This is a genomic window from Streptomyces sp. NPDC101178, from assembly GCF_044767965.1.
In the GTDB taxonomy this organism is placed as follows: domain Bacteria; phylum Actinomycetota; class Actinomycetes; order Streptomycetales; family Streptomycetaceae; genus Streptomyces.
This window is the reverse complement of record NZ_JBIWOZ010000003.1, coordinates 402,027-458,540: the sequence shown is the minus strand read 5'-3', so window position 1 is coordinate 458,540 and position 56,514 is coordinate 402,027. Positions and strand designations below refer to the sequence as shown.

At 70.6% G+C, this 56,514-nt stretch carries 50 protein-coding genes and 1 pseudogene (2 of these 51 running past the window's edge); 37 read left to right on the top strand and 14 right to left on the bottom strand.

Annotated elements, in window-relative coordinates; genetic code table 11:
* Window positions 1–560: the 5' portion of a carbon-nitrogen hydrolase gene (locus ACIRR8_RS10560; RefSeq protein ID WP_404061698.1), read on the bottom strand. 379 nt of this gene lie to the left of the window's left edge; the window shows 560 of its 939 coding nt (coding positions 1–560); its start codon is at window positions 558–560; the stop codon falls past the left edge of the window.
* A 164-nt stretch (window positions 561–724) separates the two neighbouring features.
* Between ACIRR8_RS10560 and ACIRR8_RS10555 the strand changes: the two genes are divergently transcribed.
* From ACIRR8_RS10555 to ACIRR8_RS10520, 8 genes and pseudogenes are all read left to right on the top strand, one after another.
* Complete coding sequence (locus ACIRR8_RS10555) at window positions 725–1,909, top strand: LacI family DNA-binding transcriptional regulator (protein ID WP_404061695.1); 1,185 nt, start codon at window positions 725–727, stop codon at window positions 1,907–1,909.
* A gap of 194 nt (window positions 1,910–2,103) precedes the next feature.
* Window positions 2,104–2,573 (top strand): annotated as a pseudogene (locus tag ACIRR8_RS10550) (enoyl-CoA hydratase/isomerase family protein); the annotation flags it as partial.
* A gap of 24 nt (window positions 2,574–2,597) precedes the next feature.
* Window positions 2,598–3,584, top strand: a complete 987-nt coding sequence (locus ACIRR8_RS10545) for a TerC family protein (RefSeq protein ID WP_404061693.1) — start codon at window positions 2,598–2,600, stop codon at window positions 3,582–3,584.
* A gap of 190 nt (window positions 3,585–3,774) precedes the next feature.
* On the top strand, window positions 3,775–4,578 hold the full coding sequence (locus ACIRR8_RS10540) for a VOC family protein (RefSeq protein WP_404061690.1): 804 nt from the start codon (window positions 3,775–3,777) through the stop codon (window positions 4,576–4,578).
* A 170-nt stretch (window positions 4,579–4,748) separates the two neighbouring features.
* Window positions 4,749–5,144 (top strand): molybdopterin-binding protein, encoded by a 396-nt coding sequence (locus tag ACIRR8_RS10535; protein WP_404061687.1) that lies wholly within the window; start codon window positions 4,749–4,751, stop codon window positions 5,142–5,144.
* A gap of 125 nt (window positions 5,145–5,269) precedes the next feature.
* Complete coding sequence (gene modA / locus ACIRR8_RS10530; protein ID WP_404061684.1) at window positions 5,270–6,085, top strand: molybdate ABC transporter substrate-binding protein; 816 nt, start codon at window positions 5,270–5,272, stop codon at window positions 6,083–6,085.
* Window positions 6,086–6,157: 72 nt separating this feature from the next.
* Window positions 6,158–8,128, top strand: a complete 1,971-nt coding sequence (locus ACIRR8_RS10525; RefSeq protein ID WP_404061681.1) for an ABC transporter permease — start codon at window positions 6,158–6,160, stop codon at window positions 8,126–8,128.
* 129 nt (window positions 8,129–8,257) lie between these two features.
* Window positions 8,258–8,623: a PH domain-containing protein gene (locus tag ACIRR8_RS10520; protein ID WP_404061679.1), complete on the top strand. Its 366-nt coding sequence runs from the start codon at window positions 8,258–8,260 to the stop codon at window positions 8,621–8,623.
* A 76-nt stretch (window positions 8,624–8,699) separates the two neighbouring features.
* Here the strand turns inward: ACIRR8_RS10520 and ACIRR8_RS10515 are convergent, their stop codons facing one another.
* Complete coding sequence (locus ACIRR8_RS10515) at window positions 8,700–9,470, bottom strand: peptidoglycan recognition protein (protein WP_404061676.1); 771 nt, start codon at window positions 9,468–9,470, stop codon at window positions 8,700–8,702.
* A 171-nt stretch (window positions 9,471–9,641) separates the two neighbouring features.
* Between ACIRR8_RS10515 and ACIRR8_RS10510 the strand changes: the two genes are divergently transcribed.
* Both ACIRR8_RS10510 and ACIRR8_RS10505 read left to right on the top strand, forming a co-directional pair.
* Window positions 9,642–11,201, top strand: coding sequence for an APC family permease (locus ACIRR8_RS10510; RefSeq protein ID WP_404061673.1), 1,560 nt, complete (start codon window positions 9,642–9,644; stop codon window positions 11,199–11,201).
* A 1-nt stretch (window position 11,202) separates the two neighbouring features.
* Entirely contained in the window at window positions 11,203–11,631 is a 429-nt protein-coding gene (locus ACIRR8_RS10505) for a universal stress protein (protein ID WP_404061671.1), read from the top strand.
* Window positions 11,632–11,644: 13 nt separating this feature from the next.
* On the opposite strand, the gene ACIRR8_RS10500 is transcribed toward ACIRR8_RS10505, so the two are convergent.
* The gene (locus ACIRR8_RS10500; protein WP_404061668.1) at window positions 11,645–12,871 is read right to left on the bottom strand and encodes a cation:proton antiporter; all 1,227 of its coding nucleotides are present in this window, start codon (window positions 12,869–12,871) and stop codon (window positions 11,645–11,647) included.
* Between the two features lie 266 nt (window positions 12,872–13,137).
* Between ACIRR8_RS10500 and ACIRR8_RS10495 the strand changes: the two genes are divergently transcribed.
* Both ACIRR8_RS10495 and ACIRR8_RS10490 read left to right on the top strand, forming a co-directional pair.
* Window positions 13,138–15,495 (top strand): MMPL family transporter, encoded by a 2,358-nt coding sequence (locus tag ACIRR8_RS10495; protein WP_404061665.1) that lies wholly within the window; start codon window positions 13,138–13,140, stop codon window positions 15,493–15,495.
* A gap of 9 nt (window positions 15,496–15,504) precedes the next feature.
* Entirely contained in the window at window positions 15,505–16,584 is a 1,080-nt protein-coding gene (locus tag ACIRR8_RS10490; RefSeq protein ID WP_404061663.1) for an acyltransferase family protein, read from the top strand.
* 123 nt (window positions 16,585–16,707) lie between these two features.
* Here the strand turns inward: ACIRR8_RS10490 and ACIRR8_RS10485 are convergent, their stop codons facing one another.
* The 3 genes from ACIRR8_RS10485 to ACIRR8_RS10475 all read right to left on the bottom strand — a co-directional run bounded on the left by ACIRR8_RS10485 (window position 16,708) and on the right by ACIRR8_RS10475 (window position 19,409).
* Window positions 16,708–18,279, bottom strand: a complete 1,572-nt coding sequence (locus tag ACIRR8_RS10485) for a DEAD/DEAH box helicase (protein ID WP_404061661.1) — start codon at window positions 18,277–18,279, stop codon at window positions 16,708–16,710.
* A gap of 246 nt (window positions 18,280–18,525) precedes the next feature.
* Entirely contained in the window at window positions 18,526–18,729 is a 204-nt protein-coding gene (locus ACIRR8_RS10480; RefSeq protein ID WP_003967653.1) for a cold-shock protein, read from the bottom strand.
* A gap of 353 nt (window positions 18,730–19,082) precedes the next feature.
* On the bottom strand, window positions 19,083–19,409 hold the full coding sequence (locus ACIRR8_RS10475) for a MerR family transcriptional regulator (RefSeq protein ID WP_404061657.1): 327 nt from the start codon (window positions 19,407–19,409) through the stop codon (window positions 19,083–19,085).
* A gap of 424 nt (window positions 19,410–19,833) precedes the next feature.
* Here ACIRR8_RS10475 and ACIRR8_RS10470 point away from each other — a divergent pair, with 424 nt between their 5' ends.
* From ACIRR8_RS10470 to ACIRR8_RS10450, 5 genes are all read left to right on the top strand, one after another.
* Entirely contained in the window at window positions 19,834–20,400 is a 567-nt protein-coding gene (locus ACIRR8_RS10470; protein WP_404061655.1) for a hypothetical protein, read from the top strand.
* 10 nt (window positions 20,401–20,410) lie between these two features.
* Window positions 20,411–21,001, top strand: coding sequence for a toxin (locus tag ACIRR8_RS10465; RefSeq protein ID WP_404061652.1), 591 nt, complete (start codon window positions 20,411–20,413; stop codon window positions 20,999–21,001).
* A 103-nt stretch (window positions 21,002–21,104) separates the two neighbouring features.
* Window positions 21,105–22,376 (top strand): MAB_1171c family putative transporter, encoded by a 1,272-nt coding sequence (locus tag ACIRR8_RS10460; RefSeq protein WP_404061649.1) that lies wholly within the window; start codon window positions 21,105–21,107, stop codon window positions 22,374–22,376.
* Window positions 22,373–22,966 (top strand): hypothetical protein, encoded by a 594-nt coding sequence (locus ACIRR8_RS10455; RefSeq protein ID WP_404061647.1) that lies wholly within the window; start codon window positions 22,373–22,375, stop codon window positions 22,964–22,966. Before ACIRR8_RS10460 ends, ACIRR8_RS10455 begins: the two co-directional genes overlap by 4 nt.
* A gap of 105 nt (window positions 22,967–23,071) precedes the next feature.
* The gene (locus ACIRR8_RS10450) at window positions 23,072–24,193 is read left to right on the top strand and encodes an NAD-dependent epimerase/dehydratase family protein (RefSeq protein ID WP_404061644.1); all 1,122 of its coding nucleotides are present in this window, start codon (window positions 23,072–23,074) and stop codon (window positions 24,191–24,193) included.
* 53 nt (window positions 24,194–24,246) lie between these two features.
* Here the strand turns inward: ACIRR8_RS10450 and ACIRR8_RS10445 are convergent, their stop codons facing one another.
* Entirely contained in the window at window positions 24,247–25,773 is a 1,527-nt protein-coding gene (locus ACIRR8_RS10445) for a ParB/Srx family N-terminal domain-containing protein (RefSeq protein ID WP_404061642.1), read from the bottom strand.
* Window positions 25,774–26,107: 334 nt separating this feature from the next.
* Here ACIRR8_RS10445 and ACIRR8_RS10440 point away from each other — a divergent pair, with 334 nt between their 5' ends.
* The 3 genes from ACIRR8_RS10440 to ACIRR8_RS10430 are packed head-to-tail and all read left to right on the top strand — an operon-like array spanning window position 26,108 to window position 28,466.
* Entirely contained in the window at window positions 26,108–26,878 is a 771-nt protein-coding gene (locus tag ACIRR8_RS10440) for a glycosyltransferase family 2 protein (RefSeq protein ID WP_404061639.1), read from the top strand.
* The gene (locus tag ACIRR8_RS10435; protein ID WP_404061636.1) at window positions 26,875–27,600 is read left to right on the top strand and encodes a DUF2064 domain-containing protein; all 726 of its coding nucleotides are present in this window, start codon (window positions 26,875–26,877) and stop codon (window positions 27,598–27,600) included. The genes ACIRR8_RS10440 and ACIRR8_RS10435 overlap by 4 nt, the downstream gene beginning before the upstream one ends.
* Window positions 27,597–28,466, top strand: coding sequence for a class I SAM-dependent methyltransferase (locus tag ACIRR8_RS10430; protein WP_404061633.1), 870 nt, complete (start codon window positions 27,597–27,599; stop codon window positions 28,464–28,466). Before ACIRR8_RS10435 ends, ACIRR8_RS10430 begins: the two co-directional genes overlap by 4 nt.
* A gap of 379 nt (window positions 28,467–28,845) precedes the next feature.
* On the opposite strand, the gene ACIRR8_RS10425 is transcribed toward ACIRR8_RS10430, so the two are convergent.
* On the bottom strand, window positions 28,846–30,102 hold the full coding sequence (locus tag ACIRR8_RS10425; RefSeq protein ID WP_404062557.1) for a molybdopterin-dependent oxidoreductase: 1,257 nt from the start codon (window positions 30,100–30,102) through the stop codon (window positions 28,846–28,848).
* A 142-nt stretch (window positions 30,103–30,244) separates the two neighbouring features.
* Between ACIRR8_RS10425 and ACIRR8_RS10420 the strand changes: the two genes are divergently transcribed.
* Window positions 30,245–31,699: a hypothetical protein gene (locus tag ACIRR8_RS10420; protein ID WP_404061630.1), complete on the top strand. Its 1,455-nt coding sequence runs from the start codon at window positions 30,245–30,247 to the stop codon at window positions 31,697–31,699.
* Between the two features lie 157 nt (window positions 31,700–31,856).
* Window positions 31,857–32,108, top strand: a complete 252-nt coding sequence (locus ACIRR8_RS10415) for a hypothetical protein (protein WP_404061627.1) — start codon at window positions 31,857–31,859, stop codon at window positions 32,106–32,108.
* A 136-nt stretch (window positions 32,109–32,244) separates the two neighbouring features.
* Here ACIRR8_RS10415 and ACIRR8_RS10410 read toward each other — a convergent pair whose 3' ends face one another.
* Together ACIRR8_RS10410 and ACIRR8_RS10405 are read right to left on the bottom strand one after the other, a co-directional pair.
* Window positions 32,245–33,942, bottom strand: coding sequence for a SpoIIE family protein phosphatase (locus ACIRR8_RS10410; RefSeq protein ID WP_404062555.1), 1,698 nt, complete (start codon window positions 33,940–33,942; stop codon window positions 32,245–32,247).
* A 178-nt stretch (window positions 33,943–34,120) separates the two neighbouring features.
* Window positions 34,121–34,873, bottom strand: coding sequence for an alpha/beta fold hydrolase (locus ACIRR8_RS10405; RefSeq protein WP_404061625.1), 753 nt, complete (start codon window positions 34,871–34,873; stop codon window positions 34,121–34,123).
* 199 nt (window positions 34,874–35,072) lie between these two features.
* Between ACIRR8_RS10405 and ACIRR8_RS10400 the strand changes: the two genes are divergently transcribed.
* From ACIRR8_RS10400 to ACIRR8_RS10390, 3 genes are all read left to right on the top strand, one after another.
* Window positions 35,073–35,573 (top strand): peroxiredoxin, encoded by a 501-nt coding sequence (locus ACIRR8_RS10400; protein ID WP_018514004.1) that lies wholly within the window; start codon window positions 35,073–35,075, stop codon window positions 35,571–35,573.
* Between the two features lie 105 nt (window positions 35,574–35,678).
* Entirely contained in the window at window positions 35,679–36,188 is a 510-nt protein-coding gene (locus ACIRR8_RS10395) for a hypothetical protein (RefSeq protein WP_404061622.1), read from the top strand.
* Between the two features lie 148 nt (window positions 36,189–36,336).
* Window positions 36,337–37,803: a flotillin family protein gene (locus ACIRR8_RS10390; RefSeq protein ID WP_404061619.1), complete on the top strand. Its 1,467-nt coding sequence runs from the start codon at window positions 36,337–36,339 to the stop codon at window positions 37,801–37,803.
* Window positions 37,804–37,932: 129 nt separating this feature from the next.
* On the opposite strand, the gene ACIRR8_RS10385 is transcribed toward ACIRR8_RS10390, so the two are convergent.
* Complete coding sequence (locus ACIRR8_RS10385; protein WP_404061617.1) at window positions 37,933–39,030, bottom strand: hypothetical protein; 1,098 nt, start codon at window positions 39,028–39,030, stop codon at window positions 37,933–37,935.
* 265 nt (window positions 39,031–39,295) lie between these two features.
* On the opposite strand from ACIRR8_RS10385, the gene ACIRR8_RS10380 reads away from it, so the two are divergent.
* The 4 genes from ACIRR8_RS10380 to ACIRR8_RS10365 all read left to right on the top strand — a co-directional run bounded on the left by ACIRR8_RS10380 (window position 39,296) and on the right by ACIRR8_RS10365 (window position 44,736).
* Window positions 39,296–39,715, top strand: coding sequence for a pentapeptide repeat-containing protein (locus ACIRR8_RS10380; protein ID WP_404061615.1), 420 nt, complete (start codon window positions 39,296–39,298; stop codon window positions 39,713–39,715).
* Window positions 39,716–40,480: 765 nt separating this feature from the next.
* On the top strand, window positions 40,481–41,887 hold the full coding sequence (locus ACIRR8_RS10375; RefSeq protein ID WP_404061613.1) for an AAA family ATPase: 1,407 nt from the start codon (window positions 40,481–40,483) through the stop codon (window positions 41,885–41,887).
* 1,283 nt (window positions 41,888–43,170) lie between these two features.
* Window positions 43,171–44,421: a helix-turn-helix domain-containing protein gene (locus ACIRR8_RS10370; protein ID WP_404061611.1), complete on the top strand. Its 1,251-nt coding sequence runs from the start codon at window positions 43,171–43,173 to the stop codon at window positions 44,419–44,421.
* 96 nt (window positions 44,422–44,517) lie between these two features.
* On the top strand, window positions 44,518–44,736 hold the full coding sequence (locus ACIRR8_RS10365; protein ID WP_404061609.1) for a hypothetical protein: 219 nt from the start codon (window positions 44,518–44,520) through the stop codon (window positions 44,734–44,736).
* 410 nt (window positions 44,737–45,146) lie between these two features.
* Here ACIRR8_RS10365 and ACIRR8_RS10360 read toward each other — a convergent pair whose 3' ends face one another.
* Together ACIRR8_RS10360 and ACIRR8_RS10355 are read right to left on the bottom strand one after the other, a co-directional pair.
* Window positions 45,147–45,944, bottom strand: a complete 798-nt coding sequence (locus ACIRR8_RS10360) for a nucleotidyltransferase (RefSeq protein WP_404061606.1) — start codon at window positions 45,942–45,944, stop codon at window positions 45,147–45,149.
* A gap of 40 nt (window positions 45,945–45,984) precedes the next feature.
* Window positions 45,985–46,164: a DUF6199 family natural product biosynthesis protein gene (locus ACIRR8_RS10355; RefSeq protein WP_404061604.1), complete on the bottom strand. Its 180-nt coding sequence runs from the start codon at window positions 46,162–46,164 to the stop codon at window positions 45,985–45,987.
* A 460-nt stretch (window positions 46,165–46,624) separates the two neighbouring features.
* Here ACIRR8_RS10355 and ACIRR8_RS10350 point away from each other — a divergent pair, with 460 nt between their 5' ends.
* The 5 genes from ACIRR8_RS10350 to ACIRR8_RS10330 all read left to right on the top strand — a co-directional run bounded on the left by ACIRR8_RS10350 (window position 46,625) and on the right by ACIRR8_RS10330 (window position 50,662).
* On the top strand, window positions 46,625–46,957 hold the full coding sequence (locus tag ACIRR8_RS10350; protein WP_404061601.1) for a hypothetical protein: 333 nt from the start codon (window positions 46,625–46,627) through the stop codon (window positions 46,955–46,957).
* 184 nt (window positions 46,958–47,141) lie between these two features.
* Window positions 47,142–47,723: a hypothetical protein gene (locus ACIRR8_RS10345; protein WP_404061598.1), complete on the top strand. Its 582-nt coding sequence runs from the start codon at window positions 47,142–47,144 to the stop codon at window positions 47,721–47,723.
* Between the two features lie 437 nt (window positions 47,724–48,160).
* The gene (locus ACIRR8_RS10340) at window positions 48,161–48,631 is read left to right on the top strand and encodes a cation:proton antiporter regulatory subunit (RefSeq protein WP_382067316.1); all 471 of its coding nucleotides are present in this window, start codon (window positions 48,161–48,163) and stop codon (window positions 48,629–48,631) included.
* Between the two features lie 2 nt (window positions 48,632–48,633).
* Window positions 48,634–49,902, top strand: a complete 1,269-nt coding sequence (locus tag ACIRR8_RS10335) for a cation:proton antiporter (protein WP_404061595.1) — start codon at window positions 48,634–48,636, stop codon at window positions 49,900–49,902.
* Between the two features lie 304 nt (window positions 49,903–50,206).
* Window positions 50,207–50,662, top strand: a complete 456-nt coding sequence (locus tag ACIRR8_RS10330) for a tellurite resistance TerB family protein (protein ID WP_404061592.1) — start codon at window positions 50,207–50,209, stop codon at window positions 50,660–50,662.
* 29 nt (window positions 50,663–50,691) lie between these two features.
* On the opposite strand, the gene ACIRR8_RS10325 is transcribed toward ACIRR8_RS10330, so the two are convergent.
* Complete coding sequence (locus tag ACIRR8_RS10325; protein WP_404061589.1) at window positions 50,692–51,765, bottom strand: PucR family transcriptional regulator; 1,074 nt, start codon at window positions 51,763–51,765, stop codon at window positions 50,692–50,694.
* A gap of 472 nt (window positions 51,766–52,237) precedes the next feature.
* Here ACIRR8_RS10325 and ACIRR8_RS10320 point away from each other — a divergent pair, with 472 nt between their 5' ends.
* The 3 genes from ACIRR8_RS10320 to ACIRR8_RS10310 all read left to right on the top strand — a co-directional run.
* Window positions 52,238–52,921: a hypothetical protein gene (locus ACIRR8_RS10320; RefSeq protein ID WP_404061586.1), complete on the top strand. Its 684-nt coding sequence runs from the start codon at window positions 52,238–52,240 to the stop codon at window positions 52,919–52,921.
* 224 nt (window positions 52,922–53,145) lie between these two features.
* Window positions 53,146–55,278 carry a flotillin family protein gene (locus ACIRR8_RS10315; RefSeq protein WP_404061584.1) on the top strand — a complete coding sequence of 711 codons (2,133 nt, stop codon included), beginning with the start codon at window positions 53,146–53,148 and terminating at the stop codon, window positions 55,276–55,278.
* A 247-nt stretch (window positions 55,279–55,525) separates the two neighbouring features.
* Window positions 55,526–56,514, top strand: partial view of a DNA repair ATPase gene (locus ACIRR8_RS10310; RefSeq protein WP_404061582.1) — the beginning only. It continues 4,075 nt past the right edge of the window; 989 of the gene's 5,064 nt are visible here — the first part of the coding sequence; it begins with the start codon at window positions 55,526–55,528; its stop codon lies beyond the right edge, outside the window.

Sequence of the window (56,514 nt, the reverse complement as noted above, 5' to 3'; positions counted from 1 at the left end):
TCCCAGCAGGTCGGCAGGCCGAAGCGGGCCTCGTCGACCGTGACCAGCGGAAACGCGTCGTCGCCCGCAGGTCCGGCCCGGAACCAGTCGTCCTCGTAATACCCCTCCGTGACCGGGATGTGGGTCTTGCGGGTGCGCTGGGCGAGGGTGCCGTCGGGGGCGACGAGGATCGCGGTGTTGTAGCCGAGGCCGTCGTCCTGGCCGTCGGGCGCCGGCGCCTTCTCGTACAGGGAGGCGTGGACGTGGAGGCCGTGCTCGCGGGCGGCCTCGGCGGCGAAGGTGAAGGTGGGGCCGGTCAGCAGCTCCTCCGGCTCGGCCGGTGCGGGGTGGTCGGCGCGGTGGACGACCGCGAAGTACGGCGAGAGCGTCAGCTCCTGGAGGCAGACCACCCGCGCGCCCTCGGCCGCGGCGAGGCGGATGCCCTCCAGCAGGGCGGCGCGGTGCTCGGCGGGGTCGCGGTGCCACCGCTGCTGGACGGCCGCGACGCGCAGCGGGGCGCGGTCGGCGGGGCGGGTCCGGGTCGGGGAGGCGGGCGGGTTGTACGCGGTGATCAGACGCATGACCAGTTCCAGGGGGTGGGGCGGGTGCGGCGGCTCGGGTCGGGCGCCGCACGGTGCTGAAGCAGGGCTGCCGGAACGTTCCGGCACGGATCGAATCTAACCTTGCCGGAACGTTCCGGCAACCCTCCAACCCGTACGATCACGACCGTCTAGACTTCACCTCCGTGACCTCCCGGAACGTGACCCTGCTCGACGTGGCCCGTGCCGCCGGGGTCTCCAAGAGCACCGTCTCCGACGCCCTCCAGGGCTCGGGCCGCGTCGCGGAGGCCACCAGGGACCGGGTCCGCGCGGTGGCGGAGGAGCTCGGTTACCGGCCCAACAGCGCCGCCCGACGGCTCCGCCGCTCCAGCACCGGGGCGATCGGTCTGCATCTGCCGCAGACCGCGACCCGGCTGGACTACTACATGAACCTCGCGTTCGGGGCCGTCGCGCGCGCCCAGGAGGAAGGGCTCGACGTCGTCCTGCTGGCCCCGGCGAGCGTCGCGGGCGGAGCGGGCGCGGCGAGCGGGCCGGTCGCCTCGCGGGTCGACGGGCTGCTGGTGATCGACCCGGAGGTGGACGACAGCGCGGTCCCGGGCCTGCTGGACGCGGGCGTTCCGGTGGTGACCGGAGAGCGCTACCTCGGCCCCGCCGCCGCTCCCACCGGTGCCGTGGTCTGCGACAACGCCGCCTCGCTTACCGCACTCCTGGACCATGTGACCGAGCGCGGCGCCCGCCGCCCCGCCGTCCTGGCCCCCGCGGGCACCTCCGCCTGGGCCACCGCGCTACGGGCCACCGCCGCCTCCTGGGGCCGGGAGCACGGAGTGGACGTGGCGCTGCGGACCGTACCGTTCGCCGCGACTCCGGCCGAGGCCGAGGACACCACGCTCACGCTGCTGCGGACGGATCCGGCGGTGGACGCGGTGATCTGCGCCCCGGACGGCGCGGCTCCGGGCGTCCTCCGGGCGGCGGCGGCTCTGGGCCGCACGGTCGGGCCCGGCGCGCTGTCGGCAGCGGCGGCTCACGGCCGCACCGCCACCGGCGCGGAGAGCCGCACGGATACCGGCACGACGAGCCACACCACCACCGGCACGACGGCCCACACCACCACCGGCACGGAAAGCCGCACCGCCACCAGCCCCCGCGCCCACCCCCGTACGCCCCTCCTCGTCGCCTCCTGCGTGGACGGCACCGCCACCCGCTCCGCCGAACCGCCCGTCACCTCGGTGGACCTGCGCCCCGCCGCGTACGGGCGCGCCTGCGCCGAGCTGCTCTGCGACATCCTCGCGGGCCGCGCCGCCCCGGACACGGTCCGCCGCCACGCCTGGGCGCTGGAGACGAGGGCGTCCACGACCGCCGGTCCCAGCTGAGCAGGGCACAACTCACCGACACCCTGGGCCCGTTGTGACCGGGTGGTGCGTGTCGTCGCGGCACGCCTGCGCACCTGGTCGCCGACCACGCGAGCCGTTTCCCGTCCAGGTGATCGCCATGCTGGACGGGAAACGGCTCGCGTGGTCTCCGAAGCCTGGTGTACGGCTGAGCGACCTCCGAAGCCTGGTATACCGCCCGGGTCCAGGGCAAGGCCATCGGCGCGGGGTTCGCGCTCGCGCTCGCCTGCGATCTGCGGGTGGGCGCGGAGAACGCCTACTTCCGGCTGCCGGAGCCGGCGCTCGGGCTGCCCACCGCGTGGGGCGGGCTGCTGCCCCGGCTGCTCCATGAGGTCGGCGCGGCTCGGGTCCGCGAACTGATTCTGACCGGAAGGGCGTTCGACGCCACCGAGGCGCAAGCGCTCTCCGTCCTCCAGCGGGTCGTTCCGGAAAATGAATTGGATCAGGCTGTCGAGGCCTCGGCGAAGCCCGTCGTACGCCACCCCGAAGCGGCCCTCCGGATGACAAAAGCCCTGATCAACTCCTATGCGGCCGCCACCCGGACGGCTGCCCCCCGCTCCTGGACGCGGAGCTGATGGCCTCGGTCGCGGCAGCCGGTCGGCGCACACCCCCTCGCACTCCTGGGCCCGACCAGTCACACTCGTAACAATCAACAGGGGAGGTCCCGGGCGTGGATGTACCGTTCTGGCTCTGGGCAGCGTTCGCCGTAACGGTGGTCGTCTCGCTCGCAGTCGACCTGCTGGCCCATCGCAACGCGCATGTCATCGGGTTCAAGGAAGCAGCCTGGTGGAGTGCGCTCTGGGTGAGCCTCGCGCTCATCTTCGGCGTGGTCGTCTTCTTCGTACTCGGCACGACCGCCGGTACGGAATACACAACGGCATGGCTGCTGGAGAAGAGCCTGTCCGTCGACAACTTGTTCGTCTTCGCGCTGATCTTCGCCTATTTCAAGGTTCCGCGTGAATATCAGCACCGCGTGCTGTTCTACGGTGTCATCGGCGCTCTGGTGTTCCGCGCCATCTTCCTGACAGCAGGCGTCGCGGTGGTGAACCGCTTCACCTTCGTCCTCTTCCTCTTCGCCGCGATCCTTTTCTGGAGCGCCTGGAAGATCCTCAAGGACGAGGAGGACAGCTTCGATCCGGGGCAGAGTCTCGCGGTGCGGATGCTGCGGAAGATCATGCCGGTCCGGGACGAGTACGCGGGAACGCGCTTCGTCGTCAAGGAGGAGGGGAAGCGGGTCGCCACACCGCTGCTCGCGGTGGTCGCCGCGATCGAGGCGGCCGACCTGCTCTTCGCCGTCGACAGCGTGCCCGCCGTGCTGGCGGTCAGCGACGACGCGTTCATCGTCTACACCAGCAACGCGTTCGCCATCCTCGGACTGCGAGCGCTCTACTTCCTGCTGGCGGGACTGCTGGACCGCTTCCACTACCTGAGCACGGGCCTCGCGATCATTCTGGCCTTCATCGCGGTCAAGCTCGTTCTCCAGGCATCGCACAAGATGATCAGCACCTCCATTCCGGAGATTCCTTCGCCGATCAGCCTGGCGGTGATCGTGGTCATCCTGACAGCTTCGGTCGTTCTCAGCATCCGGCGCCCACCGCCGGACAAGGAATCCGAGGGGACCGCGGTGAAGTCATCCGAGGATAAGCCGTCGGAGTAACCCGCAGGGTAATGGCCGGGCAAAGCAAAGGGAAAGAAATCCCCTCTTGCATTGCCCGGCCTTTTGCCGTCGAAGGACCGGCCGAAAGCGGAAGACCCGCCGGCGGTCCTCGCCGCGCGGACCCGCGTACGGCTGACTAGCGTGGCTGGTGGAAGCGGTGGGGGACCAGGAGCGGAAGAGGGTCACTGCCATGGCCGTACAACCCGAGGGAACCCCCTGTTGGGCGGACGCCGCGTTCGCCGACCTGGAGGGTGCGAAGAGCTTCTACGGTGAGGTGCTCGGCTGGACGTTCGGCGAGAGTTCGCCGGAGTTCGGCGACTACACGACGGCGTACGCGGACGGCAGGCGGGCGGCAGCCGTGGTCCCGCCGATGCCGGGCCACGAGGAGGGCCCGTCCGCGTGGTGCCTCTACCTGGCCTCGCCGGACGCCGCCGCCACCGGCGAGAAGGTCCGCGCGGCCGGCGGCCAGGTGCTCATGGAGCCCATGCGGGTCGGCGCGTTCGGCACGATGGCGCTGGCCGGCGACCCCGGCGGCGCGGTCTTCGGCGTGTGGCAGGCCGACACCCACGACGGGTTCGAGACGGAGATGGGCGCACCCGGCGGCTACTGCTGGAGCGAGGTCTTCACCCGTGACGCGAAGGCGGCGGACACCTTCTTCCCGGCCGTGTTCCCGTACGCGGTCCGGAAGCTCGAGGACCCGTCGATGGACTTCGGGATGTACGACGTCCAGGGCGAGACGGTGCTCGGCCGCATGGCGATGGGCGAGGACTTCCCGCCCGGCATGGGCTCCTTCGTGATGGTGTACTTCACCGTCCCCGACTGCGACGCGGCGGTGGCGAAGGCGACCGGGCGCGGCGCGCAGCTGCAGTTCGGCCCGATGGACAGCCCCTTCGGCCGGTTCGCGGCGATCACCGACCCGCAGGGCGCCACGTTCTCCGTGATCGACGTGACGAAGACCGAAGGCGAGATGCCGGCGACGCGCCTGACGTCCTGACGGCCTGACGGCCAGACGCATCAAGCCGTCAGGCATCAAGCCGTCAGGCATCAGGCATCAAGAACCCGGGCTCCCAGGGCTCCGTACGATTCTCCGAGAACCTCGCATCTGCGATGGGCAATCGTCCGGAGAATGGTAAATGCGAGGCAGATTGGCCTAGCGTGGCACGCATGCAGTCCTACACAATCGGTCAGGCAGCACGCCTCCTCGGAGTCAGCCCCGACACCGCCCGACGCTGGGCGGACGCCGGACGGGTCGCGACCCATCGCGACGAGACCGGCCGTCGGCTGATCGACGGCCGTGCGCTGGCCGCCTTCTCGATCGAGGTCGGCCAGGGCGCCGCCGGCGACGAGGAGACCCCGTACACCTCGGCGCGCAACGCCTTCCCGGGCATCGTCACCGCGGTGAAACTCGGCGATGTCGCGGCCCAGGTCGAGATCCAGGCGGGCCCGCACCGGCTCGTCTCGCTCCTGACCCGGGAGGCGGTCGAGGAGCTGGGCCTGGAGGTCGGCATGCAGGCGACCGCCCGGGTGAAGTCGACCAGCGTGCACATCGACCGCACCTGAAGCCCGGCCGGCGACGGCGTCGGCCGGGCCGTCCCGTGCTGCCCGCACCTTCTGTTCCGCGCGAACTCGTCCCTGCCCGGACGGCATCCAGCCGACCGGGCTCGCAGCCAAGGAGTCCCACCCTCATGTCCCTCCTGCTCACCCGCCGCCGCACCGCCGCCACCGTCCTGACCGCCGCGCTCCTCGTCCCGCTCGCCGCCTGCGGCAACGACTCGGACACCGACAAGGACAGCGCCGCCGGCGCGAAGCCGTCCGACTCCGCGTCGGGCGCCCCGGCCGCGCAGCTGACCGTGCTGGCCGCCGCCTCGCTCACCGACGTCTTCAAGGAGGCGGGAGCGGCCTACGAGAAGGAGAACCCGGGCACGAAGGTCACGTTCTCCTTCGCCGGCTCCCAGGAGCTGGCCGCCCAGGTCAAGCAGGGCGCGCCCGCCGACGCCCTGGTCACCGCCGACACCAAGACGATGGACGGCCTCTCCGGCGAGACCGGCACGCCGACCGTCATCGCCAAGAACCGCCTCGTCATCGCCGTCGGCGAGGGCAACCCGGAGAAGGTCGGGAACCTCAAGGACCTCTCGGACGCCAAGCTGAAGGTCGTCCTGGCCGCCCCCGAGGTGCCGGTGGGCCGCTACAGCAAGCAGATCCTGGACGCGCAGAAGATCGCGGTGAAGCCGGTCTCCCAGGAGCCCAACGTCCGCGCGGTCCTCAGCAAGGTCGAGCTGGGCGAGGCGGACGCCGGGCTCGTCTACAAGACGGACGCCGAGACCGCCCCCGACAAGGTCGACGCGATCGACATCCCGGACGCGGAGAACGCCGTCGCCTCCTACCCGGCCGCCACGCTGAAGGGGTCGAAGCAGAGCGAGGCCGCCGCCGCGTTCGTCGCCTGGCTCTCCACGCCCGCCGCGCAGAAGATCCTCCAGGGCGCGGGCTTCCAGCAGCCGTAACCGCACCGCCGCACACGCCGAGGGGCCCGCACCGTCCTGCGGGCCCCTCACCTCCAGCAGCCGAGGTCCCCCATGAAACGACCGGCACTCCGCCGTACGCCCGGCGCGCGCGCCCCGCTCCTGCTGACGGTGCCCGCGCTGCTGGCCGTGGCGTTCCTGATGCTGCCGCTGGTCGGCATCCTGGCCCGTACCTCCTGGGGCGACCTCGGCGCGCACCTCACCGCCGAGCCGACCACGCAGGCGCTCCGCCTCTCGCTCCTCGTCTCGCTCTGGTCGCTCGGCCTCTCGCTGCTGTTCGGCGTGCCGCTGGCCTGGCTGCTGGCCCGGGTGCCGTTCCCGGGCAAGGCGTTCGTGCGCTCGCTGGTGCTGCTGCCGATGGTGCTGCCGCCGACGGTCGGCGGAGTGGCGCTGCTGCTGGCGTTCGGGCGGCGCGGGCTGCTCGGGCCGTGGCTGGAGGAGACGTTCGGGATCACGCTGCCGTTCCACACCTCGGGGGCGGTGCTGGCGGCGACGTTCGTGGCGATGCCGTTCCTGGTCATCTCGCTGGAGGGCGCGCTCGGCGGCCTGCGCCCCCGGTACGAGGAGACCGCCGCGTCCCTCGGCGCCTCTCCGGTACGGGTGTTCCTCACCGTGACCCTGCCGATGGTGGCCCCCGGGCTGATCGCCGGAGCGGCCCTCACCTGGGCACGGGCGCTCGGCGAGTTCGGCGCCACCATCACCTTCGCCGGCAACCTCCCGGGCACCACCCAGACCCTGCCGCTCCAGGTCTATCTGCTGCTCCAGGAGTCGCCGGAGGCGGCCACCTCGGTGTCACTGCTGCTCCTGGCCATCGCCATGATCGTGCTGATCGCCCTGCGCGGCCGCTGGACCGGCACACCGGGCGACCACCACCGCGAGCGGTACGCACCGCGGCCAGAGGAGCCGACGGGTACGGACATCCTGCCCGAACCACCCTCGTACGTACGGGAGAAGGCCGCCGCGTACGTGACGGAGCCGGCCCCCCGGGAGCGCTGGCCCCTGCGTGCCGACGTCACCGGCTTCACCCGCCTCACCCTGGACGCGGCCCCCGGCACCACCCTCGCCGTCGTCGGCCCCAACGGCGCCGGCAAGACCACGCTCCTGCGCGCCCTCCTCGGCCTCACCCCGCGCGCCCACGCCGAACTGCGCCTGGGCGAGAGCGATGTGACGGCCCTTCCGCCGCACCGCCGGGGCGTCGCCTGGGTCCCGCAGGACGGCGCGCTCTTCCCGCACCTGAGCGCCCTGTCCAACACGGCGTACGGGCTCCGCACCCATGGCGTCCCGCGTGCGGAGGCCCGGCGTGAGGCGCAGTCCTGGCTGGACCGGCTCGGCGTCGGCCACCTGGCCCACCGCAAGCCCGGCCAGCTCTCCGGCGGCCAGGCCCAGCGCGTCGCCCTCGCCCGCGCGCTCGCCGCCCGCCCGCGCCTCCTGCTGCTGGACGAACCGCTCGCCGCGCTCGACCAGACGACCCGGGCCCACGTCCGGCACACCCTGCGCAGGCACCTCGCCGACTTCGGCGGGGTCTGCCTGATCGTCACGCACGACCCGGTCGAGGCGGTCTCGCTGGCCGACCGGGTCCTGGTCCTGGACGACGGCCGGGTCCTCCAGGACGAGCCGCCCGCCGAGGTGACCCGTCACCCGCGCTCGCCGTGGGTCGCCCGGATGCTCGGCCGCAACGCCTGGCCCGGCACCGCCACCGCCGACGGCCTGGACCTCGCGGACGGCGGCCACCTCATCGTCGCCGAACCCCTCGCCCCGGGCACGGAGGCCCTCGCGGTCATCGCGCCGGAAGCCGTCTCCGTACACCGCGAGAAGCCCACCGGCTCCCCCCGCAACGTCTGGCCCGGAACGGTCCGCGAGATCACCTCGGGCGGCAGCCGGCTCCGCCTCCTCATCACCTCCGACCGGGCGCCGGACCTGGTCGCGGAGATCACCCCGCAGGCGGCGGCCGAGCTGCGCATCGCGGACGGCACCGAGGTCTGGACGGGCGTGAAGGCGACCGAGGTGACGGTGGTCCCGCTCTGAGACCGGCCGGGTTCCCGCATCCCTCCCAGCTCACCCGAAAGCATGGCACCGGCTCCGGCGGGAACCAGAACAACTGCCGTACACGTACTCATGTACGACAGGTCCGAGAGATCCGAGAGACGGGGCACCATGGCACTGTTCGGCAACGCGCACACCATCAACCCGGCCACCGCCCAGCAGGACTACGAGCGCCTTCTCGGCCAGGGCGAGCAGGTGCACGCCGCCTTCCTGCTGATCCGCGACACGATCCTGTTCACCGACCGCAGGCTGATCCTCATCGACAAGCAGGGCATCACCGGCAAGAAGACCGAGTACCACTCCGTGCCGTACCGCAGCATCACGCACTTCGCGGTGGAGACGGCCGGGACGTTCGACCTGGACGCGGAGTTGAAGATCTGGATATCCGGCACCCCCACGCCGCTCCAGAAGACTTTCACCAAGGGCGTCGACATCTACGAGGTGCAGGCGATACTGACGCAGTTCGTGGCGCGCTGACCCGCCACCGGCGCAGTTCGCGGCGCGCCGACCCGGCAGCGGCGCAGTTCGCGGCGCACCGGCCCGCAGCGGCGGCTCAGAAGTAGGGGCGGAGCCTGGGGGCCGCCGCGCTGCCCGGGGCGGTGTCCCGCAGCCGGGCCACGCGCTCGCGCAGCTCCGGCAGCAGCCCGTACAGCACATCGCCCGGGCAGCGCGTCTCGTAGCTGTCGCGGTGGCCGGAGATGACGTTGAGCCGGGCCACCTGGCCCTCGTCGAAGCGGCTCTCCGCGTTGGTGGAGACCAGCTCGACGGTGGCGAGCGGGTCGACGCCGGGCGCCAGCTTCCAGGCGGCGATCTCCACCAGCGCGTCCATCATCGGCTTCGGCACCTCGGTGCCCTCACCGAAGGTGCCGATGGCGGCGATGCCGACGGTGTCCGCGTTGAACCCCTTGGTGTGGGCGCCGAGCACGGAGCGGCCGACGCCGCCGGCCCGGCCCTCGTAGATGGTGCCGCAGCGGTCGACGAGGAAGTTGTAGCCGATGTCGTCCCAGCCGTCCTGCTCCACGTGCTCGCTCTGGACGGCCTGGATCAGCTCCGGGGCCTCCGCGCAGTCGTAGTCGTTGGGGTTGCCGGTGTGGTGGACGAAGACCGCCTTCGCCGCGCCGGTGTACTGCGGGCGCTCCCGGACCAGGCCCTCGTCCGCGTGCCACTCCTGGCGGCTGACGACGGCGGGCTGCGGGAGGCCCCGGGGCGGCCTCGGTCCGGTGGCCGTCTCCAGCCGCTGCTCGTGGGGCGCCGGGGCGTCCTGGAACACCAGGAGGACCATCAGCGGCAGCAGGGTGCCCAGGGTGATTCGGCGGGACCACATGGACTCCACCCTGCGCCCTGACCTGGGGGGTGTCGCAGAGGGGCCGACCAACCGGGTGACCCTCGCCCGGCAGCGGCTTTCACCCGGAATGCGCACCAAGACGGCTGTTCTTACGATGAGATCCGGACCATCCGCCGCGCCCCGCGGCGGGCCCGGCCGGATCGAGGAGCCATGGCCCACGACGCTGTGCAGGACGGGGAAGGCGGGCGGCTGGACGGGGAAGGCGGGCGGCAGGACGGCTCGGCGGTCAGCCTGAAGCCGAACGCCATCGGCTTCGTCGACGCCCTGGTCATCGGCCTGAACGCGACCTCCCCGGCCTATTCGCTGGCCGCCGTGATCGGCCCGATCGTGGCCCTGGTCGGCATCTACGCGCCGGGCGTCATGTTCGCCTCCTTCGTCCCGATGCTGCTGATCGCCTCGGCGTTCTACTACCTCAACAAGGTCGACCAGGACTGCGGTACGACGTTCTCCTGGGTGACCCGGGCGATGGGGCCGTGGGCCGGGTGGCTCGGCGGCTGGGCGATCACCATGACCGGGGTGCTGGTGGTCGGTTCGCTGGCCGATGTGGCGGTGAGCTTCACCCTGCTGGCGGTGGGCCTGGACGGCTGGGTCGAGAACGACTTCGCGCGCCAGTTCCTCACCGTGCTGCTGATCATCGTGATGACCGGACTCTGCGTCATCGGCACCGAGCTGTCGGCCAAGGTGCAGAACGTCCTGATCCTCCTCCAGATCGCGTTCCTGCTGGTCTTCGTCGTGGTGGCGCTCTACCGGGTCTACGCGGGCACCACCGGCTTCGACTCCATCGAACCGTCCATCGGCTGGCTGGACCCGTTCGGCGCCGGGGGCGCCGCGCTGACCGGCGGGCTGCTGCTCGGCGTGTTCATCTACTGGGGCTGGGAGTCGGCGGTCAACCTCACCGAGGAGACCGAGGACTCGGCGAGCGCGCCCGGCAAGGCGGGGCTCTGGTCCACGGTGGTGCTCCTGGTGACCTACCTGTCGGTCGCCGTCGCGGTCGTCGCCTTCGCGGGGACGGCGTTCCTGGCGGAGAACGCGGGCGAGGAGGAGTTCATCTTCGCCCAGCTCGCCGGGGACGTCCTGGGCGGCTGGGACTGGATCCTGCTGCTGGCCGTCGCCACCTCCGCCATCGCCTCCACCCAGACCACGATCATCCCGGCGTCCCGGACCGCGCTGTCCATGGCCCGGCGTCAGGCGCTGCCGCGCCACTTCGGGCACATCAGCCCCCGGTTCCGTACACCGGACGTCAGTACGTGGTGGGTCGCCGCGATCGCCATCGCCTGGTACCTGGTGGTCAACCAGATCTCCACGAACGCCCTCTTCGACTCCCTCACCGCGCTCTCCCTCCTGATCGCCTTCTACTACGCGCTGACCGGGGTGGCCTGCGCCGTCTACTACCGGCGCCATCTGACCGAGAGCGTGCGCAACTTCCTGCTCATCGGGCTCGGCCCGGTGGTCGGCGCCGGGCTGCTGACCTGGCTGCTGGTCCGGTCGGTGATGGACATGTCCGACCCGGCCAACTCCTACAGCGGCACCTCCTGGTTCGGGCTCGGCCCACCGCTCGTCATCGGCATCGTGATCTCGCTGATCGGCGTGGTCCTCATGGTGGTGTGGCGGCTGCGCGACGCGGTGTTCTGGCAGGAGCGGCCCGGCGTCGCCGACCCGGACCTCGTACACGCGCCGAGCCGGAAGTCCGCCGACCGGAAGGAGCGCTGAGATGTCGGTCGTCCTCGGCTACGACGAGTCCCCCGGCGCCGCCCACGCCCTGCGCATCGCGATCGAGGTGGCGGCGGCGTACGGCGAGGAGCTGGTCCTCGTCTACGGCGCGGCCGCACCGGGCCTGCGCGACGGGGCCGAGTACCGCAGCCACTACGACGCCATCCGGCAGGCCGGTCGCACCGGCCTGGAGCACGCGCTGACGTCCGCCGAGGAGGCCGGCGTACCGGCGAGCGTGGAGGTGCTGGACGAGAGCCCGGCGCAGGCCCTCCTGGACGCGGCCGAACGGCACGGCGCCCGGGTCATCGTGGTCGGCACCTGGGGCGAGAGCCCGATGCGCGGCGCCCTCCTCGGCTCGACCCCGCACAAGCTGCTGCACATGTCCCCGATCCCGGTGCTCTGCGTCCCGACGGAGGAGGGCACACCCTAGGTAGCGCGGGCCCTCACCACGCCTCCCCGCTCTCCGCCGCCCGGCTCGGGGCGCCCCGTCCCGCGCCCTCCGCGTCCTTCCCCAGCACCCGGAACGCCAGCAGCGGGAACGCCAGCACCGACACCATCGCCGCCGCCACCAGCGCCGCGGCCTCCCCCGCACCGATCACCTTCTCGTCCAGGCCGATCGCGGTGATCGCGACCACCAGCGGCAGACACGTGGCGGAGAACAGCGCCAGCGCGGACCGGGGAGCGCGCCCGGTCAGGTCGCGCGGGGCCAGGAGATACGCCGGCACGCCCCGCACCAGCAGGAACAGCAGCAGGAAGACCGGCAGGAGCAGCAGCGGGCGGCCGCCGTCCAGGAGCGCCGCGAGGTCGAAGTCGATGCCCGTGACGACGTAGAAGAACGGGACCAGGAAGCCGAACCCGATGGCCTCGATCTTCCCCAGGATCTCCCCGCTGCGCTCCGGCACCGCACCCTGGAGGACCAGCCGGGTCAGCATCCCGGCGGCGAACGCGCCGAGCAGCGTGTCCAGGCCGAAGACATGCGCCAGCCCCAGCATCCCGGCGAGCAGCAGCATCACGAAGCGGACCGCGAACTGGCCGCTGCTGTGCAGGGTCATGGCGATGATCCGGGCGAACCACGGCGGCCTCGGCCGCATCGCCCAGAACACCGCGCCCACCGTGATGACCGCGAACACCGCCAGCACCGCGCTCGCCACCCCCGGGCTCCGCCCGCTGAACAGCAGGGCCATCGCCACGATCGGCCCGAACTCGCCGACCGACCCGAACGCCATCACCACCGACCCGAACCTCCCCTCCAGCCGCCCCGAGTCCCGGAGGATCGGCAGCACCGCGCCCAGCGCCGTACTGGTGAGCGCGGTGCCGATCACCAGGCTCTTCGCCACATCCGCGCCGCTGAGCAGCAGCGCGATACCGAGCCCGACGGCGAACGAGAGGACCCAGGCCCCGCCGGCCCGCCGCAGCGTGGAGCCACGGACCTCGGCGACCCGGATCTCGTACCCCGCGAGGAAGATCAGCATCGAGAGCCCGAGGTCGGAGAGGGCGTCGATGACCTGGTCGTGGTGGGCCCAGCCGAGCACATCGGGCCCGACGAGGATGCCGAGCACGATCTCGAAGATGACGACGGGGACCGACAGCCACCGCCCGGTCGCATAGCCGAGCAGCGGCGCGAGAACCGCCAGGGCCATGATCAGGACGAGGGTCCCGGGGTGCTCCATCGCTCGTGTATAGCAAGGAACGCCCCGGAATCAGCCGCTATGACACCCCGTCGGCGTCACCCGTTCTCCCGCCCCGGAGTGCCGCAGGACGAGGCGAGCCGTTGAATGCGGAACAGGGCGGCACCGGGCCTTCCGGGAACGGTCCAGCACGGACCCTCCCGGAACAGGGCAGCACCGGGCTCACCCGGAAGGTCCGGCACCGGGCTCTCCCGGAACGGTCCAGCACCGGCCCCTCCCGGAAGGTCCGGCACAGGACAAGGAGCCCCATGCCGTCGTCACAGGCCCGTACGGACCGGGAGGGCGCACCGCGCCGCGACCGGGGTGCGCTGCGGCGTACCGGTGAGTGGTGCGCCCGGCACTTCGTGACCGTCCTCGTGCTCTGGGTCGCCGCGCTCGCCGGGCTCCAGGTCCTCCAGCACGCCTACGGCGGCGCCTACTCCGACGACTTCTCGCTCCCCGGCACCCAGTCGCAGGAGGGCCTCGACGTCCTCAAGGCGCACGCGCCGCAGGCCGGCGGCTACAGCGCCCAAGTCGTCCTGCACGACGCCGACAAGCCGCTCACCTCGGTCTCCGACCAGGTCGCCACAGCGGTCACCGACCTCCAGAAGCTGCCCGACGTACTCTCCGCGCAGAACCCGCTGCCGTCCTCCGGTTCCACCCCGCCTCCGCCGCCCGATCCCAACACCGGGCCGCTCTCCACCGACCAGAAGACCGCCTACATCACCGTCCGCTTCAGCGTGCAGCCCGCCACCCTGGATCCGTCCTACCTGGACGGGGTCGACGCGGCGGTGCAGCCGCTGCGGTCGGCCGGAGTGGACGTGGAGTACGGCGGTCCGCTCGGTGAGCTGGCCCGGCCCGAACCCGGCGACCGCACCAGCGAGGCGATCGGCTTCGGCGTGGCGATCGTGGTCCTGCTGATCGGCTTCGGCAGCCTGCTCGCCGCCGTGCTGCCACTGGTCACCGCGCTGATCTGCGCACTGTGCGGCCTCGCGCTGCTCGGCCTGTTCGCCGCCGCCGCGACGTTCGCGACCGTCTCCCCGACGCTCGCCACGATGATCGGGATCGGCGTCGGCATCGACTACGCGCTCTTCCTGGTCACCCGCCACTGGCAGAACCTGATCGACGGCCGGAACCCGGTCACCGCCGCCGGAAACGCCGCCGCCACCAGCGGCCACGCGGTGCTGCTCTCCGGCTGCACGGTGATCATCGCGCTCTCGGGGCTCTGGGTCTCCGGGATCGGGTTCATCGGCAAACTCGGCCTGGCCGCGGCGGTCACCGTGGTCACGGCGGTGCTCGGCGCCCTCACCCTCGTACCGGCGATCCTCGGTCTCATCGGCCGCCGTATCGACCAGGTGCGCGTACGGAGACCGGTGGCCGAGACCGTACCGGCGCCGGAAGGTGCGGAGGGTGCGGAGGGTGCGGAGGGCAAGGAGGGCCCGAAAGGCGCGGAGGGTACGGAGGCGGGCGGCTGGCACCGGTACGCGCAGCGGGTGGAGCGGCGGCCGTGGTGGTTCCTGGCCGGCGGGGTGGTGCTGCTGGCCGTGCTCTCCTTCCCGGTCCTCTTCATCCAGCTGGGCCACATCGGCGACGGCGCCGACCCGAAGTCGTTCACCGACCGGCGCGCCTTCGACCTGATGTCGAGCGCCTTCGGCCCCGGCTCCAACGGCCCGCTGACCCTCGTCATCGACCAGAGCGCGGTGGACTCCTCCGACCGCTCCGCCCTCGCCGACCAGGCGCAGAAGGCCCTGGCGAACGTCCCGGACGCGGCCGTGATCACCCCGCTCTCCGCCACCTCGGACGGCGACGTGCTGACCGCCACCGCCTACTCGGTGGCCGCCCCGCAGGACGAGCGGACCACCTCGCTGGTCAACCGCCTCACCGACGACGTACTCCCGCAGGCCGTCTCCGGCACGGACGCGGCCACCTACGTCACCGGCACCACCGCCGCGCAGGTCGACTTCCTGGACATCGTCTCCAGCCGGCTGCCGCTGATCATCGCGGTGGTCGTGGCCCTGGCGTTCCTGGTGATCCTGGCCGTCTTCCGGGGCCTGCTCGTCGCGGTGAAGGCCGCCGTGCTCAACGTCCTGTCGATCGCCGCCTCGTACGGGGTCGTGGTGGTCGTCTTCCAGTGGGGCTGGGGCGGTCCGGCGCTCGGTGTGTCGGGCAAGGTGCCGATCGAGAGCTATGTGCCGATGATGATGTTCGCCATCGTCTTCGGCCTCAGCATGGACTACGAGATCTTCCTGCTCTCCCGCATCCACGAGGCCTGGCTGCGCACCGGCGACGCGAAGGCGAGCGTGGCGCACGCGCTGGAGATCACCGCCCGGGTCATCACCTGCGCGGCGCTGATCATGGTGAGCGTCTTCGCCGCGTTCGTCATCAGCGACGACATCGTGGTGAAGATGCTGGGCCTGGGGCTGGCCGCCAGCGTGCTCATCGACGCCACCGTCGTACGGCTGCTGCTCGTCCCGGCGGTGATGACCCTGCTGGGCCGGTCCGCGTGGTGGATCCCGGGCCCGCTGGACCGGATCCTGCCGCACCTGAACGCGGAGGGAGGCGCTCAGGTGTCCGAGCGGTCACCGGGGCGGGTGAAGGACGTGACGGGCGGAGCGAGCCGCTCCTAGGGTGTCGGGATGCCTTCCCCCCTCACCTCCGAGCAGCCGCGCCCCACCGCCGCCGCCGGAACCACGGAGACCGGCAAGCCGCCCGACGCCGGCCGCGACCACTTCTTCGACAACGCGAAGTACCTGGCGATCGTGCTGGTGGCGGTCGGGCACGCGTGGGAGCCGCTGCCGAGCGGGCGGCTGGTGGAAGCCGCGTACACGCTGATCTACACCTTCCACATGCCGGTGTTCATCCTGATCGCGGGCTACTTCTCGCGCGGTTTCGAGCTGCGGCCGGACCGGGTGTGGAAGCTGATCACCAGTCTGCTGGTGCCGTATCTGATCTTCGAGCTGCTCTACACGGCCTTCCACCGCCTGACCCGCGACCCGGAGCTCCCGCTCTCGCTGCTGGAGCCCTACTGGCTGCTGTGGTTCCTGCCGGCGCTGTTCTTCTGGCGGCTCTCCACGCCGGTCTGGCAGGCGGTCCGCGCGCCGGTGCTGGTCTCGCTCGCCGTCGCCGCCGTGGCGACCGTGTCCCCCGCCGCCGACGGCAACCTGCCGCTCCAGCGCATCCTGCAGTTCCTGCCGTTCTACGTGCTGGGCCTGCGGCTGCGGCCGGAGCACTTCGCGTTCCTGCGGCGTACGTGGGTACGCGTCGTCTCCGTACCGGTCTTCGCGCTCGGGCTGCTGGTCGCGTACTGGCTGGTGCCCCGGACCTCGACCTCGTGGTTCTTCCGGAAGAACAGCGCCCGCGAGATGGACACCGCCGAGTGGACCGGGCCGACGGCCACGCTGCTGCTGTTCGTGGCGGCCGTCGTACTCGGCGCCTGCTTCCTGGCCTGGGTGCCGAAGGGCCGCAGCTGGATGACGGCGCTCGGCACCTGCACGCTGTACGGGTACCTGCTGCACGGCTTCGTCATCCGGGCCCTGCGCTACGGCGGCTTCTACGACCGGCCGTTCTTCGACACGACCCTCGGCACCCTCGCCGTCACCGCGGGCGCGGCGGTCATGGTGACCCTGCTCTGCACCCCGTACGTACGGAGCCTGCTGCGGCCGCTGCTGGAGCCCCGCCTGGAGTGGGCCAGGCAGCGGCCGGCCGCTCCCGGGTGACCGCTCGGACGGTGACGGAATCCTGTGCGGGGCCGGGTCCCGGAGCCGGGGTGCGAGCAGTGCGGACGCCGTCTCCAGCTGGGCGGCCGGGGCGGCGGCACACGGGCCGCCGCCCCACGCGGGCTACGCGGCGCGGTTGGCCCGGCGCTGCGCGGCGGCCGCACGCGCCTCCGGCGTCGGCACGGCCGGACCACGGCCGCGCCGGGCCGGGGCCCCGCCGCCGCGCTTGGTGCCGCGCCCCATGAACGCGCCGCCACCGCCGCGGCCGGAGCGCTCCTTGGGCGGGGCGGTGATGACGACCGGGACGCCGGAGGGCGCCTGCGCACCGGTGATCCGGCTCAGCTCGGCCTCGCCGGAGCGGACCTGGGCGATCTGCGGGGTGATCCCGGCGTCCGCCATCAGGCGGGTCATCTCGCGGCGCTGGTTCGGCAGCACCAGCGTGACGACGCTGCCCGACTCACCGGCCCGCGCGGTACGGCCGCCGCGGTGCAGGTAGTCCTTGTGGTCGCTCGGCGGGTCGACGTTGACGACGAGGTCCAGGTTGTCGACGTGGATGCCGCGCGCGGCGACGTTCGTGGCGACGAGGACCGTGACGTGCCCGGTCTTGAACCGCTCCAGGGTCCGGGTGCGCTGCGGCTGGGACTTGCCGCCGTGCAGCGCGGCCGCCCGGACACCGCTGTGCAGCAGGTGGTCGGTGAGCTTGTCGACCGCGTGCTTGGTGTCCAGGAACATGATCACGCGCCCGTCGCGGGCGGCGATCTCCGTGGTGGTGGCGTACTTGTCGGCGCCCTGGACGTAGAGCACGTGGTGCTCCATCGTCGTGACGGCACCGGCGGCCGGGTCGACGGAGTGGACGACCGGGTCGTTGAGGTAGCGCTTGACGAGCAGGTCGACGTTGCGGTCGAGCGTCGCGGAGAAGAGCATCCGCTGCCCGTCCGGGTTCACCTGGTCGAGCAGCTCGGTGACCTGCGGCATGAAGCCCATGTCGGCCATCTGGTCGGCCTCGTCGAGGACGGTGATGGTGACCCGGTCCAGCTTGCAGTCGCCGCGCTCGATGAGGTCCTTGAGCCGGCCCGGCGTTGCGACGACGACCTCGGCGCCGCCGCGCAGCGCGCTGGCCTGACGGCCGATGGACATGCCGCCCACGACGGTGGCGAGGCGCAGCTTGAGCGACCGGGCGTACGGGGTGAGCGCGTCGGTGACCTGCTGGGCCAGCTCACGCGTCGGTACGAGCACCAGGGCGAGCGGGCGCCTGGCGTCGGCGCGGCGGCCCTCGGTACGGGCCAGCAGCGCCAGGCCGAAGGCGAGGGTCTTGCCCGAGCCGGTGCGGCCGCGGCCGAGCACGTCACGGCCGGCCAGCGAGTTCGGCAGGGTCGCCGCCTGGATCGGGAACGGGACGGTCACCCCTTCCGTGGTCAGCGCCGCCTTGAGCGTGGCGGGCATCTCCAGCTCGTCGAAGGTCTCGGCGGCGGGCAGCGCCGGGGTGATGGTCACCGGCAGGGCGAACTCGCCCTTCAGCGCCGAGCTGCGGCGGCCGGCGCCACCGGAGCGCTTGGGTCCGCCGCCGAACCCGGCGGCGCGGCGCTCACCGCCGCCGGAGTAGCGCGGGGCGCCGCCGCTGCGGCCGCCGGCGGGACCGCCGGAGCGGCCACGGCCGAATCGGTCGTTGGAGCGGGGGGTACGTTCGCGGTTCATGCAGAACCTTTCCTCGATGGGCACGTATCGAGGGATTCTTTTTCGGGAAGCGACCGTGAACGGCACCCAGAATCGCAAGAACGAGCCGATGAAATGACAAAGGGAGAGAGCGAAGCACGGCCGCCGGGAATACGTGCACCGGACGGGGCTTCACAGGGGGCGCGCTCGGCGGGCCCCGGAAACAGCAACGAGCTGGGGCCCGCACCCCAAGGTGCGGGCCCCAGCTGCGCAGTGCTGCCTGAGTGATCAGGCGGGGGTGATGTTCTCGGCCTGCGGGCCCTTCTGGCCCTGCGTGACGTCGAAGTTCACCTTCTGGCCCTCCTGCAGCTCACGGAAGCCGGAGGCGGCGATGTTGGAGTAGTGGGCGAAGACGTCGGCGCCGCCGCCATCCTGCTCGATGAAGCCGAAGCCCTTTTCCGAGTTGAACCACTTCACGGTGCCAGTAGCCATGTCATATCTCCTTAGGGGAGGGGCAGTGCCCGCGGGCCCACACTCTGCGGACCCCACGTCGCCGCGATGATTACCCCGTCCGGAAGAGCACCGGAAAACTTGAAAGTTTTTGGGAACCACAACTGCAACTGAGATCAACAGTAGCACGGTGGGTCCGGGAGAGGCTGGATGAAATATCACGCCGAACGAGGGAACAAAACAGCGGGCAAAAAGCCTCACCGCACATTGAGTGAAATTCTGTGGTGCCGAATGCAGATATCTTCGCGGGCGCGCTCTCCGCCCGGCGGAACCGCCCGACGCCCGGCGGAACCGCTCAGTGCTCGATGGAACCGCTCAGTGCCCGGCGGGACCGCTCAGTGCCCGGTGGAGCCGCGCAGCTCCTCGTTGAGGCGCAGCGCCTCTTCGAGCTGGTCCTCCAGGATGACGATGCGGCAGGCGGCCTCGACGGGCGTGCCGGCGTCGACCAGTTCGCGGGCGCGGGCGGCGATGCGCAACTGGTAGCGGGAGTAGCGGCGGTGACCGCCCTCGGACCGCAGCGGTGTGATCAGCCGGGCCTCGCCGATCGCCCGCAGGAAACCCGGCGTCGCGCCGATCATCTCGGCGGCGCGCCCCATCGTGTAGGCGGGGTAGTCGTCGTCGTCGAGACGGTCCACGGCGTGCGAGGGGGTCTCCGGGGGCAAGCTGCACCTCTTCTGTCACGCATGACCGAGGGCCCGGGGCGCCGTACGCCTGCGGGATGCCCCTCTGCTGCGTACCGCTGTTTCACCTGACTGCACAAGAAACCCTAATCGCCCGGGAAGGCCATGTCTATCGCGGTCGGGACAGGTTTCAGCCACCGGCGGCGGGGCGACGGCCGAGATGTGGGTGGAACTGACCGACTGGTCAGTTGTCGTGGGGCGGACCGCGGGGCCATAATGCACGCGTAGCCCTTCACGCATCCCCCGTCGTGAAGGGCTACACCCCTGTCCGGAACCGGTTCCGGCCCGTGCGGCGCGACTTCGGGCCCGCCCCGGAGCCCGGTCGGCGCGGCGGTCATCACGGGCAAGGGACTCCCCTCGTGGTCCCCTGCCCGTGTTTTTTCGAGTTAACAGTGACGTAGAGTGTTTGCGCAAGCTCAGTTCCGACTCCGAGGTGAGCGTGGAGGCCCGGATGGCCATGGTCGACGGCGACGAACCCGGTACGGAACGGAACGAACCACCCGAGCCGGCCGGAGCACCTCCGCTGAACTCGCTGCGGGAAAAAGTCGAGTACATGGTCGAGAAGACCTTCCCCGGCCAGAAGATCTCGGGCCGGGTCTTCGCGGAGCTGGTGCGCGAGCGCGGCGGCTCCCTCTCGCACAGCTACTTCTCCAACATCCTCGCCGGCAAGGTCACCCAGCCCTCCGAGGAGATCCTCAAGGCCCTCGGCCTGGGGTTCGGCGTGGACTGGCGGTTCTTCAAGGAGGAGTCCGAGGTCGTCGACGACGTCGTCGCGGGGCTCCAGTTCCTGGCCAAGCGGCGGACCGGCGAGATCAGCGGAGTGGCGGGCCGCGGACTGGACGACGAGGGGCTGCCGCCGGAGCTGCTGCGGTTCGCGCTCTCGCTGCTGGAGGACGCGGCGCGGGAGAGCCCGGAGGAGCCCTCAGGGGTGACATCGCGGGAGCCCTCGCGGAACCGCCCTCAGGGCACGTAGCGTCGGTGTCATGTCCCTGCGGAAGCTGCGCAAAGAGTGCGAGGCACAGCTCGCCGACCTGCCCATCCCGGCCCCCTTCTCACTGACCGGACTGGTCGCCAACATGGAGGCGGCGCGCGGCCGAACCATCCGGCTGCACGAGATGCCGGACCACCTCGCCCGCGTCAACGCCGCCTGCGGGCTGCGCCTGAAGGCCGGTTCCACCAGCCTCGTCCTCTACCGTCGCAGGCCGACCGCGTACCAGACCGAGCACGTCATCCTGCACGAGCTGTGCCACGAGTGGTTCGACCACGGCACGACCCTCGACGCCGGGCAACTGCGTACGCTGCTCCCGGTCTTCGACACCTCGCTGATCGCCCGGATGATCTCGCCCGAGGCCGCCGCGTCCTTCGCCGCCGGCGGCTCCACCGTGCAGGCCCGCGCGCAGTACGCCACCCATGACGAACGCATGGCCGAATTCGGTGCCTCCCTGATCCCCCGGATGGCGCGTGACCTGTCCACCGATGACATGGTGGGGCGGCTGACCGACTCCCTGTCCCGCCCGGTGGCCCACCGCCGGCGCGGGCTGTTCCCCCGACGGGGGCCCTCCGGCGACGCGTGAACCGTCACCTGACACGTGCCACCATCCCGACCGCGCCACTTCGATCGCCCCCCATCCCGACCGCGCCCCACCGCGCCCCTGACCTCCGAGGACGAAGACCGCTGTGACCCCCCTCGATCTCGCCGGCTACCTGATAGCCGGTCTGATGACGGCCGTTGCCCTGTGGCGTATGCCCGCTGCCCTGTGGGGAGACGAGGAGGACCGCAGACGGCGGGCGCTGTGGGGCTGCTACGCCGGATTCGCCGTCGCGCTGTGGACCAAGACCGAGGCCGTGCGCACCGCGCTCAACAACAGCGCCGTCACCGACCTCGCCGTACTCATCAAGCACTACACCGCGACGGTGGCGATTCTGGCCATCCTCAGCTACATCGTCGCCATCTACGGCCGCTACCCGGAAGCGGGCGCCGTCCCGCGCCACGTACGGTTCGCGCGGTTCGTCCAGCAGGTCGCGGCGAAGGCCTCCGTGGCGACGCTGATCCTGCTGACCGTCCTCTTCTTCACCGTCGTCGACCGCTCCGTCCCCTCGGACCGCTTCGTCTCCGACCACGCCGGCGAGTGGGGCGCCACGCTCTACATGAGCGTCTTCTACCTCTACCTCGGCGCCGCCTCCGCCGTCTGCGCCTTCCAGTGGGCGCTGGCCACCGCCGACGCCAAGCGGCGCCATCTGCGCGTCGGGCTCGGGATGATGACGTTCGCGATGTTCATCGGCGTCGGCTACACCGTCAGCCGGACCCTCTTCCTCTGGGTCAGCGTGGTGGACGAGCCGAGCGAGGCGTTCGCGCTCCGCTTCGACCAGGTCACCGAGGCCGCGCAGCTGGTCCTCTTCGCGTTCTTCGCGCTCGGCGCGTCCGTCCCCGCCTTCAGCACCGGCGCACGCCGGGTCAGGCTGTGGCGGGCCCAGGTCCGGCTGCACGCCCTCTGGTCCGAGCTGATGGCGTCCTTCCCCGACCAGCCCTTCGACCCGCCCGCCTCGCTCGCCCGCGAGCTGACCCGGTTCAACGCCCCGGCCGACCTGCGGATCGACCGGTGGGCCGCCGACATCGCGGACGCGGTGGAGAAGCTGCGCCATTACGTCCCCGACGAGCTGGTCGCCACGGCCGAGGAGGCCGCCGCGCGGGAGACGGGCGATGCCCACCGGGCCGGGGCGCTCGGCGACGCGTACTGGATCCGGGCCGCGCTGCTGGCCAAGGAGTCCGGAGCCCCGGCGGGCCCGGCCGCGGCGGTGGCGGCCCAGCAGGCGGCCGACCAGGACGGCGAGGTGGCCCGGCTGGAGCGGGTCGCCGCCGCGTACCGGACGGTCACGGTGGACCGCGCCCGCGATGCGCTCGCGGCGGCGACCGCCCGTACGTCGGAGACGACGGAGCGGACCTCATGAGCACCACCGCCACAGCCGCCGGGGAAGCCACCCTCGCGCGGACCGTCACCGACGTCCTCCAGCCCCGCAACGCCCTGCTGGCCGGCATGCTCGGCATCGGGCTCGCGGCGGCCGGTGACTGGACCGGGCTGCTCTGGGGGTTCCTCGGGGCGCTCTGCGCGGGACTGATCCCGGCCGGGTACATCGAGTGGGAGCGCGGACGCGGCACCTGGGGCGACCGCCATGTCGTGGACCGTACGAAGCGGGCCCCGATCTTCTTCGTCATCCTCGGCTCCATCGGGGCCGGTTCGGTGGTGATGGTCCTCGGGAACGCGCCGGGCGGCATCCTCGTCGCGATGCTCGCGCTCTGGGTGATGACGATCGGGCTGCTGGCCGTCAACACGGTGTGGAAGATCTCGGTCGACGCGGCGGTGGCCTCGGCGGTGGTGGCGCTGCTCGCCGTCGTGCACTCCCCGTGGTGGCTGGCCGCGTACGTGTTGACGGTGGCCGTGTGCTGGTCGCGGGTGGCCCTCGGCTACCACACGGTGGCGCAGACCGTGGCGGGTGCGGCGCTGGGGGCGGCCACGACGGTGGCGTACGCGTTCGGCTGAGCGTTCCCCGCTCGTACGACCGTGCGCACGCGCACTCCTCACGGTCCCGTGACACGGGTGCGCCGCACACCGCCCGGCGGCCGCCGGGCCCCTAGCGTGGCCGCCATGCGCGTACTGGTCACCGGCGGAGCCGGGTTCATCGGGTCACATGTCGTCGCCGCGCTCGCCGCGGCCGGGCACGAGAGCGTGGTGCTCGACGCCCTGCTCCCCTCGGCCCACCCCGGCGCCCCGGGCCCCGGCGCGGCGGCTCCGCAGGTCCCCGGCGGCCGGGTGGTCGTCGGGGACCTCCGGGACCGGGACACGGTGGCGGAGGCGCTCGACGGGGTCGACGCGGTCTGTCACCAGGCGGCGATGGTGGGGCTGGGCAAGGAGTTCGCGGACGCGCCGCTGTACGTGGGGTGCAACGACCTCGGTACGGCGGTGCTGCTGGCCGAGATGGCCGGCGCCGGGGTGCGGGACCTGGTGCTGGCCGGGTCGATGGTGGTCTACGGCGAGGGCCGCTACGACTGCCCGCGCCACGGCACGGTCCGGCCCGGCCCGCGCCCGGAGGCCGCGCTGCGGGCGGGGAGCTTCGAGCCCCACTGCCCGGACTGCGGTACGGCGTTGGCGCCGGGCCTGGTCTCCGAGGACGCGCCCGCCGACCCGCGCAACGTGTACGCCGCCACCAAACTCGCCCAGGAGCACCTGGCCGCCGCGTGGGCCCGGGCGACGGGCGGCCGGGCGGTGTCGCTGCGCTACCACAACGTGTACGGGCCGGGGATGCCGCGCGACACCCCGTACGCCGGAGTCGCCTCGTTCTTCCGCTCGGCCCTGGCGCGCGGCGAGGCGCCCCGCGTCTACGAGGACGGGCGCCAGCGCCGCGACTTCGTCCACGTCCACGATGTCGCGGCGGCGAACGCGGTGGCCCTGGAGGCGGTCCGGGAGCGCAGGCCCGCCTCCTTCTCCGCGTACAACTGCGGCAGCGGTGACCCGCACACGATCGGTGAGATGGCCACCGCGCTGGCCGCCGCGTACGGCGGTCCCGAGCCGGTGGTGACCGGCGAGTACCGCCTCGGCGACGTACGCCATGTCACGGCGGACTCGCGGCGGCTGCGCGAGGAGCTGGGGTGGCGGCCGGAGGTCGGATTCGCGGAGGGGATGGTGGAGTTCGCGCGGGCCGGGCTGCGCGGGGCCGAGGCCGCACAGGTCGCCGGGGCGCCTCAGCCGGTGGGGGCCGAGGCGCCGTGAACATCCGCTGACGCGGGCTCACACTCCGGCGTACGGAAAGACGTCGCGCGGGCTCACACTCCGGCGCACTGGGCCGTGCGCGGGCCGTGGACCTCGTTGGCCCGCTGGGCGTTGTCCGGCGCCGGAGCGTTGGCGGAGCACGCCACCGGGCCGGTGACCTTGTTGGCGGAGAGCAGGACGCCTCCGGTGTTGCCGGTCAGGACGACGGCACCGGTGACCGTGTTGGCGGTGCACCCCGGGCCGCCGAGCCGGACGGGTCCGGTCGTACGGCTGACGGCCAGCGGCCCGGTGACGGCCGACCCGCACACGTGGATCGCGGCGGCGCGGTCGGACTGGAGCGGGCCCTGGAGCGTGGAGCCGGTCAGGACGAGGGCGGCTCCGGCGCGCACGGTGACCGGGCCGCGCAGAGTGGCGCGGTCGGCGCAGGTGACGCCGTCCGTGACGGTCAGCGGACCGTTGCGTACGCCGGTGACGGTCGCGGTGCACGCCGGCGCGCGCACCACCCGTGCCTTGTAGGCCAGCGCCTCGGCGAGCTTGCCCGGCTTGGCGTCCGTCAGCGGCTTGCCCAGCTTGGCGAACTCGCCGCCGGTCTCCTTCTTGCCGCCGTTCCACTCCGCGATCCGCCCCAGCTGGTCGGCGGTCTTCCCGTCGTCGACGACCGCGTCGGGAGCGAGCGCGGCCATCGACTTCGAGGCGCTCTTGACGAGGTCGAGGTACGGGCCCGGCGAGGTCAGGTCGTACGCGGCCGTGTCGTGCCTCCCACGCAGCCACGAGCCCCAGGAGAACTCCAGGAACTCCGTCGCTCCGTCGGGGACTTCGTAGCCGATGTCGCGCGTGAAGTAGACGAGGCTGCGGTAGGGGTCGTCGCGGAAGTTGGTGATCCCGAGGCGGTCCGGCAGCTGGTCCACGGACAGGGGCTTGTTGTTCTCGTCGCGCAGCCAGACCTTCTTCCCGGCCGTCATGCGCTGCCAGAAGGCGGTGGTGGAGAGGGAGCTGAAGTTGTCGGTGACACGGAGGCGGACCGGCAGCCGGGTGGAGCCGTCGGGGCCTTCCAGGAACGACGTCAGCGTGTGGTGCCCGTCGGTGAGGTAGAGCTTTCCACCGGGGCCGATCACGGCCGTCTTCATCGGGGCGACCGACTCCGCGGTCTCCTGGCCGAGCTCCACGGTGCAGGTGAAGCTCGCCGGGTCGTCCAGGCGTGCGCCGGAGGGCACCGAGGCCGCCTCGCCCTGGCCGTTGGTCTCGCACCAGTCGTCGAACCGCTTGTTGAAGCCGCCCGCCGCCTCGTCGCGGTCGCTGCCGTAGCGGCCGAGCTTGTAGAAGACCTGGTCGAAGCCGAGTACGGCCTGGGTCGGGTGGAGTTCGCCGAGGGTGACGTCGATCAGGTCGCCCGGCTGGGCGCAGGCGCGCGGCAGCGGCCCGCTCCCGGCGCACGCCCCCGAGCCGCCCGCACCCCCCGCGCTGCCGGGTCCCGCCGCGACCGCCCCGGTGGACGCGCCGACGACCACCGTGCCCGCGGCCAGCACTCCGGCCAGAAGCCGGGCCCCGCGCCGCGGCAGGCCGGTACTCGCTCTGTTCATGACGTCCTCTCCCCACACCCGTACGCGTTCCTTCGCTCGAAAGATCGCAAGGTGCGGCGACGTCCGTAGGGACGGGGCGTGAACGGCCGGTGACGCTGTCATGCCACGGCGGGACCGGCCGTGCGGGACGCCTGGCGCGGGGGCGCGGCGGGCGCGGGTCGAGTCCAGGGCGCTCCGGCGCGAGCCCGGCGCGGTCCGGGGTGGCCCGAGGCGGTCCGGGGTGGCCCGAGGCGGTCCGGGGTGGCCCCGGAGCGCGCCCACCCCGCCGCCATCCGGCCGACGCTGATGACCCGGAAGAACCTATAGACCGAAATGCCGTAGTTGTCTCCGTAGGGTGAGGCGGGTGACCGATTCCTCTGCCCTTCACCCGGAAGCCGCCCCTCCGCAATCAGCCATTCCGAGAGCCGATATCGTCCTGCCCTGCCTCGACGAGGCGGCCGCCCTGCCCTGGGTGCTCGGCCGGATTCCCGCCGGCTGGCGCGCGATCGTCGTCGACAACGGGTCGACCGACGGTTCCGCCGAGCTGGCCCGCTCCCTCGGCGCGTACGTCGTCACGGAGGAGCGGCGCGGCTTCGGCGCGGCCTGCCATGCCGGACTGCTCGCCGCCGAGGCCGAGTTCGTCTGCTTCTGCGACTGCGACGGTTCGCTGGACCCCGCGCTGCTGGCCGGGTTCGTCCGGCGGATCGCGGACGGCGAGTGCGATCTGCTGCTCGGCCGCCGCCGGCCCGAGGGCCAGGGCGCGTGGCCGCCGCACGCGCGCGCCGGGAACCTGGCGCTCGCCCGGATGCTCCGCCGCCGTACGGGTCTGCGCCTGCACGATCTCGGCCCGCTGCGGGCGGCCCGCCGCAGCGACCTGCTGGCCCTGGACCTCACCGACCGGCGCAGCGGCTACCCGCTCCAGATGGTCGTCCGGGCCTCGGACGCCGGACTGCGGGTCGCCGAGAGCGACGTCCCGTACCGGCCGCGTACGGGAAAGTCGAAGGTGACCGGCACCTGGCGCGGCACCTGGCACGCGGTACGCGACATGCGCGGCGTCCTGCGCGAACCACCGGCGGACCGCGCGCCGGCGCACGCCCTGACGACCGGGGCGGGGGCCGGCCGATGAGCGCGTACGGGCCGATCGGCACCCTCGCCCCCTTGGGACCCACCGACGTGCTGGTCATCGCCAAGGAGCCGGTACCCGGGCGGGTCAAGACCCGGCTCTGTCCGCCCTTCACCCCCGCCGAGGCCGCCGAACTCGCCGCCGCCGCGCTCGCGGACACGTTGGAGACCGTGCTCGCCCTCCCCGCCCGGCGGCGCGTGCTCGTCCTCGACGGGCGGCCGGGCGCCTGGGTGCCGCCGGGCGTCGAGGTGGTCCCGCAGAGCGCGGGCGGGCTGGACGAGCGGCTCGCGGCGGCCTTCGGAAGGTGTACCGGGCCGGCCCTCCTGGTCGGCATGGACACCCCGCAGATCACCCCGGCCCTCCTCGCCCCCGCGCTCGCCCCGGGCGCCTGGGAGCGGTGCGACGCGTGGTTCGGCCCCGCCGAGGACGGCGGCTTCTGGGCGCTGGGCCTCGCGCACCCCGACCCCGCCCTGCTGCGCGGGGTGCCGATGTCCGTCCCGGAGACCGGTGCGGTGCAGCGGCGCCGGCTGGTGGAGGCCGGTCTGGCGGTACGGGACCTGCCGGTCCTGCTCGACGTGGACACCGCGCCGGACGCCCACCGGGTCGCGGCCGAGGCGCCGGAGGGCCGGTTCGCGGCGGTGCTCGGCCGGCTGACCGGCGCAGGAGCCGGGGCCGAGGCCGACAGGGCCGGGGCCGGGGCCGAGGCGCGGATGGGGGCCCGATGAGCACGATGCTGCCGTCGTCGTCGACGACCGGGACGACGACCGGGACGACCACCGCTCCGGACGCCCGGACCGAAGCCGAACCACCCGTTGCCGTACCGCCCGGCGCCGAATCCCGTACCGCCCCCTGGTCCACCGACCCGTACGCCAACGCCCTGCGCAACGGCCACGGCCCGCTCTTCCTCCGGCGCAGCGACGGCTGGCTGCTGCCGCTGGAGGTCGAGCGCTGGTGCTCCGACGCGGGGGCCGCCGACCTCTCCGCGTTGCACCGCTGCGAAGGCCCGGTGCTGGACATCGGCTGCGGTCCCGGACGGCTGGTGGCGGAGCTGACCGCGCTGGGCCACCGGGCGCTCGGCATCGACGTGAGCGCGGCGGCCGTCGCCCGCACCCGGCGCATCGGCGGCTCGGCCCTGCTCCGCAGCGTCTTCGATCCGCTGCCGGGAGAGGGCCGTTGGGGCACTCTGCTGCTGGTCGACGGCAACATCGGCATCGGCGGCGATCCGGCCGCCCTGCTCGACCGGGCCGCCGACCTCCTCTCCACCGGCGGGCTCCTGATCGCCGAGACCTCGCCGCTCGACATCGACGAACGCTTCCAGGTCCGCCTGGACGACGGCCTGCGCACACCGGCCGAGCCGGCCGGCCCGGCGGACCGGCCGTTCCCATGGGCGCGGATCGGCACGCCGGCGCTGCTGCGGTACGCCGGCGCGTGCGGCTGGCGCCCGGCCGATCAGTGGAGCGCGGAGGGCCGCGCCTTCGTCGCGCTGCGCCGCCCGCGCCTTCCGCTGCGGAAGCGGAGCGCGCGGACGAGCAGCCAGAGCGCGGAGAGCGCGAACAGCACGCCGGTGATCAGCAGCCAGTTGGAGAGGTAGACGTCCGGGGTGGTGCCGGAGGCGGCCTCGTACCGCCGTTCGGTCCGCCGGGTGATCAGCGGGAACCAGACCAGCAGGAGCAGCCCGGAGAGGAACACCGGTACGCGGACGAAGTTGACCAGGTCCCGCCGCGGGCCGAGCGCCGCGCGCAGGGCCCGGTCGGCGCCCGCGTACACCGGGAGCAGCACCAGGTCGTGCAGCAGCGCCGATCCGGCGAACCAGAGCAGGACGCCGAGGGTGTCGCCGTCCAGGAGGCGTACGCCCGCGTATCCGGCCAGGCAGAAGGTGGCCGCCAGCAGGAGGAGGTGCAGGGGACCTTCGCCGTACCACCGGCGTACGGAGAATCGCGCACGCCGCACCCGTACCGCTCTCGTGGACATCACAGCTCTCCGAACGTCAGTGATCCGACCCACTTGGTGTTGAGTACGCCGGGGGCCGCCGGCACGATGATCCGGGCCGGATGGCCGTGGTCGGCCGTCAAGGGCGCGCCGTTGACCTCCAGCGCGAGCAGCGAACGCCCGTCGCGGACCTGGTTGTCGCGCAGGGCGGCCTTCCGGAAGGGCCCCCGGCGCTGGATCGACTCCACGAACACACCCGGCGGCCGGTCCGGATATCCGGCGATCGCCGCCAGGTCCCGCAGCCGCACCCCGCGCCAGAGCTGGTCGGAGGTGGACCAGCCCTCCACGCAGGCGATCGGGAGCGCGGCGGTGTGCAGCTCCATGGCCAGCAACTCCTCTCGGGAGAAACGGAATTCACCGGCAGGCCCGCGCACACGAAGCCGCCAGGCCTCGCCTCGGTCCGCCGCGGTGATCCGTACGGCCGCGGCCGTCTTGTTGATCTGGAAGCCGCCCGGCCCGGGTTCCGTACCGCCGCGCGGCGTGAGCAGCGCGGTCCGGCGCAACGTTCCGTCGAAGCTCCGCCCGGCCGAGGTGAGCAGCAGGAGCAGCGACCCGGACCCGACCAGCGCGAGGGCCCCGCGCCGGGAGACGGTGGCCGGCAGCGGATCCGGTGAGGCCAGCTCGTCGGCCTCACCGCGCGGAATCCCGTTCCTCAACACCCTTACCGCGCGCGGCAGTTTGAGAGCGGTGTGCGCGACGAACCCGGCGAGGAACACCCACGCCCCGTAGAAGTGCAGCCGGTAGAACGACCCCGGGAACAGATAGTCCAGCTGGATGTTGAGGAGCCCGGTGAGGAACTGGAACAGCGCTCCGCCCACGAGCAGCAGCAGCGAGAGCCGCTCCAGCGCATGCCCCGCCGACCGGACGGGCGGCAGCGCGAAGAGCCGGGGGATCACCGACCACAGCTTCGCCAGCAGGACCGGGACGAGCACGATCCCGACCGTGACGTGCAGCCCCTGCGTCAGCCGGTAGAGCCAGTGCGGCCCGGTCGGCCAGGCGAACAGGTAGAAGCCGAGCCACCCTTTGTCCGGCGTCGAGTCGTTGGCCGCGTTCAGGTCCGGGTTGTAGGCGGCGTACGAGAGCAGCCCGGTCACGGTGACCACGGTGAGCCCGACGAGCAGGACGAGCCCCAGCACCGCCGTGAACCGCACCCCGCGCACCGGGCTGCGCCAGAAGGCGGGGTCGGCGGGCGTACGCGGGCGCGCGCTGTGGGAGCGGCGGAAGCTGGTCAGGGGCATGGTCCCGACGCTAGGCGCCGGGACGCGTACGGGAGCGGCCCATGGCTCCGGCCCGGCGCCCGCGCCGCCCGTACGGCCCATCAGCCGGGCGCGGGCCCTGTCGTACCGCCGGAACGCGGCCGGGCGTGCATAGCGTGCCAGCGTGAAGACCGAGGACACCACAGAGGACACCGAGAGCACCGAACCCGACGCACCTGACGCACATACGGGCGCCCCGGGCACGGGCGGAAGCCTCCCGCCCCCTCCGGAGGACGCCAGCGCCCACCGCCACGACCTCACCGCCGCCGCCCTCGCGGTCCTGCTCGTCGCCGCCGCCATCCTCATCGGCCGGTACGTCCAGAACCGGACCGGCACGCTCCAGGTCCAGTGGCCGCCGCTCCTGGCCTCCTGGGACCCGCACCTCGGCCCCGGCACACCCGCCGCGCTGACCCTCGCCGTGCTGGTGGTCGCGTACGGTCCGCCGCTCGCCGCCCGGCTGCCGTGGCGCGGGCTCCTCGCGGCGGCCTGGACCGGGTCGACGGGCTGGGTCTTCTCGATGGCGCTGATCGACGGCTGGTACCGGGGCGTGGAGCGGCGCCTCACGACCAAGCACGAGTACCTGCGGGTCATCGACCGCTTCGACGACATCCCCGCCACCCTGCGCGACTTCACCAACCACATCGTGATCGGCGAGCCCGGCAACTGGCCCGCCCATGTCGCCGGCCACCCGCCGGGCGCGACGCTGACCTTCGTCTGGCTGGACCGGATCGGGCTCGGCGGTGGCGCGTGGGCCGCCGTCTGGTGTGTCGTCGTGGGCAGTTCGGCGGTGCTGGCCGCGCTGATCACCGTACGCGTCCTGGCCGGTGAGCGCCTGGCCCGGCGGGCGGCACCCTTCCTGGTCCTCGCCCCGGCGGCCGTCTGGGCGGGCGTCTCGGCCGACGGGTACTTCGCCGCTGTCGCCGCCTGGTCGGTGGCGCTGCTCGCGCTGGCGGCGACGCGCCGGGTCCGCTTCCCCGCTGCGGCGGCGGTGGGCGGGGGCCTGCTGTTCGGGTGGACCTGCTACCTGAGTTACGGGCTGGGGCTGATGGCGGCGGTCCTGCTCGCGGTCCTGCTGCTCACGCGGACGGCCCGCCCGGTGGTCCCGTTCCTGCTCGGCGGGCTGGTGGTCCCGGTGGCCTTCACGCTGGCCGGCTTCAACTGGTGGACGGCGTACCACCTGCTGGTCGAGCGGTACTACCAGGGCGCGGGGGGCGTACGCCCGTACGCGTACTGGGTCTGGGCCAACCTCGCCTGCGCCGTCCTCGCGGCGGGCCTGGCGGCGGTCGCCGGAGTGCGCCGGAGCACGTCGTACGCCTTCGGGGCCGTACGGGAGCTCCGTACCGGCACGATGACCCCCGCCCAACGGCTGGCGGTGCTCGTGGTCGCCGCGCTGGTGGCGCTGCTCGCCGCCGACCTCTCCGGGATGAGCAAGGCGGAGACCGAGCGCATCTGGCAGCCGTTCCTGCTGTGGCTGCTGCCCGCAGCCGCCCTGCTGCCCGCCCGGACCGCCCGGTACTGGCTGGTCGCGTCGGTGGTCCCGGCGCTGCTGATCAACCACCTGCTCTGGACGGGGTGGTGAGCGAGCTGGTGAACGGGTCCGTTTGCGGAGGCCGGTCCTCTTGCGGGCGCCGGTCCGTTTGCGGGGGCCGGTCCGTTTGCGGGGGCGCGGCGGACCCGGTTACGTGGAACGGGTGAGTCCGGAACACCCCGCACCGCACCACGTGGAGGTACCTCCGATGGCGAAGAAGAACCGTTCCGCGCCCGCCAAGGGCCTGCGGGCCAGCAAGGCGGGGCTCGCGCTGAGCCTCGGCAGCAGCGCGCTCGCCGTCCTCAGGGCCTCGAAGCAGGTGCGCCGGGCCAGCAGCTCGCACGACAAGCTGAACACCGCCGACGCGGTGGCCGGGATGCTGCCGCTGATCACCTCGGCCGCCCTGGTCCTGCGGCAGCTGCGCGGCCGGAAGCGGGAGAACGAGCCGAAGACGGCGTGAGCGCCGGGCATCACCCGTACGGGGCAACGAACGACCGCTGAAAGGGCCGGTGTCCACGTCGGGCACCGGCCCTTTCACGTCGGGCACCGGCCCTTTCACGTGAGGCGCCGCCCCTCTGACGTCGGGCCTCGGCCTTTCACGTCGGGTCGGGCCTCCGCAGCACCGGCGGCCCTTCCCTGATCCGCGAGGCCAGCACCGCGATGTCGTCCTCCGCGTCTCCGCCGAACCGGTCCAGCACCTGGTCCAGCAGCCCGTCGAGGCTGCCGCCGGACGGCAGGGTCAGCGAGGCCAGCCGCGCCACGGACACGTCGATGTCCTCGTCCCGCCGTTCCACCAGGCCGTCCGTGTACATGAACAGCACCGTCCCCGGCCCGCACGGCACGGTGGTGGTCCGGTAGCCGCCGAAGCCGGTGCCGAGCGGAGGCCCGGACTCCACCGGAATGATGTGGGCCCGGGACGCACCCGGGTCGATGAAGACCGGCGGCAGATGGCCCGCGCTGGCCACCTCGCACACCCCGCCGAACCGGTCCACGACGGCGAGCAGGCACGTCGCCGCCCGGTCCAGGCCCGACCGCTCCACCATCTCGTCGAGCCGCTCCAGGATCCGGTGCGGCGGCAGGTCCTCGGCCGCCAGCAGCCGCAGCAGCGAGCGGTAGTGGCTCATCGCCACGGCCGCCTCCACGCCGTGGCCCATCACATCGCCCATGGCCTTGAGGTGGCGGCCGTCCTGGAGCGGTACGACGTCGAACCAGTCGCCGCCCACCAGGACGCCGCGCTCCGCCGGGAGGTAGCGGGTGGCGACCTCCACGTGCGGGTGCGGGCCGCGGGGTTCGGAGAGCAGGGAGCCCTGGAGTTCGAGGGCGATGCTGTGCTCGCGGTCGTAGCGGCGGGCGTGGTCGAGGTCGACGGCGGCCCGTCCGGCCAGCTCCCGGGCGACGAGCACGTCCTGGTCGCTGAAGGCCGGCGAGCCCTCCGCCCGGACCAGGCTGAGCGTGCCGATCTGGCTGCCGCGAGAGGTGAGCGGGACGACGAGCGCCTCACGCAGGCCGAGCGCCTGGGAGGCGGCGATCCGGTCCGAGGTGAAGGCGGAACGGCCGCGCCGGTGGTCCTCCCAGTCGTCGAGGACCGGCTCGTTCTCGGCCAGGCAGCGGGTCACGGCGGAGTCGGCCGCGAAGTCGACGTACTCCCCCGGGTGTCCGAACAGCTGCACCTGCTCGTCCAGCCGCCCCCGCCCCCGCAGCGCGGCCCGCCGCAGCCGCAGGACACCGGGCTCGGGACGGCGTACGGGATGTCCCACCTCGGGCGGGAACACGTCGACGGCCGCCACGTCGGCGAAGGCGGGCACCACGAACTCCGCGAGCTCCCGGCAGGTGGTGTCCATGTCGAGCGTGGTGCCGATCCGGACGGCGGCCGTGGAGAGCAGGGCCACATGGCCGCGCGCCTCCTCCAGCTCGGCCCGCTGCCGGGTGACGTCGCTGATCTCGACGACGATCACCATCAGCCCGCACACCGCCCCGCCCGTCTCCAGCCGGTGGTAGGTGGCGCGCCAGAACCGGGGGTCGTCGGCGGCCGCGGCCCAGGTGCGCCCGCTGATCGTCTGTTCGCACGGTTCGCCGTCGCGCAGGACACCGCGCAGGACGGCGGCCTGGCCGCGGAGCTCGGGCAGCACCTCGGTGAAGGTGTGGCCGATGTGGGATCCGGCGGGCAGGCCGTTGAGCCGTTCGAGGGCGGGGTTGACGTAGGTGTAGCGGAGGTTCGCGTCGAGAACGGCCACTCCGGCGGGGTTGCCGTCGAGCAGCGTGGCCACGGTCGTGGGGTCGAAGGACGAAGGCATTCCGTCGCCGCACGCTTCGGCCTGCAAGGGGGTCTCCTCCGCCGTCGATCGGCCTCCGGACCTCCATGGTGTGCGGCGCTCCCCGGCACCGCATCCGCAGCGCCCCCGGAGGCGTACCGGCTCCATACGCAGCGGACCCGGAGGCGTGCCGGCAGAGGTGCCAGGGGGCCGCCCCGGCTCAGGAACTCGGCAGGAGTCCGGCCGGTCCCCGCTCCGCGCGCAGCCGGTCGAGGTCGAGCGTGCCCTCGGTCGGCTCGGCGGTCGGCGGCAGGCTCAGAGCGGCGATGACGGGCCCCGGCAGACTGCCGGTACCCAGCAGTCCGGTGACCAGCGTGGTGGTGAGCCGGTGCCAGGCCGGAGCGCGGCGGATCATCGCGTGGTCGCCGCCGCGGACGGTGACCATGCAGGTGCGGGCGCCGGCGCGGCGGGCCCGCGCGGTGAGCGACTGGGTGGCCTGGGGGCTGGTGATCCGGTCCCGGCTGCTGTGGACGAGGACGATGTCCCGCCCGACGAGCTGGGTCACCGGGTCACCCGGCGGGCACCACGGGGCGAGGCCGACGACTCCGCGTACGAGCGGATGCCCGGCGGCGCGCAGGGCGGCGCGGGCGCCCATGGAGTGGCCGAGGAGGACCACCGGCACGTCTCCGGCCTCCTCGCCGAGGGCGTCGAGCGCGGACAGGGCGTCGCGGAGGGCGTCGGCGCGGTGGCCGTTCCAGCCCCGGTGCTCGTAGCGGACCTGCCGTACGAGGACCTCCGTACCGTCCTCGGGCGCGCGGACCTTGGGCGTGCGGGTGGCCCGGCGCAGGGCCCGGACGAAGGGGCGCATGCGGACGCCGGGGAGGTTGAGGGGGCCCCAGGGCGGCGGTTCGGTACCGCTCTCGTGCCCCCCGTGCAGGACGAGAACCGCTGCCGCCGGCGGTCGTCGGTCCACGCGTACCTCCAGATCCGGGTGCGGAGCCGGTGAGCCCGCTCCTGTACTACGTATTCGGAGCGGACGCCGGTCCGGATGGGGCCGAACGTGTCAACGGCCGGAAAGTGCCGTTCACTGTACGGGCACGCCCTCACCCTTGTACGTACCACCTTGTACGTACAACCTTGCACGTACAACGAACGCAGCAGAAGGAGTCGTCATGGCGGCAGGACCTCCCCTCGGCACCCCGGCACCGGACTTCACGCTCCCGGGCGGTGTCCTGTCCGGCCCGTCCGTGCCCGGGGACACCTTCGAGCGCGGCGACTACACGCTCTCCGCCGCTCGCGGCCGGGCCCTGGTGCTGGCCTTCTACCCCGGCGACAACACGAGCGTCTGCACGAAGCAGCTCTGCTCGTACTCCTCGGGCATGGAGACCTTCGAAGGGCTCGACGCGGAGGTCTGGGGCATCAGTCCACAGGGTGTGGACAGCCACGAGTCGTTCGCCCGCACCTACGGGCTCCGCATGCCGCTGCTGGCCGACGAGGGCCGGGAGATCGCCAAGGCGTACGGGGTCGCCGCGCCCGGCATCGGCGTACGGCGGGCGGTCTTCCTCATCGGCCCGGACGGCGTCCTGCGCTGGAAGCACGTTGCTCTGCTGGGCGCCACCTTCCAGTCACTTTCCACCCTCGCCGATCAGCTGTCCGGCATTAAAACCGCGTAAAGATTGCCGGGTTCCGGCAGTGTCAGGAACCGGCCGCCCATGGGATCATCCAGCCAGATCGACGGAAATACCTCGGGGGAAGCAGAAAATCAGGGGAGTGATCACGTGACCTTCTTTCTCGGTCTCGGCATTGCGGGAATCGTCCTGCTGGCCCTTTCCCTGATCTTCGGCGGCGTCCTCGAAGGGATGCTCGACGGCGTGCTCGACGGGCTCTTCGACGGACTGCTCTCGCTCCCGGTGATCGCCGGCTTCATCTCGATGCTCGGTTTCGGCGGCGCCATCGTGCTCGGCACGACGGGTGCCGGGCCGTTCGTGGCCACGGTCGCGGGCGTCGGGGCCGGTGTGGTCGCGGGCTGGCTGACCTGGAAGTTCAGCAAGGCCCTGATGGCGGACCAGACCTCCTCCACACCGCGCGGCGGCGACCTCGTCGGCACGTCCGGGATGGTCGTGACGGCCATCCCGGCCGACGGCTACGGCGAGGTCATGCTGCGGCTGGCCGGCCAGCCCGTCAAGTACGCGGCCAAGTCGCCGGCGCCGGTGGTGCGGGGCACCGAGATCTGGGTGGAGGCGGAGCTGTCGACGACGTCGGTGGCGGTCCGCCCGGTGGAGCGCTGACCACGCGCCACGGCCACCACCTCTTCCACCGGCTCACTCACCTCCGTACGCACCCACTCACCCACTCACCGACCACCCACACCCCACCAGCACCTGGCACCACAACAATCTGCCGTCCCCCATCCGGGAGGCAGGGGGGACACCTCTCATGAGTCCAGTAGCTCTCGCCGTCATCGGCATCGTCGTACTTCTCGTCCTGCTCGGCCTGGTCGTCATCACGCGGTACAAGGTCGCCGGGCCCAGCGAGGCCTTCATCATCACCGGCCGACGCGGCAAGAAGTCGACCGATCCGGTCACCGGCCTCACCAGCATCGACAACAGCGGCCAGAAGGTCGTCGTCGGTGGCGGCGTCTTCGTCGTGCCGTTCGTCCAGCAGAAGTTCACGCTGGACCTCTCCAGCCGGCACATCCCGATCGCCGTCCGCGGCGCGGTCACGCTGCGCGGTGTGAAGTCGAACCTCGAAGGCGTCGCGATCGTCAAGGTCGGGGGTGGCGAGGACGCGATCCGCGCGGCCGCCCAGCGCTTCCTCCAGCAGCAGGACGGCATCGTCGGCTTCACGCAGGAAGTGCTCTCCGGAGCGCTCCGCGCGATCGTCGGCCGCATGTCGGTCGAGGACATCATCCGCGACCGGGCCGCGTTCGCCGGTCAGGTGGCGGAGGAAGCCGAGACGAGCCTCTCCGGCCAGGGCCTGATCCTGGACGCCTTCCAGATCCAGGACATCACCACCGAGGGCTCCTACCTGGAGGACCTCGGCCGTCCGGAGGCCGCCCGCGCCAAGCAGGAGGCGGACATCGCCGAGGCGATCGCCAAGCGCGCCTCGGAGCAGGCCCGGCTGAAGGCGGCCGAGGAGATCGCCATCGCCGAGCGGACGTACTACCTGAAGCAGGCCGAGATCAAGGCCGAGACGGAAGCGGCGGCCGCCAAGGCCAACGCCGCCGGTCCGCTCGCCGAGGCCGCGCGCCAGCAGGAAGTGCTCAGCGAGCAGGAGAAGGTGGCCGAGCGCCAGGCGGCGCTGACCGACCGCGAGCTGGACACCAAGGTCCGTAAGCCCGCCGACGCCGCCCGCTACCAGGCCGAGCAGGAGGCGGAGGCCCGCCGCATCGCCCAGGTCAAGGAGGCCGAGGCGGACGCGGAGCGCTCGCGCCTGACCGGTCAGGGTGAGAAGCTCCACCGTTCGGCGCTGGCCGACGCGGTGCGCATCGAGGGTGAGGCCGAGGCCGCGTCGATCGCCGCGAAGGGTGCGGCGGAGGCGGAGGCCATGCAGAAGAAGGCCGACGCGTTCGCGCAGTACGGCGACGCGGCCGTCCTGCAGATGCTGGTCGAGGTGCTCCCGCAGGTCGTCGCGAAGGCCTCCGAGCCGCTGAGCGCGATCGACAAGATGACGGTGATCTCGACGGACGGCGCCAGCCAGCTGGCCCGTACGGTCACCGACAACGTCGCGCAGGGCGTGGAGCTGCTGAGCTCGACGACGGGCGTGGACGTGGCGCAGCTCCTGGACAACCTGAAGAACCGCACGACGAGCACCGTTCCTCAGAACGGGAACATGTCGGGAAACCCGTCCGGGAACAAGACCTCCGGGAACAAGTCCGAAGACAAGATCGAGATCACGGACTGAAGCACACCCGCTTCAGCACTCCCTACTGGGGGCCCGTGCCCGGCGAACGACAAACATCGCCGGGCACGGACGCGTTTATGAAGAACGTTACGGAAATCGGCCAACTCTGCGAACCAGGGCCCGCACGGCCTACATCCCGTCGGTAACCCCGGCCTCGGAGGCAGCGCCGACACCGGAGGCGGCAGCGGCGAGCTTCCCCCGCCACCCGTCGGGATCCCGCCCGGCCTCCACGGCGGCCGCAGCGTCCTCGGCGAGATCGATCCCCAGATCGGTGGCGCGCCGCTCGGCCCACCGCGCCCAGGCGGCGGCCTGCTGGCAGTCCGCGCACTCGGTCGCCCCGCCGTAGGACCGGAAGACATGCTCGTTCCCGGGCCCCTGACAGGTGACGAGCGGAGCAACGACGGGAGGCGGCTCAGGCGCGGCGGGGGCAGGCTCGGGGCCGGGCTCAGGCGCGGGCTCAGGGGCGGGGGCAGCCTCAGGCACAGATACGGGGGCGGGCGCTTCGGGCATCTTCTGTACGAGCCGATGCCGCAGGAACCCGACAGCGGACCGCACCCGCCCCGGCGGCAGCCCACTGCTCAGCACCTGCCGAAGCTCCGCACCGGACACCCCGCGCCGCAACCACTCCACAGCCAGTGCCACCAGCGAACGCGCCTCGGCAACACCGAGCCGCAGATCCCGCCGACACTCCCGCAGGGACAGCAACACCCGCTCCACCTGCGCCTCTTCAAACGAAAGCGCCCTCAACTCCACCTCACCATTGCTCGCTTGGGTGGGTGGGCGGAAAGAGTTCTCCCCCAGTTCTTCGTCTACCGGTAGTTGATGACCGACACTCCGAGCCCCCGGCTCACCGACGGCCGGAGACTGCGCACTCGGAGCCGTATCAACTCCCACACCGGCCTCGCGCCAGAGTGCACGAGCATCGACATCACTCAACGGCACATTGGAGAAGAGCTGATGGGTAGCCCACAACCCTCGCGCCCCAGGCACCTTCCGCTCATGCACGAACCCGTTCACGACCAACTGCTCCTTGGCCGTCTGATACCGCCGCCCCTTGATGCCCACCTCACGAGCATGCTCGGACAGAGCACGGCCGACTTGCCCTTCGGGCAACCCTTGGACGTAAGCGATCAAGACCTTCGCGTCACTGTTCAGACGCGGATGACGCATGACGTCGTGAGAGACCTTCGTGTAGCGCCGAACCGGCGCGATAGCATGCCAAAGCATCCCGGTGGACTCTTCTCCACTAGTTGGGTGAAGGCCCTCGGCTAGGTGCTGTAACACCACCGGGGGCCGCCCCATGCGTACGCACAGAGCGTGATGACACGATCACCGTACAGCAGGCAGGGGCTGACTGGCGCCCAAACCGCCCCGAGACGGCCTCAAGTCCCCCCACAGGGGCACAAGATCACCCTACCCAGGCCTGTCTGTTGAACGGTCAATTTGACGAAATCTCAACGCCGCCAAACACCCCGGCTGAGACGCTGCCCCCATGACCACGCCACTGACCGCCCGCCAACGCCTCTCAGAGCTCCACCGCTACGCGGCCGTCAGCGGCGAGGACTTCACCGCCCAGAACCTCGCATCCACCCGAACCAACCAACTGCGCTTCGCTCGCTGCTCATTCGCCGGAACGGACCTCCGCTACGCAACCCTGGAAGGCTGCTGGTTCAAGTTCTGCGACTTCACCGGCGCAGACCTACGAGGAGCCTCCCTACGCGGCGCGGTACTGGCAGGCTGCAACCTACGAGACGCCGACCTCCGCGACACGGACCTGACGGGCGCCAGACTGAGCAGCATCAACACGGGCATCCCGCGCCTGGGCCCCACGGACATCACCGGCGCCCGCTTCGAGCGAACAACACTGCGCAACGTCCAGGCCGACGCGGTGGTCGGCTGGCCCCCGGGATAGCGCTCCCTACGTCTCCTGGACGTCTACGGCGCACTGTCTTCGTGGCTGCATGCCCAGGGGATTCTTCACATGACACTCGAACTACCGCCCCGTGAAGCCGTAAACGTTACTCGCCCCTCCCGGCTCACCAGTATCAACCTGGCAGCAGGCCTCTTCGAAGGGAGCTAGAAGGCCACTCTGCCGATGCTCCGGGGGCTTTGCCGAGTCCTGGAAGAAAATGTCACCGAGGGGGGCACATGCCGAGTGATCCGCTCCAGGCAGAGGCGGGCTTACTTACGGCCAGGAGCCGTACCGTCTGGCAAGGGGTTCCCAAGGGCGCCTCAAGTCATCTTCCCGTCCTGGGCGTTGCCGGGGCCTTGGCTAGCTCGATTTCGCTGGTCAGGACGACGACTTGTGCGCTTAGGAGCCGCCCTCGACCACTTCTGGCTGTTCGCGAGCAGCTTCAACCGGCCTAGGCACGCCGCCCAAGCCACCCCACCAAATGTGCCCATCACTTCTCAAGGTAGCGGACACCCACATAGGGTGGGTGCCTAGAGGGCCGAGCGAGGCGCATCAGGCGTCCTCCACCCCTCCAGAAAAACACCTCCAACAGAGCTTACTCCGTTCACTACTGCTTCTCTTACGGTGAAGAAATGAAAGAGACGATACGTCAGAGACCACCGCAACATGGATCACATCGTACGGTTGGAACCAGCTCCTAGGCCACGCCCCCTCCGCACTGATCAAACTAAGCATGAAGAGGCATAGCCAAGAATGCAACTCACCATGGGCAACATCGGCCCAATTCGGACTGCATCAGTAAGACTGCGCCCACTTAATGTCCTCATCGGCCCAAACAACTCCGGGAAATCAATCTTTGCTACTGGCATGTATGCCGCGTGGTCGAGGACCGCCGCAGACTACGCCACACGAAGGATTCGCCTAGGAAAGTACTTCTCCAGCATTCCGGATGACCGAGCCTACGAGGCCAGCGCCTACGTCTTCGACTTTCTCGAGGAAGGCAAAGTTCCTCAAGTAGAGGAAATGCCTGACGCCATCGCCAATCTTTTCAGTGAATTGCTGCGCGAAATCATGAGCTTGTATTCACGCGCGATGGTGAGTGAATTTGAGAGAATTTTTGGCATGCCTCTGACTGAAATGCGCCGAAGGCAGCGGCGACTCACTAAGGGGACCATCAATGTCCAAAGCTGGCGGCCTGGCTGGTCCATTGATATTGAGATTACCTCACGTGGTACCAAAATCGATACGTCGCCTCCGGAGCTGAGCGATGTCTGGCCAAAAAGCGGATCCACTTCTTGGAAAAGAATTAAGAAGAGGGCAGACAATGTACAGGGACTCCCCAGGACCTACCTATTGAGGGAATTGACCACAGAGCTCGCCAGGAACTGCTTTCGAGAAATTCCGCTGCACACGAAATATTTGCCCGCCGCACGCTCAGGCCTACTCCAGTCACATAAGGCCTTGGCTGCATCTATGGTCAGACGTGCAGCCATGGCGGGTGTAGAGGAGATGAAAGTCCCAGCCATGAGTGGAGTCGTCGTTGACTTCCTAGGAGAGTTGCTTGAACTGGAGCCCCGCGACGTAAGTTTCTTCGCGGAGGAAGCTGAACAACTCGAGAATGAGATCCTCAGCGGAACGGTCCGACTAGAGGAAGATGCATTCGGATACCCTGAAATCATTTACACGCACGGACAGGGGGACTACCCACTGGCGCGGACTTCGTCGATGATCTCAGAGATCGCCCCAATCGTCGTATATCTGCGCCACATCCTCAATCGCAATGATCACCTAGTGATCGAGGAGCCCGAAGCGCATCTCCATCCGGCCAGCCAAACGGCTTTGGCTCGATGCATTTGCCGCCTTATCAACAAAGGTCTGCGGGTTTCGCTAACTACCCACAGCGAATTCTTCCTACAGCAACTCAATAACGCCATTATTGCCGGCTCCATCCCCGAGCCTGATGCCGATGAAGTGGGTTTCGGTGCCGACATTCGGCTCTCCCCCAGTAAAGTCGGCTCCTATCTTTTCGAGCCCACACCTAACGGAACGGAAGTTTCCTCGATCGAGATCAGCCCTGACGCCGGAATCTCACAAAGCAGTTTCTCCGAGGTGGAGGAGAAACTTTATGGCGAATCCGTTGTATTGAGTAGGCGCCTTGAAGAAGACGAATAAGGGCAGCCCACTCCTCGGTCCTGAGAGGCATAGGGACTGCTGCGGCATAACCAGCTCATTCCGGGAAGGTAAGTGCTCGATTTCTTTCCCCGGGAAATCGGAAAAATGGATCTGCCTTTCTGGGACTAAGTTTCAGGAGAATCACCAACCAGGGGGGAAACTTAGCGACCTATCTTTCTTTTGGGCTGTTGGCCAGGAACGTATAGTGCGGGCATATGCAATTGAACTTAAAGGAGGCGGGGCTAAGGCGGGGCACGTCGTGGAACAGATCCAGAAAGGGGCAGAACTGATTCACAAACTCACGGAGGGGACGCCAGTCGTTTTCGTCCCTGTTTTAGCCCATGCAGGTCTCACAACTCTGCAAATGAGGGATCTTAAGCGCGCACGAGTTAACTTTAGAGGGAGACCCTATATGATCTCTCTCGTGCGATGCGGGTCGAACATCGAAAAAATCCCCGTCTAGGTTCGCGCGTTCAAACTATTGCAATCTCAGCATAGGTCGATATAACGGCCTCGAGAGGGCCAGCCTCAGATCCAGTGATCATGGCTCTGCAGGCTAGCGCGCTTCAGGCATTAGGTGTACCCGCCCGGTGAAGCACGACATGGCACAAAGATTTTCGAGAACCCGCCGAAATAGCCCTGTAAAGCTGCGGAGCCGATCATCACGCCCCGACCTCGAAGTTGCCTCTTCTCTGGCACGCGGTTGATCGCTGAGATTGGCACGGGCGGCAGGCCGGGCTGCCGCAGGGCAGATACAGAATAACAGGCCAGGTTCGGCGCGGAGAGCGGAATGAACTGCCTTGATGAAGTGAGAGGTATATAGCGATAGAAGAAAGTGGTGTCGTGGCGCCGAACGTCGAGGCGGGGCTGCGCCGAAGGCGTCCAACATGCAAATTGTGTAAACCCCCAGACCATGCATCCAGCAACCTGTTCCGGGGTGATCCACTCAGCCCAAGAAGTCGACGCGTCGGACGCGCTACGACAACACCACCGATTTTTCCCATACCTCACGGCTGATGCTCCGTTCCAAGGGCCCGCCTTGGAACTCCCTTATTACATTTTTCATGTAGCCGAGCGAGTCAGCCGATGCCTACCGGGAGGCTATTGCGGGAGCAAGCCAAAAACAGATACACAGCCATAGTTGCTGAGCATCCATGCCTAAACCGGAACACGAGCAGACTCCTGTGCCCGGCCGCAGGGCTGATGATGCGGAGCTTGCCCTCCACACAAGGCAACTTGCCCATACCCTGGCAGCGACGAGCTGTGCAGAGAGGGGCAATGCCATGCCGAAGGACGCGACCCCGGACCCGTACACCGACCCTCTGGGGTTCGGACAACGCATGCAGATCCTCCGCACCCGGCGTGGTCTGAGCCGCCCCACCGTTGCTGGGCTCCTCGGCATGTCGCCCTCCTGGGTGAAGCAGGTCGAGCGAGGAGAGATCGGCATGCCCCGGCTTCCCGTCGTCCTCCGCATCGCTGAGCTGCTCCGCGTGCGTGACCTGGCCGACCTCACCGGCGACCAGAGCCCGTCCGTGGCCTTGTTCATCGGTCCCGGCCACCCACGGCTTCCCGCAGTCCGCGATGCGGTCAACGCCCTGACGCTGGACGGTGATCAAGAGGCGCCCTCCGCCTCGCACCTTGCTGCTCGGCTGGCCAGGGCTTGGGCCGCCAGGCACCGTACGGCCAACCACCGTGAGATTATTGGAGAGTTGCTCCCCGGGCTCATCCGGGATACTCAGCTCGCCGTACGGCAGTCGGACCGTGCTGGGGACCGGCGGGCTGCTCAGACCGTGCTCTCCGAGACGTACTCGCTCGCGCAGTTCTTCGTGGCGTACCAGCCCGACAGCGCCCTTCTCTGGCGGATTGCCGAGCGAGGCATGGTCGCGGCGCAGGAGTCCGAGGATCCGCATGCCATCGGGGTGGCCGCGTGGCTTGCCGCTCAGGCGCACCGGGACATGGGGCCGGCTCACTTCGATGCTGCGGACGCGATGACCACTGAGGCGCTCAACCACCTGGACCGGTTCCTGCCCGAGGCCGACGACCGGGTCCGTGCGATCGCGGGGGCGCTTCAGTTCGAGGCCGGGTACACGGCTGCCCGGCGCGGTGAGGCGGGGACGGCGTGGCGGTGGTGGAACGAGGCACAGAGGACGGCGAAGAAGCTGGACCCCGGCTACTACCACCCGGTGACCTCCTTCTCCCGCGCCATCATGGGCGCGCACGCGGTGACCGTGGCCGTCGAACTCCGCGCGGGTGGCGAGTCCGTACGGCAAGCCGTCGCCGCAGACCGGATGGCCATCCCGTCGCGCCCCAGGCTGGCCCGTCATCGGATCGAGGAGGCACGGGCCTACCACCTCGATGGTCAGCAGGAGACGGCTCTCGCCACGCTGGAGCGCGCGCACCAAGCCGCTCCGGAGACGATTCGGTACAACGGTTATGCCCGCCGGATCGTGCTGGAGGAGACCGAGTCGACGTTCCCCGCCCGGCGGCAGCGGGCAGCCGTCCTTGCCGGGCAGCTGGGATTGCTCGCCGCCTAGGGACGAACACCTGGACGAGGGGCAGGAATCCTGCCCCTCGTTCTCCGTGAGCGCTCCTACGGTCTGGACATACCGTCCATCAGTAGGAGAGCGATCATGCCCGTGAGGGACTTACCGCCCGTCCACGACCTGACCGAACAGCAGCAGCGCGGCTGGCACTGCGTCCGGTGCCGCGCACCGCTGAGCCCCGGTTCGGACATCGATCTCGGAGAGAAGCGGGTCACTCCGCCGGACGGCGCCGCCTACTCGTGGTTCCCGCGCGCCTGCGCCGACGGTGCGGCGTGCCGGGGACGGGAAGCGGGGGCGTCGTTGTGACCACGACCCATGGGCCTTCCTCGTCGGAGCCAGCCCTGCCCCCTCCCGGGAAGCCGAGCTGCGCCCAGCCTCCTGGCCAATTCTGCGGTCGTTGTGTCAAACCCCTGGCCGTCGGGGAAGCAGAAGTGCTCGACGACGGTGTGTCCATGTCCGGGGCCCGGCAGGGCATTTGGTTCCATCCGATCGGTCACCCCGAATGCCGGTCATACCCGGCCGTCGGCCTGGTACACCACGGACGCGCATCGCGGGGAAACCTGTGAAGCCGACCGGAACGATCGAGATCGCCGGGAAGACCTTGTCCCGCCTCAGCCTCGGCACCCTACGCCTGGCCGGTCCAGGGGGTTGGGGCGATTCCGAGGAACGCGCTCAGGCCGTCGGCCTGGGACTACACATCGCTCCTTGCGTGATCCCTAGACATCAGGGGCTCGCTTGCCGGCCGACGCTTCCCCGTGTTCGAGGGAAGGGACTGTCGTGATCCGCTCGACCGCCGGCCTGAGAAAGGTGAGTGTGAGCTCGGCTCGGCGGGCGGGCCATTGCTCCGTGGCTCGGCTGTGCTCCCCGTAGCGGCGTTGCCTGATGTCGTCCACGACCTCCTGCGGAGCTCCCATTTCGGTGAGGACGTCGAGAGCCTCGGCCTTGGTGATCAGCTTGCCGTCCCGCAACGTCACCGTTGCTCTGGCCAGGGTCAGCAGGCCGAGGTCGACCCAGATGTCGCGGGTCCAGTACTCGGGGTGATCGAGGGACGGTCGCCAGAAGGTCGCCAGGTCGCTGAGGATGAAGTCCGCGACCTGTGCGTCGGTTACCGGAGGCAGAAGGGCTGCCGGCGGTTGGCCGTACAAGGTGAGCCCGAAGTCGTGCAGTTCACGCCTGGTGACCGGTGTAACTGCCCGGTGCATGAGTTCCTCGTGGGCCCAGGTGAGGTGCGAACGTGCTGGATCGTCCAGTTCCGTGATTGCGGGGTAGCTGCAATGCAGCTTCGACGCGAGGGGAATGGCCCTCCCCAGGCGTTCGTGCACTTCCCCGAGCCGTTGTTCCTCCAGTGCTGTGCATGGTCGGTCGATGACGGCGATCAGGTCGAGGTCGCTGCGGCCCGGCTGGTAGTCGCCTCCGGCGAGTGATCCGTGCGCCCACACCGAAACCAGAGGCAACACCGGCCGGACGAGGCTGACGAAGTGGTCGAGGAGCCGGCCCGTGGCTTCATCCGTCATAGGGACAGTCTGTGTCGCATGGTGAGGAAAGGCCGTGATCTCAGAGGTTGTTGATCAGCATGGTCACCGAAGCCACGAGGACCACCGCCCCTACGGCACGGCTCATCATGTATCCGGCGTGCGTGGGTTCGGTCGCGTCGTAGTCCTTCACGAACGGCTTCTGCAGCGGACGGTTGATCTTCCACAGCAGCTGCGGTTTCACGACCTGGACAAGCGCCATCAAGATGACAAAGCACAACACCGCTACCATCATTGCCGACCTCTCGATCATGCGGGCGACGCCGCAGGTGCTGAAAAGGACACATACTTCTGGTGCCGGACCCACCGGCTCGGTTCGTGCCGTTCCATGTGCCCTCGGCTCCACGGAAGAGTCCAGTCCGCTTGCGATGGCACCCGAGCTCGGATCCGCCTGCGAGGTAGGACGGACCGGACGCATGCGCTTGTACGGAAGGCAGAAGGCGTTGCCCTCCAGGTCGCCCAGGACGTGTGAAGACGGTCGCGAGATGGAGTGCTGTCTCATCGGCTCACCAGCCGTCGAAATGGCGCGAGTTGGCATGGTCGGCACGGCGCGCACCAGCTCCGGTTCTTCACAGTTTCCGCGCCTTCTGGATCGCGTGACATGGCACCGTAGATCCACTGACAATTCGGACGGCTGGGTGTCCGGGTGTAGGGGGATCCTCATGCGCTTTCGTACGGTCGCGGCTTCGGCCGCACTCGCCTTACTCGCCGCGACCGGCGCGGCCGCCTGCTCGTCTCCGTCCGGTGCCGCGGAGACCTCCCGGCGCGCTACCGCTCCCGCCTCGGCGGAGTCCGCTCCGGTGGAAGGTATAGCCGGTCGAGTCGAGACCGGTGACCGGCAGAAGGGTGGGCCCACCTTCGACGGGCAGAGCGTGTCCCGGGCCTATGAGTGTGCGGTGGCCGCCGGGGAGATTCCGGCCGAGTGCGCTCTGGACCTCTCGTTCGCCGAGAGCAGCGACGGGGAGGCGGCCGTCGGAGCGCCCGACGCTCGGTAGGTCGTTTCCGGAGAGAGTCGGAGCACACGGAGGGGGGCAGGCACCGGTCCGGTGCCTGCCCCCCTCCGTGTGCTCCTGCCGGCCGAAACTTTCCCCGCGCTCGGCGATCCCTTAGCCTCACATCCTGTTCACATTCGGCCATGGATGACTTCTCAGCAGAAGTCGGGTGCGGGGGTAGTGAAAAATGCGTGAAAACTGGCGCATAAAGCTGAGCGTTCTCGCTGGTGTGTCAGCACTTGCGTTCTCGGCTCTCACCGTGGTGCCTGCCGTGGCCGAGGAAGCGGCGGGAGGTCTTCAGGAGGTGGAGATGCCCGCCGACGTCACGATCGTGGAAGGCTTCGCTCCGGCGGACGGGGTCGATATTCCCTCCCTGGAGCCCGAAGCCGAGGCCGCGGACGACAAGGCCGGCACCTCCTCCTCCGCAGCCACCGTAGCCGCCAAGGCCGCCCCCGCCGCCAACACCTGCCTCGGGTCCACCGCCGCCTACGGCGCCAAGGGGTGCTTCCAGCACAACGGTGACATCGTCTGGTCCGGCGACACCCGGAAGGACGGCATGTCCTCCGCCGTCGGCGTCTACACCGACTACGGGCGAGCAGCCGAGGTCTGCGTCAACAAGCTCGGCGTGAACACCTGGGCCACCTGCGACAAGGACTACCGCGAGACCGGGAACGTACGCCTGCGGGTGCTGCGATACGACGGTGACACCGGGAAGTTCTACCAGCCCGAGTCATGGTCCGGATGGATTCCGGTCGACGGGAAGTACTGAGAGGTCCTGATCCGTCCTCGGGATGGACGTGAGGGATCGGCTCGCGCGCGCCGCGGGTGACGGGCACGCTGCGGCGGTGGCGCGGCTGCTGGGTGACGGTGCCGAGATGGACGGTCTCGGCGGAGACGGGCGTTCCGCGCTGGACCTCGCGCGGTGCGTGCGGGGCATGTGGACGTGGTCCGGGTGCTCCTTGAGGCCGGTGCGGAGCCGCAGAAGCAGGAGGCGTACGCCCTCGTCTTCGCCGCTCTGCGTGCTGCCGGGGTCGTGGGCTGAGCCCCGTTCCCCGTCCGCTCCCGAGAGCCTCGGAGAGTCGTCGAACGAACGTCCAGGCGTCCGTTTGCGTACGGTGGACGGTTTCCAGCCTGTCGATAAGGTATGGGCCGGATAAAGAGATCACCAGGTGCGCCGGGACACGACGCACGTCTCGGGAGGCAGTCATGGGAACCCGTCGCACGTCCTTGCCCGGTGTGGGTGCTCAGTACGACTTCACCACCGAGACCGGGCAGCACATCTCCGTCGTCGTCCACCACGACGGCCGGCGGTTCATCGGGTTCTACGAACAGGACGACCCTGATTCGTGCCGGTTGTCCGTGCCCCTGACGACCACCGAAGCGACCGCGCTGGCCCACCTCATCGACCCCGCGCCCATCGACGCCGTACGGACCGAAGGCATCGACCTCGTCACCGAGCACATTCCGCTCGGATCCCGATCCCCTTACGGCGGGCGTCTGTTGGGCGAGACGCGGGCGCGGACCCGGACCGGGGCGTCCATCGTGGCGGTGCTGCGTACGCACAGCGCACACCCCTCACCCGAACCGGACTTTCGACTCGCCATCGGAGACACGCTCGTCGCCGTCGGTACGCGTGAGGGCGTCGACGCGCTCTCCGAGATCATTGCGGAGGGCTGACCGTGCACGACACGACTGCACTGCTGGTGGAGCTGGGCGCCGTCATCCTCGGGCTCGGGCTCATCGGGCGGGTCGCCGGGCGGATAGGGCTCTCACCGATTCCGCTGTATTTGCTCGCGGGGCTCGCTTTCGGCCACGGCGGGCTCATCCCGCTGGATGCGAGCGAAGAGTTCACCATGGTCGGCGCCGAGATCGGCGTGATCCTGCTGCTGCTCCTGCTGGGGCTTGAGTACAGCGCCTCGGAGCTGGTGACCAGCCTCAAGACGCAATATCCGTCCGGGGCCGTCGACTTCGTCCTCAACGCGACGCCCGGTGCCGTCGCCGCGCTCGTCCTCGGCTGGGGGCCCGTCGGTGCCGTCGCGCTCGCCGGGGTCACCTGGATCTCGTCCTCCGGCGTGATCGCCAAGGTGATGACCGACCTCGGCCGGCTCGGCAACCGCGAGACCCCCGTCATCCTCGGCGTCCTCGTCATGGAGGACCTGGCGATGGCGGTCTACCTGCCGCTGCTCACCGCCCTGCTCGCCGGGGTCAGTCTGGCAGGCGGCAGCCTCGCCCTCGTCATCGCGCTCGGGACCGTCGGCTTCGTGCTGTACCTGGCCCTGCGCCACGGCCGCCTCATCAGCCGCGCGGTCTCCTCCGACAACCCCGAGATGCTGCTCCTGGTCGTCCTCGGCCTCACCGTGCTCGTCGCCGGAGTCGCCCAGCAGCTCCAAGTCTCGGCCGCCGTGGGCGCGTTCCTCGTCGGCATCGCGCTCTCCGGTGAGGTCGCCGAAGGGGCTCGTAAGCTGCTCACGCCGCTGCGCGATCTGTTCGCCGCCGTGTTCTTCGTCTTCTTCGGGCTCTCCACCGACCCTGCCGAGATCCCGCCGGTGCTGCTGCCCGCCGCCATCCTGGCCGTCGTCACGATCCTCACCAAGATCGCCACCGGCTGGTACGCGGCCCACCGCGTTGGCATCGGTCCGCGCGGGCGCTGGCGGGCGGGCGGCACGCTCGTGGCGCGCGGGGAGTTCTCCATCGTCATCGCCGGTCTCGCCGTGGCCACCGAGCCCCGCATCGGGCCGCTGGCCACCGCGTACGTGCTGATCCTCGTCATCGCCGGTCCGCTCACCGCCCGTTGGACCGAGCCCGCCGCCGCGAAGATCCAGGCTCTGCGGGGCGTGAAGTCCGGTGGCGCGGTGGCGGAAGCGCCACCGAAGGCCGCCCCCGAGCGCCGGCTCGGCGACCACGACGAGCTCACGCCGGAGCCCGCCGGCGAGGCGCGCGGCGACTGATCGACCCGCACGAACCGCTCCGGCCGGTTCGGGCCGCCGTCACCACGGCTGCCTGGATCGGCCGTTGTGCTGTCGGGTGGGCTGTCCGGTGTGCTGTGTGGTGCGGTTTGCTGCTCGGTGTGCTGTGTGGTGCGCTGTGCGGTTTGCTGCTCGGTGTGCTGTGAGCTGCGCTGTCCGGAAATCGTCCTCGCGCGTTGAGCCCACCCCGTGAACCCGGGGCGGGGCCCCACCGTCCCTGCTAGCTTCTACACGTCTGTAGAGTTTTCTTTTGTTCCGGCATTGCACCGCAACGTATGGAGATGTCATGGCCCTGTGGGATCGGATCAAGGAATCCGCTTCGTCTATGCAGACGCAGCTGGAGGCGAAGAAGAACGACCTGAAGTCGGGGGCGTTCCGGGACGCGAGCATGGCCATGTGTGCTCTGGTCGCCGCCGCCGACGGCTCCATCGACCCGTCCGAGCGCCAGCGTGTCGCCGCGCTCATCGCGAGCAACGACGTCCTGCAGAACTTCCCCGCGGACGACCTGCAGCGGCGTTTCAACGACTACCTCAACAAGCTCACCGCCGACTTCGACTTCGGCAAGGTCAGCGTGCTCCAGGAGATCGCCAAGGCGAAGAAGAAGCCCGCCGAGGCGCGTGCCGTCATCCAGATCGGCATCATCATCGGTGGCGCCGACGGCGACTTCGACAAGACCGAGCAGGCCGTCGTGCGCGAGGCGTGCTTCGCCCTCGACCTGCCGCCGCACGAGTTCGACCTGTAGGGGTACGAGTCTTCGGGCCGGCCGGGGGCTCACAGCTCCTTGGCCGGCCAGTCCAGCAGGCGCGCGCCGATCACCGCCGTCTGCAGGCTGTAGCGGTGCATCGGGTCGGCCGGGTCAGAGCCGGTGAGCTGGTGGATGCGTTCCAGGCGGTACGTCAGCGCCCGTACGCTCAGCGCCAGGCGGCGGGCCGTCTCGGCCGCCACGCAGCCCGCGTCGAAGTAGACCGCCAGCGTTTTCAGCAGCGGCTCCGCGCCGCCCCGCGCCTTCTGGAGCGGGCCCAGCTCGCTGCGTACGAGATCCGCCATCGCCTGCCGGTCCCGGGTCAGCACCGGGTAGACCAGGAGGTCCGAGGCGTAGAGCACGGGGTCGTCCATGCCCATCCGGTCCGCCAGGTCCAGCGCCTCCAGTGCCTCGTCGTAACTGTGGACCACGCCGCCGGGGCCCTTGTGCGGGCGGCCGATCGCGACCTGGCCGCCGTCCGTCGCCGCGTGCGACTGCTTGGCGAAGTAGCGCAGGACGTCGGGCTGGCTGCCGGGCGCGATGCAGACGATCCGGCCGTCCTTCGTCGTCAGCAGGATCTTGCGGCCGCTGAACCGGGTCAGCAGCGCCGCCTCCACGCTCCGCGGCACCGCGTCCGTCTCCGTGTACGCCTCCGGGCCCGTCGCCACCGCGACCGCGTGCGCCCGCGAAAGCCGCAGGCCGAAGCGGGTGGCGCGCTCCGCGAGGCGGACCAAGTCGCTCCGCCCGTACAGGAGATCGTCGATGAACTCGCGGCGTGCCGCCTCCTCCCGACGCACCGTCAGCCGCTGCGCGCGCTCGAACCCTTCGGCGAAGGCGTCCACCGACTGCTCCACCGCGGCCAGCACCGCGTCCGCCACGGCGGGGCTGTTTCCGGCAGCCGCCTTTGGCCAAGCCTCTCGTGTCTGGGCCAGATGCATCGTCACCAGCGCCCGCAGCTGATGGCCCGCGTCGGCCGCTTCCCGGCCCAATGCCCGGCGCATCTCCAGTTCGTTACGCGTCAGACGGCGTCCTGTTGTGGCGACTTCACCCAGAATCTGGGCATAATTTCCCAGCATTTCCTCAGGGATCCTTGGCTCTGCCACGCACACTCCTTCAGCCTTGCAACAGTCCTGTCATTTCCCCAACGCACACCGGGCGGTGCCGGTGCCCGGCATCAGGAAAGCGTAAAGATTGCCGGAATCCGGCAATGCGGTGGGTGGGTGTCCGATGACAGGATCAGGTCAGCAACACAACGGGGGAACACACGGGGGCACGGGGGAGCACGGGGAACGGGGATACGGGGGATACGGGGAAAACAGGCGGCCCGCCGGGCGATTCACGGGGGATCCACGGGGGATCCGGATTCGGCGGCGGGCACCTGAAGGGAACGACCCGGTGGCTGCGGCAGCCTTCGCAGTGCCGTAGCGCCGGGCCCCGCCGCCGATCACCGGACCGAACCTTGTGTACCGAACGTGGTGAACGTCGCGGCCCGGTGAGCTGTCACCACTCCCCCGTACCGGAAGACCGCGCACCGCCATCCGGCCGGCGCGCAGAATCGCAGAGGGGGCGGGACCGATGGACGAGTTCCTGAACGCGGCACTCGGCTTCCCCGCCGTCATCTTCGGCGCGGCGCTCGTGGTGGTCGTCTGCTTCTGGCTGCTCGTACTCGCCGGCGCCGCCGACCAGCACTCCTTCGACGCGGACCTCGACTCCGGCGCGGCCGGCTTCGGCGGCGTACCCGTCACCGTCTCCGTATCGCTGCTCGTCGTCATCGGCTGGTTCGGCAGCCTGACCGGCACCGTCCTGGTGCACCGGCTCCCGGCCACCGGCGCCACCCGCGCGGTGCTGGCCGTCGCCGTACTCGCCGGATCGCTGTTCCTCGCCTGGGGCACCGTCCGCCTTCTCGCACACCTCTTCCGCCGGTACTTCCCGGCGGAACCTCCGCCATCGCGCCGGGACTTCGTCGGGCGCGTGTGCACCATCCGCACCGGCTCCGTCAGCGCCGCCTTCGGCCAGGCCGAGGTCGCCGCGGCCGACGGCTCGACGGCCATCGTCCAGGTCCGCCAGGCCCCCCGCGTCGCGCACCTCGCCGAGCTGCACGCCGAGGAGCGCCTCGTCTCGGGCAGCACGGGACTCCTCTACGCGTACGACGAAGAGGGCGAGTTCTTCTGGGTGTCGCCGTACGACGCGGCCCTCGACCCGGGCCCGCAGGCGAGACCGGGCGGGGCGGCTGGGCGGCCGGGCGTCACGGGCGGCTGACGCCGATCGGCGTGTGGTGCCGGGTGCCAGGTGCGGTGCCGGTGCCGGTGGGCGGTGCGGGTGCCCGGTGTGGTGCCGGTGCTGGTGTGCGGTGTCCGCTCCGGTCCGGGCGGTCGCGGGCCGCCCGTGCGGCGCCGGCCTGACGGCGCGCGTCCTTCCTTCTTCTCCTCCTTCTCCTTCTTCTTCATTGTTCTTCGCCTGTCTTCGAACTCCCAAGGACTCTTATGGATGCCATCTCCTTGGGCATCGGCGTGCTGATCGCCGTTGTCCTGCTCATCGTCGTCGCCATCGCCTTCGTCATCACCCGGCTGTTCCGCAAGGTCGAGCAGGGCAAGGCGCTGATCATCTCCAAGACCAAGAAGGTCGACGTGACCTTCACCGGTGCCGTCGTCCTGCCCGTGCTCCACAAGGCCGAGACGATGGACATCTCGGTGAAGACGATCGAGATCCGCCGTGCCGGGCGGGAAGGTCTGATCTGCCAGGACAACATTCGCGCCGACATCCAGATCACCTTCTTCGTCCGGGTCAACAAGACCGTCGAGGACGTCATCAAGGTCGCGCAGTCCATCGGTACGCAGCGCGCCAGCGACAAGGTCGCCATCCAGGAGTTCTTCGCGGCGAAGTTCTCCGAGGCCCTCAAGACCGTCGGCAAGCAGCTCGACTTCGTCGACCTGTACACCAAGCGCGAGGAGTTCCGGGACCGGATCATCCAGGTCATCGGGACCGACCTGAACGGCTACCACCTCGACGACGCCGCGATCGACTTCCTTGAGCAGACCCCGATGTCGCAGCTCGACGGCGCCAACATCCTCGACGCCCAGGGCATCCGGAAGATCACCGAACTGACGGCGATCGAGCACGTGCGCACCAACGAGTTCCAGCGCACCGAGCAGAAGGAGATCACCCGGCAGGACGTCGACGCCCGGGAGACCATCCTGGAGCTGGAGCGCCGGCAGGCCGAGGCCGAGATCAAGCAGCGCCGCGAGGTCGAGACCCTGCGGGCCCGCGAGGAGGCGGCCACCGCGCGGGTGCAGGAGGAGGAGCGGCTCGGTTCGCAGAGCGCGTTCATCAAGACCGAGGAGCAGCTCGGCATCCAGCGCGAGAACCAGGCGCGGGAGATCGCCGTCGCGCAGAAGAACCGTGAGCGCGTCATCGCCGTCGAGAGCGAGCGGATCGAGAAGGACCGGATGCTGGAGGTCATCGGGCGCGAGCGCGAGACCGAGCTGAACCGGATCGCCGCCACGAAGGAGGTCGAGGCCGAGCGCCGCGAGGTCGCCGACGTCATCCGCGAGCGGATCGCGGTGGACCGTACGGTGGCCGAGCAGGAGGAGTCGATCCTGACCCTGCGGGCCGTCGAGGACGCGGAGCGGGCCCGTAAGTCGGTCATCATCGCGGCCGAGGCGGAGGCCCAGGAGAAGCTGGTCAAGGACATCAAGGCGGCCGAGGCGGCGGAGGCGGCCTCCTCGCACCTGGCGGCCGAGCAGCTCACGCTCGCCGAGGCGCGGCTGAAGACCGCCGAGCTGGACGCGCAGGCCAAGCTGCGGCTGGCGGAGGGTGTGCAGGCCGAGTCGGCCGCCCCCGGGCTCGCCGCGGTGCAGGTCCGCGACGCGGAGGCGGAGGTCATCGAGAAGGCCGGTCTCGCGGAGGCCGAGGCCACGGCGGCCCGGCTCAAGGCCGAGGCGGAGGGCGCGCGGCTGAAGGCGCTGGCCACGGCGGAGGGTACGCAGGCCCAGGCGTCGGCGGACGCGGCCGTCATCGGCGAGAAGCTGAAGGCGGAGGCCGCGGGGCTCACGGAGAAGGCGGCCGCCATGGCGGCGCTGGACGAGGCGTCCCGTACGCACGAGGAGTACCGCCTGCGGCTCGACGCGGAGAAGGAGATCCGGCTGGCCGGGCTCGACGTGCAGCGGCAGGTGGCCGAGGCGCAGGCGACGGTGCTGGCGACCGGGCTGGAGAACGCCGACATCGACATCGTCGGCGGCGAGTCCGTCTTCTTCGACCGGCTCGTCTCGTCGATCTCGCTCGGCAAGGCGGTGGACGGGTTCGTGGACAACTCGCAGACCGCGCAGGCGCTGGCGGGGCCGTGGCTGGACGGGTCGTCGTCCTTCACGGATGACCTGAGCCGGGTGCTGGGGTCGGTCTCCACGGGTGATGTGCAGAACCTGACGGTCTCGGCGCTGCTGATGCGGCTGATGGGGTCGTCGGGGGCGGCGCCGGGACAGGTGGAGCAGTTGCTGGCGGCGGCGAAGGAGTTGGGGCTGGCGGATCTGCCGGTGTCTTCGGCGGGGGGCGGCGCCGGTACGAAGGTCGCTCCCGCGGGGGGTGTGGTGGCCCGGAACGGGGCCGGAGCGGTGGCGTAGTTCCGGCGCCCGGCCGCAGCCCGTGCGGTGCTTGAGGACGGAACCGGCGGCTGGGAAGGGTTCCCCGACCCACACGCCGGAAGCAGGACGACCAGCCCAAGGGTTCCGTCCTCGAACGCCGGACGGGCTGGGAAGGGCCCCGGACGGGCTGGATAGCACCCCGGGCGGGCTGAACAGGGACGCGGAGAGGCTGGGGATAGGGCGCCCCGGCCGGAGAAGACGAAGACACGCAAGGAGAGCCGTACGCATGGACAGCGACATCACCACCGCCGCCACCGACACCGCCGCAGCCCCGCAGGACAGGCAGGGCGCGGGAGGCGATGTGGATGCCGGTGCCTACGAGGTGTTGCGGCGGCGGCTCTCCGCTCAGGCCGGGGAGCTCGTGCGGCGGGCCGAGGCGCTCAACGTACGGCGTACCGAGGAGTTCGGGTCGACCGAGCTGCGGCTCCTCGCCACCGAGCAGGTCCGCACCGGGCACCCCGCTGTCCCGCGCGACCTCGTCGCCGTCGGCGGACAGCTGCTCTTCGGCTTCGAGCGAGGCCCCGGCGCCCGGGGTGAGGCCGGAGTCGACGACGTACTCCTCGTCAAGCACGCCGAGGACGCCGAGAAGGACGACGCCACCGCCCCGCAGCCGGACACCGCCCTCCTCGACGACGACGCCTTCCGCCGCGAGTTCGGCTCCCTCCACCGCTACTTCCGCGACGCCCGCCTCCTCCGCCTGCGCCGCGTCAACGGCAAGCTGCTCGCCGTCTTCCGTACCGGCAAGGACGCCGAGGACATCCGCGTCCTGCGCTGGGCGCTCGGGGCCGACGGCTCGCCCGGGGCCTTCCTCGACGCGCAGGGCGAGCGCGACCATGTGTTCCCCGCGTCCCACGACTTCGAGTGGACCGTCGCCGGGCGCGAGGCCCACATCACCGGGCGCCATCCGCACATCGCCATCGGCAAGGGCGGCGGACTCTTCGTCGACACGCTCGGCGGGACGCTCACCGTCAAGGTCACCGACGACACCGAGTCGCCGGACGGGATCTACGAGGAGGCCGTCGACGAGCCGTTGCAGTCGCTGGCGGACGCGGATGTCGAGTACGCCGAGGTGGGACCGCTGGTGCTGCTCCGCGTGCGGCCGTACAAGGAGACCGACTGGCGGTACCTCGTCTTCAACTCGCTGCTCTCCACCGTGCAGCGGCTCGACTCCATCGGACCCGCCTGTCACCGGCTCCCCGAGGACCAGGGGATCAT

Bases quoted from the DNA above. Each gene is read 5' to 3' on its own strand.
- ACIRR8_RS10385 (WP_404061617.1), bottom strand. From the start codon at position 39,030: ATGCTTTGGCATGCTATCGCGCCGGTTCGGCGCTACACGAAGGTCTCT.
- ACIRR8_RS10430 (WP_404061633.1), top strand. From the start codon at position 27,597: ATGAGCACGATGCTGCCGTCGTCGTCGACGACCGGGACGACGACCGGG.
- ACIRR8_RS10450 (WP_404061644.1), top strand. From the start codon at position 23,072: ATGCGCGTACTGGTCACCGGCGGAGCCGGGTTCATCGGGTCACATGTC.
- ACIRR8_RS10365 (WP_404061609.1), top strand. From the start codon at position 44,518: ATGCCCGTGAGGGACTTACCGCCCGTCCACGACCTGACCGAACAGCAG.
- ACIRR8_RS10375 (WP_404061613.1), top strand. From the start codon at position 40,481: ATGGGCAACATCGGCCCAATTCGGACTGCATCAGTAAGACTGCGCCCA.
- ACIRR8_RS10350 (WP_404061601.1), top strand. From the start codon at position 46,625: ATGCGCTTTCGTACGGTCGCGGCTTCGGCCGCACTCGCCTTACTCGCC.
- ACIRR8_RS10355 (WP_404061604.1), bottom strand. From the start codon at position 46,164: ATGGCGCTTGTCCAGGTCGTGAAACCGCAGCTGCTGTGGAAGATCAAC.
- ACIRR8_RS10480 (WP_003967653.1), bottom strand. From the start codon at position 18,729: ATGGCTACTGGCACCGTGAAGTGGTTCAACTCGGAAAAGGGCTTCGGC.
- ACIRR8_RS10380 (WP_404061615.1), top strand. From the start codon at position 39,296: ATGACCACGCCACTGACCGCCCGCCAACGCCTCTCAGAGCTCCACCGC.
- ACIRR8_RS10410 (WP_404062555.1), bottom strand. From the start codon at position 33,942: ATGCCTTCGTCCTTCGACCCCACGACCGTGGCCACGCTGCTCGACGGC.
- ACIRR8_RS10315 (WP_404061584.1), top strand. From the start codon at position 53,146: ATGGATGCCATCTCCTTGGGCATCGGCGTGCTGATCGCCGTTGTCCTG.
- ACIRR8_RS10345 (WP_404061598.1), top strand. From the start codon at position 47,142: ATGCGTGAAAACTGGCGCATAAAGCTGAGCGTTCTCGCTGGTGTGTCA.
- ACIRR8_RS10540 (WP_404061690.1), top strand. From the start codon at position 3,775: ATGGCCGTACAACCCGAGGGAACCCCCTGTTGGGCGGACGCCGCGTTC.
- ACIRR8_RS10400 (WP_018514004.1), top strand. From the start codon at position 35,073: ATGGCGGCAGGACCTCCCCTCGGCACCCCGGCACCGGACTTCACGCTC.
- ACIRR8_RS10505 (WP_404061671.1), top strand. From the start codon at position 11,203: ATGTCGGTCGTCCTCGGCTACGACGAGTCCCCCGGCGCCGCCCACGCC.
- ACIRR8_RS10485 (WP_404061661.1), bottom strand. From the start codon at position 18,279: ATGAACCGCGAACGTACCCCCCGCTCCAACGACCGATTCGGCCGTGGC.
- ACIRR8_RS10370 (WP_404061611.1), top strand. From the start codon at position 43,171: ATGCCGAAGGACGCGACCCCGGACCCGTACACCGACCCTCTGGGGTTC.
- ACIRR8_RS10465 (WP_404061652.1), top strand. From the start codon at position 20,411: ATGTCCCTGCGGAAGCTGCGCAAAGAGTGCGAGGCACAGCTCGCCGAC.
- ACIRR8_RS10415 (WP_404061627.1), top strand. From the start codon at position 31,857: ATGGCGAAGAAGAACCGTTCCGCGCCCGCCAAGGGCCTGCGGGCCAGC.
- ACIRR8_RS10330 (WP_404061592.1), top strand. From the start codon at position 50,207: ATGGCCCTGTGGGATCGGATCAAGGAATCCGCTTCGTCTATGCAGACG.
- ACIRR8_RS10515 (WP_404061676.1), bottom strand. From the start codon at position 9,470: ATGTGGTCCCGCCGAATCACCCTGGGCACCCTGCTGCCGCTGATGGTC.
- ACIRR8_RS10510 (WP_404061673.1), top strand. From the start codon at position 9,642: ATGGCCCACGACGCTGTGCAGGACGGGGAAGGCGGGCGGCTGGACGGG.
- ACIRR8_RS10490 (WP_404061663.1), top strand. From the start codon at position 15,505: ATGCCTTCCCCCCTCACCTCCGAGCAGCCGCGCCCCACCGCCGCCGCC.
- ACIRR8_RS10425 (WP_404062557.1), bottom strand. From the start codon at position 30,102: ATGCCCCTGACCAGCTTCCGCCGCTCCCACAGCGCGCGCCCGCGTACG.
- ACIRR8_RS10520 (WP_404061679.1), top strand. From the start codon at position 8,258: ATGGCACTGTTCGGCAACGCGCACACCATCAACCCGGCCACCGCCCAG.
- modA (WP_404061684.1), top strand. From the start codon at position 5,270: ATGTCCCTCCTGCTCACCCGCCGCCGCACCGCCGCCACCGTCCTGACC.
- ACIRR8_RS10340 (WP_382067316.1), top strand. From the start codon at position 48,161: ATGGGAACCCGTCGCACGTCCTTGCCCGGTGTGGGTGCTCAGTACGAC.
- ACIRR8_RS10445 (WP_404061642.1), bottom strand. From the start codon at position 25,773: ATGAACAGAGCGAGTACCGGCCTGCCGCGGCGCGGGGCCCGGCTTCTG.
- ACIRR8_RS10500 (WP_404061668.1), bottom strand. From the start codon at position 12,871: ATGGAGCACCCCGGGACCCTCGTCCTGATCATGGCCCTGGCGGTTCTC.
- ACIRR8_RS10390 (WP_404061619.1), top strand. From the start codon at position 36,337: ATGAGTCCAGTAGCTCTCGCCGTCATCGGCATCGTCGTACTTCTCGTC.
- ACIRR8_RS10495 (WP_404061665.1), top strand. From the start codon at position 13,138: ATGCCGTCGTCACAGGCCCGTACGGACCGGGAGGGCGCACCGCGCCGC.
- ACIRR8_RS10320 (WP_404061586.1), top strand. From the start codon at position 52,238: ATGGACGAGTTCCTGAACGCGGCACTCGGCTTCCCCGCCGTCATCTTC.
- ACIRR8_RS10360 (WP_404061606.1), bottom strand. From the start codon at position 45,944: ATGACGGATGAAGCCACGGGCCGGCTCCTCGACCACTTCGTCAGCCTC.
- ACIRR8_RS10525 (WP_404061681.1), top strand. From the start codon at position 6,158: ATGAAACGACCGGCACTCCGCCGTACGCCCGGCGCGCGCGCCCCGCTC.
- ACIRR8_RS10535 (WP_404061687.1), top strand. From the start codon at position 4,749: ATGCAGTCCTACACAATCGGTCAGGCAGCACGCCTCCTCGGAGTCAGC.
- ACIRR8_RS10455 (WP_404061647.1), top strand. From the start codon at position 22,373: ATGAGCACCACCGCCACAGCCGCCGGGGAAGCCACCCTCGCGCGGACC.
- ACIRR8_RS10435 (WP_404061636.1), top strand. From the start codon at position 26,875: ATGAGCGCGTACGGGCCGATCGGCACCCTCGCCCCCTTGGGACCCACC.